General features: G+C 35.3%; 47 protein-coding genes and 1 riboswitch. Of the genes, 33 read left to right on the forward strand and 14 right to left on the reverse strand.

Annotation, left to right across the window (positions count from 1 at the left end):
- Positions 1–211: 211 nt before the first annotated feature.
- The 5 genes from NJT12_RS01875 to NJT12_RS01895 all read right to left on the reverse strand — a co-directional run bounded on the left by NJT12_RS01875 (position 212) and on the right by NJT12_RS01895 (position 4,769).
- Complete coding sequence (locus tag NJT12_RS01875) at positions 212–1,264, reverse strand: type III polyketide synthase (protein ID WP_271334236.1); 1,053 nt, start codon at positions 1,262–1,264, stop codon at positions 212–214.
- Positions 1,261–1,974 carry a methyltransferase domain-containing protein gene (locus NJT12_RS01880; RefSeq protein WP_271334237.1) on the reverse strand — a complete coding sequence of 238 codons (714 nt, stop codon included), beginning with the start codon at positions 1,972–1,974 and terminating at the stop codon, positions 1,261–1,263. Before NJT12_RS01880 ends, NJT12_RS01875 begins: the two co-directional genes overlap by 4 nt.
- Positions 1,975–3,102 (reverse strand): NAD(P)/FAD-dependent oxidoreductase, encoded by a 1,128-nt coding sequence (locus NJT12_RS01885; protein WP_271334238.1) that lies wholly within the window; start codon positions 3,100–3,102, stop codon positions 1,975–1,977. It abuts the gene before it with no gap.
- Between the two features lie 215 nt (positions 3,103–3,317).
- On the reverse strand, positions 3,318–4,322 hold the full coding sequence (locus NJT12_RS01890) for a TQO small subunit DoxD (protein WP_271334239.1): 1,005 nt from the start codon (positions 4,320–4,322) through the stop codon (positions 3,318–3,320).
- Positions 4,323–4,352: 30 nt separating this feature from the next.
- Complete coding sequence (locus NJT12_RS01895) at positions 4,353–4,769, reverse strand: hypothetical protein (protein WP_271334240.1); 417 nt, start codon at positions 4,767–4,769, stop codon at positions 4,353–4,355.
- Between the two features lie 384 nt (positions 4,770–5,153).
- Between NJT12_RS01895 and NJT12_RS01900 the strand changes: the two genes are divergently transcribed.
- From NJT12_RS01900 to NJT12_RS01940, 9 genes are all read left to right on the forward strand, one after another.
- Complete coding sequence (locus tag NJT12_RS01900; protein WP_271334241.1) at positions 5,154–6,257, forward strand: lipase family protein; 1,104 nt, start codon at positions 5,154–5,156, stop codon at positions 6,255–6,257.
- A 756-nt stretch (positions 6,258–7,013) separates the two neighbouring features.
- Positions 7,014–10,085 carry a SusC/RagA family TonB-linked outer membrane protein gene (locus NJT12_RS01905; protein WP_271334242.1) on the forward strand — a complete coding sequence of 1,024 codons (3,072 nt, stop codon included), beginning with the start codon at positions 7,014–7,016 and terminating at the stop codon, positions 10,083–10,085.
- 11 nt (positions 10,086–10,096) lie between these two features.
- Positions 10,097–12,019, forward strand: a complete 1,923-nt coding sequence (locus NJT12_RS01910; RefSeq protein WP_271334243.1) for a RagB/SusD family nutrient uptake outer membrane protein — start codon at positions 10,097–10,099, stop codon at positions 12,017–12,019.
- A 479-nt stretch (positions 12,020–12,498) separates the two neighbouring features.
- Entirely contained in the window at positions 12,499–13,020 is a 522-nt protein-coding gene (locus NJT12_RS01915) for an RNA polymerase sigma factor (protein WP_271334244.1), read from the forward strand.
- Between the two features lie 46 nt (positions 13,021–13,066).
- Positions 13,067–13,276 (forward strand): hypothetical protein, encoded by a 210-nt coding sequence (locus NJT12_RS01920; protein ID WP_271334245.1) that lies wholly within the window; start codon positions 13,067–13,069, stop codon positions 13,274–13,276.
- Positions 13,277–13,288: 12 nt separating this feature from the next.
- Positions 13,289–14,128: a FecR family protein gene (locus NJT12_RS01925; protein ID WP_271334246.1), complete on the forward strand. Its 840-nt coding sequence runs from the start codon at positions 13,289–13,291 to the stop codon at positions 14,126–14,128.
- Between the two features lie 101 nt (positions 14,129–14,229).
- Complete coding sequence (locus tag NJT12_RS01930; RefSeq protein ID WP_271334247.1) at positions 14,230–16,848, forward strand: TonB-dependent receptor; 2,619 nt, start codon at positions 14,230–14,232, stop codon at positions 16,846–16,848.
- Positions 16,849–16,852: 4 nt separating this feature from the next.
- Positions 16,853–17,692, forward strand: coding sequence for a DUF4249 domain-containing protein (locus NJT12_RS01935; RefSeq protein ID WP_271334248.1), 840 nt, complete (start codon positions 16,853–16,855; stop codon positions 17,690–17,692).
- A gap of 339 nt (positions 17,693–18,031) precedes the next feature.
- Positions 18,032–19,066 carry a sulfite exporter TauE/SafE family protein gene (locus NJT12_RS01940; protein WP_271334249.1) on the forward strand — a complete coding sequence of 345 codons (1,035 nt, stop codon included), beginning with the start codon at positions 18,032–18,034 and terminating at the stop codon, positions 19,064–19,066.
- 40 nt (positions 19,067–19,106) lie between these two features.
- On the opposite strand, the gene NJT12_RS01945 is transcribed toward NJT12_RS01940, so the two are convergent.
- Positions 19,107–20,066 (reverse strand): CorA family divalent cation transporter, encoded by a 960-nt coding sequence (locus tag NJT12_RS01945; protein ID WP_271334250.1) that lies wholly within the window; start codon positions 20,064–20,066, stop codon positions 19,107–19,109.
- Positions 20,067–20,341: 275 nt separating this feature from the next.
- Between NJT12_RS01945 and NJT12_RS01950 the strand changes: the two genes are divergently transcribed.
- The 6 genes from NJT12_RS01950 (at position 20,342) to NJT12_RS01975 (ending at position 26,032) form a co-directional block, all read left to right on the forward strand.
- Entirely contained in the window at positions 20,342–20,905 is a 564-nt protein-coding gene (locus NJT12_RS01950; RefSeq protein WP_271334288.1) for a helix-turn-helix domain-containing protein, read from the forward strand.
- A gap of 88 nt (positions 20,906–20,993) precedes the next feature.
- Positions 20,994–23,411 (forward strand): heavy metal translocating P-type ATPase, encoded by a 2,418-nt coding sequence (locus tag NJT12_RS01955; protein ID WP_271334251.1) that lies wholly within the window; start codon positions 20,994–20,996, stop codon positions 23,409–23,411.
- Positions 23,412–23,447: 36 nt separating this feature from the next.
- Positions 23,448–23,819, forward strand: a complete 372-nt coding sequence (locus NJT12_RS01960) for a hypothetical protein (RefSeq protein ID WP_271334252.1) — start codon at positions 23,448–23,450, stop codon at positions 23,817–23,819.
- A 182-nt stretch (positions 23,820–24,001) separates the two neighbouring features.
- On the forward strand, positions 24,002–24,580 hold the full coding sequence (locus NJT12_RS01965) for a helix-turn-helix domain-containing protein (RefSeq protein WP_271334253.1): 579 nt from the start codon (positions 24,002–24,004) through the stop codon (positions 24,578–24,580).
- A 103-nt stretch (positions 24,581–24,683) separates the two neighbouring features.
- Complete coding sequence (locus NJT12_RS01970) at positions 24,684–24,905, forward strand: heavy-metal-associated domain-containing protein (RefSeq protein ID WP_271334254.1); 222 nt, start codon at positions 24,684–24,686, stop codon at positions 24,903–24,905.
- Between the two features lie 155 nt (positions 24,906–25,060).
- Positions 25,061–26,032, forward strand: a complete 972-nt coding sequence (locus NJT12_RS01975; protein WP_271334255.1) for a hydrogen peroxide-inducible genes activator — start codon at positions 25,061–25,063, stop codon at positions 26,030–26,032.
- Between the two features lie 67 nt (positions 26,033–26,099).
- On the opposite strand, the gene NJT12_RS01980 is transcribed toward NJT12_RS01975, so the two are convergent.
- Positions 26,100–26,519: an OsmC family protein gene (locus NJT12_RS01980; RefSeq protein WP_271334256.1), complete on the reverse strand. Its 420-nt coding sequence runs from the start codon at positions 26,517–26,519 to the stop codon at positions 26,100–26,102.
- Positions 26,520–26,801: 282 nt separating this feature from the next.
- Between NJT12_RS01980 and NJT12_RS01985 the strand changes: the two genes are divergently transcribed.
- From NJT12_RS01985 to NJT12_RS02000, 4 genes are all read left to right on the forward strand, one after another.
- Positions 26,802–27,299 (forward strand): hypothetical protein, encoded by a 498-nt coding sequence (locus tag NJT12_RS01985; protein ID WP_271334257.1) that lies wholly within the window; start codon positions 26,802–26,804, stop codon positions 27,297–27,299.
- Positions 27,296–28,111 (forward strand): helix-turn-helix domain-containing protein, encoded by an 816-nt coding sequence (locus NJT12_RS01990; protein ID WP_271334258.1) that lies wholly within the window; start codon positions 27,296–27,298, stop codon positions 28,109–28,111. Before NJT12_RS01985 ends, NJT12_RS01990 begins: the two co-directional genes overlap by 4 nt.
- Positions 28,112–28,131: 20 nt before the next feature.
- Complete coding sequence (locus NJT12_RS01995; protein WP_271334259.1) at positions 28,132–28,578, forward strand: nuclear transport factor 2 family protein; 447 nt, start codon at positions 28,132–28,134, stop codon at positions 28,576–28,578.
- Positions 28,579–28,738: 160 nt separating this feature from the next.
- The gene (locus NJT12_RS02000; RefSeq protein ID WP_271334260.1) at positions 28,739–30,154 is read left to right on the forward strand and encodes an aldehyde dehydrogenase family protein; all 1,416 of its coding nucleotides are present in this window, start codon (positions 28,739–28,741) and stop codon (positions 30,152–30,154) included.
- 196 nt (positions 30,155–30,350) lie between these two features.
- Here NJT12_RS02000 and NJT12_RS02005 read toward each other — a convergent pair whose 3' ends face one another.
- A complete protein-coding gene (locus NJT12_RS02005) occupies positions 30,351–30,869 on the reverse strand; it encodes a 5' nucleotidase, NT5C type (protein WP_271334261.1) in 519 nt (172 codons plus the stop codon).
- 147 nt (positions 30,870–31,016) lie between these two features.
- On the opposite strand from NJT12_RS02005, the gene NJT12_RS02010 reads away from it, so the two are divergent.
- From NJT12_RS02010 to NJT12_RS02020, 3 genes are all read left to right on the forward strand, one after another.
- The gene (locus NJT12_RS02010) at positions 31,017–32,183 is read left to right on the forward strand and encodes an MFS transporter (RefSeq protein WP_271334262.1); all 1,167 of its coding nucleotides are present in this window, start codon (positions 31,017–31,019) and stop codon (positions 32,181–32,183) included.
- Between the two features lie 25 nt (positions 32,184–32,208).
- A complete protein-coding gene (locus tag NJT12_RS02015; protein WP_271334263.1) occupies positions 32,209–32,874 on the forward strand; it encodes an HAD hydrolase-like protein in 666 nt (221 codons plus the stop codon).
- A gap of 154 nt (positions 32,875–33,028) precedes the next feature.
- Positions 33,029–33,778, forward strand: coding sequence for a DeoR/GlpR family DNA-binding transcription regulator (locus NJT12_RS02020; protein WP_271334264.1), 750 nt, complete (start codon positions 33,029–33,031; stop codon positions 33,776–33,778).
- Between the two features lie 101 nt (positions 33,779–33,879).
- Here the strand turns inward: NJT12_RS02020 and NJT12_RS02025 are convergent, their stop codons facing one another.
- Complete coding sequence (locus tag NJT12_RS02025) at positions 33,880–34,752, reverse strand: cupin-like domain-containing protein (protein ID WP_271334265.1); 873 nt, start codon at positions 34,750–34,752, stop codon at positions 33,880–33,882.
- A 428-nt stretch (positions 34,753–35,180) separates the two neighbouring features.
- Positions 35,181–35,381: riboswitch (cobalamin riboswitch) on the forward strand.
- A gap of 509 nt (positions 35,382–35,890) precedes the next feature.
- Between NJT12_RS02025 and NJT12_RS02030 the strand changes: the two genes are divergently transcribed.
- The 4 genes from NJT12_RS02030 to NJT12_RS02045 are packed head-to-tail and all read left to right on the forward strand — an operon-like array spanning position 35,891 to position 40,695.
- On the forward strand, positions 35,891–37,180 hold the full coding sequence (locus NJT12_RS02030; RefSeq protein WP_271334266.1) for a cell surface protein: 1,290 nt from the start codon (positions 35,891–35,893) through the stop codon (positions 37,178–37,180).
- A gap of 44 nt (positions 37,181–37,224) precedes the next feature.
- Positions 37,225–38,454, forward strand: coding sequence for a hypothetical protein (locus NJT12_RS02035; protein WP_271334267.1), 1,230 nt, complete (start codon positions 37,225–37,227; stop codon positions 38,452–38,454).
- Between the two features lie 7 nt (positions 38,455–38,461).
- Positions 38,462–39,688, forward strand: coding sequence for a hypothetical protein (locus tag NJT12_RS02040; protein WP_271334268.1), 1,227 nt, complete (start codon positions 38,462–38,464; stop codon positions 39,686–39,688).
- 59 nt (positions 39,689–39,747) lie between these two features.
- Positions 39,748–40,695: a DUF4465 domain-containing protein gene (locus NJT12_RS02045; RefSeq protein WP_271334269.1), complete on the forward strand. Its 948-nt coding sequence runs from the start codon at positions 39,748–39,750 to the stop codon at positions 40,693–40,695.
- Between the two features lie 70 nt (positions 40,696–40,765).
- On the opposite strand, the gene NJT12_RS02050 is transcribed toward NJT12_RS02045, so the two are convergent.
- Both NJT12_RS02050 and NJT12_RS02055 read right to left on the reverse strand, forming a co-directional pair.
- Positions 40,766–42,214: an FAD-dependent oxidoreductase gene (locus NJT12_RS02050; protein ID WP_276597892.1), complete on the reverse strand. Its 1,449-nt coding sequence runs from the start codon at positions 42,212–42,214 to the stop codon at positions 40,766–40,768.
- Between the two features lie 87 nt (positions 42,215–42,301).
- Positions 42,302–43,324: a LacI family DNA-binding transcriptional regulator gene (locus tag NJT12_RS02055; protein WP_271334271.1), complete on the reverse strand. Its 1,023-nt coding sequence runs from the start codon at positions 43,322–43,324 to the stop codon at positions 42,302–42,304.
- Positions 43,325–43,648: 324 nt separating this feature from the next.
- On the opposite strand from NJT12_RS02055, the gene NJT12_RS02060 reads away from it, so the two are divergent.
- The 4 genes from NJT12_RS02060 (at position 43,649) to NJT12_RS02075 (ending at position 48,833) form a co-directional block, all read left to right on the forward strand.
- Positions 43,649–45,085 carry a mannitol dehydrogenase family protein gene (locus NJT12_RS02060; protein WP_271334272.1) on the forward strand — a complete coding sequence of 479 codons (1,437 nt, stop codon included), beginning with the start codon at positions 43,649–43,651 and terminating at the stop codon, positions 45,083–45,085.
- Between the two features lie 25 nt (positions 45,086–45,110).
- On the forward strand, positions 45,111–46,427 hold the full coding sequence (locus NJT12_RS02065) for an MFS transporter (RefSeq protein ID WP_271334273.1): 1,317 nt from the start codon (positions 45,111–45,113) through the stop codon (positions 46,425–46,427).
- Positions 46,428–46,526: 99 nt separating this feature from the next.
- The gene (locus NJT12_RS02070) at positions 46,527–47,480 is read left to right on the forward strand and encodes a carbohydrate kinase family protein (RefSeq protein WP_271334274.1); all 954 of its coding nucleotides are present in this window, start codon (positions 46,527–46,529) and stop codon (positions 47,478–47,480) included.
- Positions 47,481–47,639: 159 nt separating this feature from the next.
- A complete protein-coding gene (locus NJT12_RS02075) occupies positions 47,640–48,833 on the forward strand; it encodes an MFS transporter (protein ID WP_271334275.1) in 1,194 nt (397 codons plus the stop codon).
- A gap of 31 nt (positions 48,834–48,864) precedes the next feature.
- Here NJT12_RS02075 and NJT12_RS02080 read toward each other — a convergent pair whose 3' ends face one another.
- Positions 48,865–49,545 carry a cysteine hydrolase family protein gene (locus NJT12_RS02080; RefSeq protein WP_271334276.1) on the reverse strand — a complete coding sequence of 227 codons (681 nt, stop codon included), beginning with the start codon at positions 49,543–49,545 and terminating at the stop codon, positions 48,865–48,867.
- Between the two features lie 529 nt (positions 49,546–50,074).
- Here NJT12_RS02080 and NJT12_RS02085 point away from each other — a divergent pair.
- Positions 50,075–50,653 (forward strand): Crp/Fnr family transcriptional regulator, encoded by a 579-nt coding sequence (locus NJT12_RS02085; protein WP_271334277.1) that lies wholly within the window; start codon positions 50,075–50,077, stop codon positions 50,651–50,653.
- Positions 50,654–50,979: 326 nt separating this feature from the next.
- Here NJT12_RS02085 and NJT12_RS02090 read toward each other — a convergent pair whose 3' ends face one another.
- Positions 50,980–51,213 (reverse strand): hypothetical protein, encoded by a 234-nt coding sequence (locus NJT12_RS02090; RefSeq protein WP_271334278.1) that lies wholly within the window; start codon positions 51,211–51,213, stop codon positions 50,980–50,982.
- A gap of 128 nt (positions 51,214–51,341) precedes the next feature.
- Positions 51,342–51,977, reverse strand: coding sequence for a LysE family translocator (locus NJT12_RS02095; protein WP_271334279.1), 636 nt, complete (start codon positions 51,975–51,977; stop codon positions 51,342–51,344).
- A gap of 918 nt (positions 51,978–52,895) precedes the next feature.
- Between NJT12_RS02095 and NJT12_RS02100 the strand changes: the two genes are divergently transcribed.
- Both NJT12_RS02100 and NJT12_RS02105 read left to right on the forward strand, forming a co-directional pair.
- Entirely contained in the window at positions 52,896–56,081 is a 3,186-nt protein-coding gene (locus NJT12_RS02100) for a SusC/RagA family TonB-linked outer membrane protein (protein WP_271334280.1), read from the forward strand.
- Between the two features lie 12 nt (positions 56,082–56,093).
- Positions 56,094–57,518: a SusD/RagB family nutrient-binding outer membrane lipoprotein gene (locus NJT12_RS02105; protein ID WP_271334281.1), complete on the forward strand. Its 1,425-nt coding sequence runs from the start codon at positions 56,094–56,096 to the stop codon at positions 57,516–57,518.
- The last annotated feature ends 153 nt before the right edge of the window (positions 57,519–57,671 follow it).

Consider the following 57,671-nt stretch of genomic DNA (forward strand, 5'->3'; position numbering starts at 1 on the left):
TTAATAAGTTGATGTTTAATTGAACGCAAATAAAACGGATTTACTTCGTAAAGACGCGGATAAAAACAGATTTCTTTTCCTAATTTGAAGCAAACGAAATTTCAATTTTTTTTTAAATCCGTTTTGATGTGCATCTTCGTCTGGCGAATCAGAAAAATTCACGTCTAATTTTATATAACAATAATCAAATTCCAAAATCAATTAGTTAATATTACCATTGTAATAAAACGCGTTGTGCCGAAAATCCAGGTCCAAAACTAAGCATCAATCCTCTTTCTCCCGACTTTGGTTTTTCATTCATAATACGTTCCAAAACATACAACACCGTTGCACTAGACATATTGCCATACTGTTTAAGTACTTCTTTAGTTGCTTCTATGTTTTTACCTAATCCTGAGAAAAGTGACTCAACAGTTGTAACTATTTTTTTTCCGCCGGGATGAAAAATCATATGGTCAATATCGCTAATCCCTAAATTGTTTTTTTGCAGGAAAGGATGAATAATATCTTCAAAATGTGATGCAATAGTATCCGGAACTTCAATGTCTAATACCATTTGTAAACCTGTGTTGGTAAGTTTAAATCCCATCATATGTTCTGCATCATAAAAATGATACATTTCCTCGGCTATTATTTCAGGACCGTTATCTTCTTCATGAGATGACAAAAGACAGCAGGCAGCTCCGTCACCAAAAATGGCGGCACTTACAATATTAGGCATCGAAAAATCATTGAGCTGAAAAGTTGCCGTTGGCGATTCGACCGCGATAACTGCAGCACGTTTACCCGGATTTGCCTTAAGGAAATTTTTAGCATATATAATTCCTGATATTCCCGCCGCACAACCCATTTCGGTTACAGGAAGCCGGACAATATCCTGTCTTAATTTCATTTTGTTGATTAAATAAGCATCTAAAGACGGAATCATAATTCCGGTACAGCTTACCGTAATAATATAGTCGATTGTCTGCGGATCCCAGTTTGCCTTAGCAAGTGCTTTTTCCAATACCTGCTCGCCCAGAATAATAACTTCCCGGCTGTAAATATCGTTTTTGTCTTCAAAGGATGTTGCTGTAAAAACTTCCGCCGGATCCATGATAGAGTAGCGTTTTTCTACGGCAGCACCTTCAAAAATTTTCTTCACTTTTTTTATAAAACGTTCGTCCTGACCGTGCAGCCATCCATCCAGTAACGGAAGTATATCTGCCGTGGTACGCGAATATTTGGGTAGTTGCTTTGCAACAGTAATAATTTTTACACTCATTTTTTAGCAATTATCCATTGGTAACGAAAAGCCCATTTCCAGTTTATGGTATAGTTTTTTAAATTCAGTTTTTTAGAGAAGTCTTCCAGTTCTTTTTTCTTGAATCCTCTCAAAATAGACACAAGTCCATCTTCACGAGACATCCTGTTTAAATTAAAAACAGCACATACTTTTTCAAAAAGGCGGTATGCTAATTTACTGCGATGCAGGTCATTAATGATTACGCCAACTTGAGCATTGCTATTAAAGGTAGTAATTATATCTATTATTTGCTCATTAGTAAAATGGTGCAGGGTTAGAGTACATAAAACAATATCATATTTCAGAGTACGAAAATCATCATTAAAAATATCGAAACATTGATATTCGATATTAGGAAATTCAGTCGACAATGTTTTAGCATAATTCACCGTATAAGCATTTGCATCTATACCAATAAGCTTAAAATTTAGATTATTTTTCTGTCCGTATTTCGCCAGCATGCGCAACATATCGCCATTGCCGCAACCAATGTCAGCAATTACTATTGGCTGTCTTGTATTGGCAATTTTTAGTAATCGTTTTATTCCGTGAAGCGTAAGTTTATTACCGCCTAATAATCGATTAATGCTGGCGATTTTATCCAATGCATCACGTAATTCTTTTCCCTGAAGAAAAAAATCATCCATGATCTCCGTTTCCTGTGTTCTATATTTTGTATCTACAGCCATTTAATTGATTACTATTGATTTGCCGTGTGTTTGTTTAATGATCGTGGGTAATAGTGCAGGCAAAGCTACCGTAATGGCAACCAGGGCATTTGTGATCGTTTTGTTTCTTAATACTTTTGCCAGGATTCTCCCCATAAATAAACGTTTGCCAAAATGTTTTTTCCATTGTTCTCTATAACCATTTTCTAATGCTTCTCTCGATTGTATCTTACCGGAGTAATAATCAAGCACCTGTTCTGAAGCTATTTTTGCACTATGAATCGCCATTGCCATTCCGTTACCACATAAAGGGTGAATAAGTCCAGCGGTATCGCCAATCATCAATATGTGGTTTTCTACAGCTTGTTTTTTATCAAAAGAAATTTGACTTATCGTTAATGGTTTATCAAAAAGAAGCGTACTGTTTTCTAAAATAGCCTTAAGATGTTTGTTTTTATAAAGTACATTAAGCTGATATTCTTCAATATTTTTGTATTGTTTAAAAGTGGCATAATCGGCGAGATAACAAATGTTTATAATGTTATTTTCTACCTTAGAAACACCGCAATAACCACCTTTAAAATTATGCAGCGCCACCACATCATTAGGGAATTCGCTGTAGTAATGTGCTTTAACGGCTAACCACGGCGACTTTTTTATAAAAAAATCACGGGATAATACCTGATCTATATTAGAGCGTTTCCCAAAAGCACCTAATACTATTTTTGATGATAAAACTTGGTCAGGAGTTGTAATGGTAAACAAATCATTATCGAAAGAAACGTCATTTACCATTTCTTTAATAATGACACAGCCGTTTGAGATTGCTTTTTGATATAAAAAATTATCCAGTTGATATCTGCTAATGCCAAAACCGCCTAACGGAAGATTTGCCGAGGCGACTTTTCCCTTTGAGGTACTAAACTCAAATTTGCTGATGTTTGCAGGGTGTAATTTAGAGATCTCGATATCAAGCCATTTAAGATAAGGCAGAATTTCGTTAGAGACATATTCACCACATACTTTATGGCGAGGATAAGATGATTTTTCTATTAATGTCACTGACAATCCTTTCTGAGATAGATGTAGAGCACTTGCTAAACCGGCAAGACCACCGCCTATAATTACTACATCTGAATTTGTTCTCATACTAAGCAATTTAGCTATTATATCTCAAATAGTATATACATATTGTTAAAATTACCTTGATTTCTTAGTAAAAAAATATGTTTGTGAATAATTATTTACTACAAAGATCATAAACTGAGCAGTTTCCTGAATTACATAATTTTCTTTGATGCTTATAGAATTACTGTCTTAAAATAAAAAAACGGGAAGCAGAAGCGTTCCCGTTTTTTGTTTAATTATAAATGCGCGGTCCAGACAAGACCACTTATATCTGTTAGTGTTAGTGTATAATGCCCGTTTTGAAGGTTGGGCTGACCAAATATCGGAATCCGAATTGTTGCTTTTGCTCCAAGCGGAATAATTAAACTATGTGCTCCAGGTTTTATTTTTGCTACATAGTGATTGTTTATCGTTTTAGGAGATAGTTTGGCTAAATCACTTCCGTTCAATTGCAAAAGATAGTTATCGGCAGCATCCTGTAGAGAAATTCCAATCAGGAACGAGCCATACACATCAACGCCTTCTACACGAAAAACCTCAAAGCTTATTTCATTTCTATCTATTTTTAAGTTGCTGATTTCAAGTTTAGGTTTTACTGATTTATTATGAAGAGTGCCAAAAACACCACCATGAAAATATTGGTTGGTAAATAAAGTAAGCCCTATAATAAAAACAACTACCGCCAGAAGAATTCGTTTATAAGGCAATAAATTCAATTCTCCCGAACCCAATATTTTAAACCATTTTGTTTGTGTAAAACGAAGATTCTTTTGCATAAAATAAGCATCCAGAGAAAGGTAACTGCTGCCCGTTAAGAACAAAGTAAATCCTGAAGCCAGTCCTAAAATCCCAATTTGCCATTCGTCCAGACAGGTAGTTCCGATCCAGCCCGAAGCCAGTAAAATACCAAATGCCAATAAGAAAATTCCAATACTCATAAGTCGGGTAAAAAGCCCCAGAATCATTGCCAGACCAACAATCCCTTCAATAATAGTAAAAGCTACCATATTGATCCATAAAGCATCAGGATGTGTGACTAAATATTCTATGACTGGTTTTATTCCAAGAGCATTAGGTAAAAAATGATTGAATTTTTCTCCAATATAACCAGCTTCGTCCTGAATTAATTTATTTTCGAGAACAAGTCGCCTCCAAAAGGCAGAAAAATAAGTCCAGCCCACAACCAGACGCAAGGCTAAAGCAGCTATAGAAGCGGCATTAAAAGTTTTTTGATGTTGCATTTTATAAAATTTTAAAAAATAATAATTGTTTTAAGCAAGGCATGAAGCAACCGGCGGGGCAATTTTTAGATTTTTAAAGACTATAAAAAGAGCAGGATAATGAATAGAACTCTTTTCGAATTCGAATCCAGGATGAATTTGTAATGAATAGGAAAGTAAGTTTTCCTGTATTTGAAAACGAAATACTTGCAATCCCGGAATTACTGGTGACTGAGGTATCGAAAAGGATTTTTTGTAAACAGTGCTTTTCTGAATTATATGAACGCTACAAGATCCCTGAACAGGCAAGGAGGTAAGACTTTTTTGAGAAATTTCTACAGATTCGATTCCCGCAAGATGCAGGACAGATTTTTTGACATGGCAATGAGAAAAAGCGTAGATCAAACCCACAACCAGCAAAAGCTGCTTGAAATAACCAAGGAAAAGAGTTGGGGTTTTTAATTTCATTTTATAAAAATAGTATTTAAAAAACACTTACGCCACTTTTTTTATAATGTTAACACCATCAAAGTTCCGGTTATGCTTCCGAATTAGAAAGAGAGAAACGGAATCTGCGGATTTACGAAGCAATATAGAAAACTGTTTTTTTAGTAGAATAAAGTCAGTTATCCTTTATTTTGATTCAATATATTTTTTGTCGAATTATAGCGATTATGCCATTAGGAAAATGTACCATTTCAGAAATTACGCGGTTGTACTATAATAATGATTATATTTATTGTAGGATTAATTTACCTATAACCAGTACTAATCCAGGGGATATCTAGTATAAATATCGTTTAAAGTTATATTTTAAGTAGCCAGTAATAATCAATTAACAACTTAGTAGTTATGAAATTTTTTAAATTATTATTAGTAATCGTATGTTTTTTATTTTCTATGGCCTATAGTAATGCGCAGGATTTAAAACCCGGGTTTGATAAAGAAGAATATAGGGAGTTGATTTATATCGCTGCTCAATCGACGGAATCTCCGGAAAAAGCTAAGACAATCCCTCAACCTGAACACTCAAAACTAATATACAGAAGCAAACCAATTGGCTTAGACAATCTATGGGAATTATGGCTCAAAGATGGTAATACAGCTGTGTTATGCACCAGAGGAACTACTGAAAAAAGCGAAAGCTGGCTTGCGAATCTTTATGCGGCAATGACTCCGGCAAAAGGAGAATTGAAAATATCTAATACCGATACTTTTAAATATGAATTGTCAGACAATAAAAATGCGGCCGTTCATACTGGATATCTTTTAAGTACCGCTTTTATTTCTAAAGAAATGGTTCCAAAAATTGATTCCTGTTACAAAGCAGGAATTAAGAATTTCATAATTATGGGACATAGTCAGGGTGGAGGCATAAGTTATTTGCTGACGGCTCATTTTTATAATTTGCAAAGCAAAGGAGTTTTACCGGCTGATATTCGTTTTAAAACCTATTGTAGTGCAGCTCCTAAACCCGGAAATTTATATTTTGCCTATGATTACGAAAACAAGACCCAAAATGGCTGGGCATACAATGTTGTGAGTGCTGTAGATTGGGTTCCTCAAACTCCTTTTTCAGTCGAAATGCCGGACGATTTACCCGTTGTAAGTCCAGTGGCAATGCTGGAAGAAACAATAAAAAAACAATCTTTTTTTAAAAGAATGTTCTTAAATATGGTATACGGCAAACTCACTAATCCATCACTTAAAACGGTTAAGACATATCAAAAATTATTAGGGCAGGAAATGGCAAAAAGAGTACAAAAAATTCTACCGGAATTTGTTCCTCCTAAATTTTATAATAGCAATAATTATGTTCGAACAGGTACTACTATTGTACTTTATCCAAATGACAATGACGAGAATTATTATAAAAAATTCCCTAATGACAGTAAAGATTTAATGATACATCATTCTTTTCCTCCATACTTGTATCTTTTAGACCAACTTAAATAGCGATATTAAGCATTGCAAAATTAGAAAACAGAACGGTTAAGTATAATTGTTCTGTTTTTTTTGTGCCTTATTGTTTCAGAAATGTGCAATGCCTAATTCTTTTCAATTTATCAGAACAGATTAAATCCTATAGTAATAACTTCAATACTAACAGGTCCTTAAATCCCGTACAACAAGCCTGTTTGCAATAACTATTTCCAAAGTTAGAATTGTGTTTTAACTACATTAAGATACAAAGCTAAAAAGCGAATAAGCCCTGTAAAACGTCTTGTTTTGGACAACCGATTGTTTTTTTTAAGCGTTCTCCTGACTATTGTTTTATTCTTTATAAATGGGGAATAAATTTGTTATATATAATGTTTTTCAAACTCGTATTGTATTTTTAGCACGTTTTTCTTCTAATTTTTAATTTTTTAAGAGCTGTAAATTTAAAATAATTATGAAATGCTTTCTTTTATGTTTTTTTTACTGTTTTTCTAAATTGCCTGTTAAATCAAAAAAATAATTATCTTATTTGTTTAATTTTTAGAATAATACTTATTTTTTTAACTTTAAAAATAAGTATAGTGTATTATTATGGGTCGATTTTTTTGTAATATGTAAAAATAAATAACACAACCGATTGCGTATTATTTAAATTTATTTACTTTTGTTTCATTCGTTAGAATTTTAGTAGGAACTGACTATCGAAAAAAGATGTTCTTATTGTTTAATGAAACTTACTAACCAAAGTATTAACCAACTAAATTAATTTCTATGATTAACTTTTTTATTATTAAAAAAACAAAACTCTTAAATTGTTTTGGGTTTTTATGCCTGATGTTTTTGTTTTCGCAAAACACCTCGGCACAAACCACAGTAACTGGAATCGTTTCTGACAGCAACGGTCCTATACCGGGAGCTAATGTGAGTATTAAAGGCACTAAAACGGGTGTCATTACAGGTTTTGACGGGAATTATTCTATTGCAAATGTGCCTAATAATGCTGTTTTAATTTTTAGTTTTTTAGGTTTAACGAATAAAGAAATTGCTGTTCAGGGCAAAAATAATATCAATGTGGTGCTCGAAGAAAACTTAAGCAATCTTCAGGAAGTGGTTGTGATAGGGTACGGTGCACAGCGCAAAGAAGCTGTAACGGGTTCTGTTGCTTCTATAACCGGAGATGATTTGAGGGAAGTTCCGGGAGCCAATATTACGCAGGCTTTGCAAGGGAGAATTGCGGGGGTCGAAATGACACAAACCTCATCAAAACCGGGTGCTTCAATGCAAATCAGAATTCGTGGTACGCGCTCACTTAATGCGAGCAATGATCCGCTGGTAGTTCTTGACGGTATTCCTTTTGCGGGATCAATTGGTGATATTAATCCAACGGATATTAAAAGCGTTGACATCCTTAAAGATGCTTCGGCTACTGCGATTTACGGATCTCGTGGTGCAAATGGGGTTATATTAGTAACCACCAATAAAGGTAAAAAAGGACAAAAGGCAAGATTTACTTTTGATAATTATTACGGTTTGAAAAGTGTATTTGCCCGCTACCCAATGATGGACGGCGAGAAATTTGTAAAGCTTCGTACAGCCGCAGGAATTTATACCAATGGTTTAGACGAATCTAATACTACAAATACAGACTGGCAGGATTTATTTTACGGAACGGGTATGGTTACAAGTAATGATTTTGGAGTGTCCGGCGGAACAGAAAACGGTTCTTATAATTTTGGTATCGGACATTATAAAGACGAAGCAGTTATTCCGGGTCAGGATTACGAGCGTATTTCACTGCGTGCTTCTGTAGATCAGGAAATAGGCAGGTCTTTTCGCTTTGGTATTACTACAAATAATAATTATTCGATTACCAACGGAAGTAATTTGTCAATGTATGGTGTACTGAACAGTTCGCCAATAGCGAATCCTTACAATCCGGATGGCTCTTTAAAAAGAGTAATTGAGATGCCGTTGGACCAGCAATGGGTTTATACCAGAGAAAGTGTAGAGAATCTGGGAGATAAATGGATCAACCAGACCAGAGCGTTCGGTTCTTATAATAATATCTATGGCGAGGTGAAGATTCCCGGAATAGAAGGTTTAAAATACCGTGCCAATGTAGGTCTTAATTTCCGCATGACGGATTCGGGAAGTTACACGGGCGAAGGTGTTTTTAGTGCAACGCCTACTACGCCTTCAACTGCTAATATAGGACATTCACTAACTACCAACTGGGTGCTTGAAAATCTATTGACATATGATCGTACTTTCTCAGAAAAACACAAAATAAATGTGGTTGGATTGTATTCTGCAGAACAAACTTCTTTCAACAGTTCGTCTGTATCGGCAAGAGATATTCCTTCAGATGCTTTTCAATTTTATAATTTAGGACATGCAGCAGGTGAAATCACAATTAACCCCAACGATCAAAATTATTACAAAAGTGGCTTGATGTCCTGGATGGGGCGCGCGATGTATTCGTATGACAACCGCTATATGATAACGGCTACGGTACGTTCTGATGCTTCTTCTAGGTTGGCAGACGGGCATAAATGGAATACTTATCCGGCAGTATCGGTGGGATGGAATGTTAAAAATGAATCATTCTTAAAAGAGGTTGGATTTCTGGACGCCTTAAAACTTCGTGTGGGTTATGGAGAAACGTCAAACCAATCGATTAATCCTTATGCAACACTTGGACGTTTGAGCACTAGACCATACAATTTTGGTACTGATTACGCTGTTGGATATTATGTGTCTGAATTGCCTAACCCGAATTTAGGTTGGGAATATTCTTCGACATGGAACTACGGACTGGATTTTTCTATCTTAAAAAATCGTTTGTCAGCGACTGTAGAGTATTATGTAACAGATACAAAAGATATTTTGCTGGGTGTTAATCTTCCAAGTACATCCGGGGTAACAAGTTATACAGGAAATATAGGACAGTCTCAGAATAAAGGTATCGAATTTTCATTAAACGGTGTCATATTAGACAATGCCGGTGGCTGGACTTGGGAAGCAGGAGTTAATTTCTATTCTAATAAAAACAAATTAGTAGCATTGGCTTCAGGACAAGACAGGGACGAAAGCAACTGGTGGTTTGTGGGCAAGCCAATCAATGTAATTTATGATTATGAAAAAATTGGACTTTGGCAGCAAGGAGATGCTAACTTAACAAAATACGAACCGGGAGGAAATGCGGGAATGATTAAAGTAAAATATACGGGAGATTTTAATGCAGATGGAAGTCCAACAAGACAAATAGGACCAGAGGACAGACAGGTAATGAAAGTTGATCCTGATTTTCAGGGCGGTTTTAATACTCGTGTAGCGTACAAAGGATTCGATTTAACAGCAGTTGGAGCTTTCCAGAGCGGAGGTATTTTAATCAGTACACTTTATTCTTCGTCTGGTTATCTTAATATGTTGAGTGGGCGCAGAGGAAATGTTGATGTAGATTACTGGACACCGGAAAATACAGATGCCAAATATCCAAAACCGGGTGGTATTGCAAGCGGTGATAATCCGAAATACGGTTCTACTTTAGGATATTTTGATGCGTCGTATTTAAAAATTCGTACCATTTCGTTGGGTTATAATTTCAAACAGAAATTTATTGAAGATGCAGGATTGCAAAAATTCCGTATTTACTGTACCATACAAAATCCATTTGTTATGTTTTCGCCTTACCACAAAGAGTCAGGAATGGATCCTGAAACAAACTCATACGGTGATGAGAATGCTGCGGTAACCACTGAGTATAAAAAACGTTTACTGACTTTAGGAACGAATACTCCGGCAACACGTAACTTCTTGATTGGTTTTAATTTAACATTTTAAAAAAGAAAAAAATGAAACGTATACAAATAAGAACTTTTATAGCAACAACGATTATGATGTTGTTTTTAGGGTCGTGCAACGAAATTTTAGATGAACAGCCAAGAAGCATTTACGAGCCCGGATTTTTTAAGACAGAAAAAGGGGTTTACGGAGGATTAACTTCCATGTATGCTCACTTGCGTTATATTTACGGACCTGCTTATTATTACAATACATTGGTAACAGGTACAGACGAAGCTACCTACGGACAAAGTGCTGACAATAACTTTAAGGATATGGATTTGTCCGGAGTAGGTTCTGTCACATCAACAAGCAGTCGTACAGATGGATTATGGACTTCTACATTTCCTAATATTAATACGGCAAGTGGTATTATAGAAAATGCGGCGGCAGTAGGAACGATCTCTGAGGGTCTGATTGCGGAAGCAAGGTTTTTTCGCGCTTTTGATTATTTTCTTTTAGTGCAGACTTTTGGCGGTGTGCCTTTAGATTTGGGTGCAGGAGAGTTAAAATTCAATACAAACCCTGTGAGGACTTCAACTCGTAATACGGTTCCTGAGGTATATACCAAAGGGATATTTCCTGATTTATTAACGGCAATAAATGATTTGCCAGCACTGGGTAGAGTAAAGGGGGGAGTGACTAAAACAGTTGCAAGATTGTATTTGTCTAAAGCATATTTAACTTATGCATGGTGGCTTCAAAATCCTAATAATATCCCAACTTATCCTGCTGCTGACAGAACAGATCCTGATGGACATGATGCGCAGTGGTATTTTCAAAAAGCATATGATATAGCAACAGAAGGTATTGACAATCCCGGACCTTTTAATTTACAAAATACATATTATGATGTTAATGTAGGCGTAAATGATCGTAATAGCGAAATACTGTTATATGCAGATCATACAGAAACAAGTGAATTTTATAACGCGAGCAGTCTTACGTATTCTAATGGTGCCGCACCCGAGAATTTTTCAGGATGGATGATGACTTGGAATTACACAAATATCAGAAGTGCAGGTGTCAGTTCTATTCAGCGTGAAGCCTCACAACCATTAGGGCGTCCCTGGGTACGTATGTGTCCAACAATTGGTGTAATAACAAACACTTTTGCTGACAAAACAAATGACTCACGCTACGATGGTACTTTTACGACGGTATATCGTGGTAACTGGAATAAAGCAGGAAATACTGCTGCAACACTTATCAATGCAAATGGTTTACCGGTTAGTCCTGGTGGTGCAATTCTAACTTTCCTGAACACGGATAATCCGGGTGTTGTATATGCAACAGCTACAGCAAACATTGGCGCAGGATTATTGGCAGGAAGATCAGATTTTGTTATTAACCCAAGTGGAATTAGCAGAATTGTATATCCGGGTCTATGGAAATTAGGCGTTTATCGCACGGATAACGGAACGGGATTAGGACAGCCCAATGCAGCAAGTACACGCCCTTTTAATATCGCCAAGTTCTCTGAGTTGTATTTTGTTGCAGCTGAAGCAGCTGTAAAAGGAGCATCACCAAAAGGAGGAAAAAGTGCCAGAGAATTAATTAATGTGATTCGTGCACGTGCCGGAAAATGGAGATGGGATAATAACGGAAATACTGCAAAAGTAGCAGACAACAGTACTGCTCTAACAGCGGCTACTCCAGCAATTATTGATCTTAATTATATTTTGGCAGAGCGTTCACGAGAATATTATGCTGAAGGATACCGTTGGTTTGATTTAGTGCGTACCCAAAAATGGGAAGAATTAGCAGGCTCTTATCAAATTTGCGGAAGTAATTACGGCGATCACACTCCTGTAACTGTAACGAGAACAATAGACAAACATCATTATTTGCGCCCTATTCCGCAGGCTCAACTCGACGGAATGGTCATGACGCCTTCAGAGAAAGCAGCGTATCAGAATCCGGGTTATGAATAAAGATTGTTATTTCGATTCCGAAACTTAGGGAGAGAAATCGTACTGAAAATTCAGCAAAGATTGGTGTTTTTAGGAATGAAGTTACGATTGCGATTTCTCATTCTTCGAAATGACAAGATTGCGATGATTTATCGAGAAGGAAATTTTAAATAAAGCATTATTACGGCATTTCATATAAGTGGTTATCGTTAGTTTTTGTAAAAAGCCGGGAGTTTATTCTTCCGGCTTTTGTTTTTTATTTGAGGTTTATAATCTGATATATTTTGAACAATCAAAAACGACCAGGTTTTCTTAATGAAAAGTTAAGTTTACGTTTTTTGATACTATATTTTTTTTGTCAGAAAATTTTAGAATAAATTTTCTGTTCTTTGTAGATTAAATTTCACTAAAAAAGTAACAAAGTATAAGTCTTAGCGACCAATTTAAAGTACAATATTATTAGGTAATTTAAGTTAAGACTAATCATCGTATTTGCGTTTATGGACAACAAGAAGTTTATATTAAGTTTAAAAAAAGGTAATGAGGCTTCCTTCAAAGAAGCTTACCTTAATTACTATGATAAACTGATAAGTATTGCCAGACGTTTTGATTTTACCGTTCTTACCCCACAGGATTTTGTTCAGGAAACTTTCTTACGATTATACAATAAAAGAGAATTGCTTAATGAAGAGGTTTTATTCGACAAACAATTGTTTACGATCTGCAAGAATATCATTCTCAATCACGTTAATAGAGAAAATAAGATAATTCAGCTTGATCCGGAGTTCGAAAAAATGGAACCCGAAGATACAGAAACAATAATTTTTGAAGAAAGAAGAGAAAAACTGCATAATTTTATTAATCTTCTTCCGGAGCAGCAACAAAAAATATTTACTTTACACAAACTGGAAAACCTTAGCTATAAGGAGATTGCAGCAATGACAGATCTTTCTGAAAAGACAATTGCCAATCATATTTATCTTGCCAGTAAATTTATTCGAAAAAAAATCGAAGAGCATTAGGAACTTTTGTGTTCTCGTTTGTTATATCTATAAACGGAAACATAAAATGTATATTGAATCTTATAAAACGGATGTAAAAACAAAGGAAGACGCAAAATTTATTGTCGTGCTTCTGCAGTTTATTATTTCTGATTGCATAATGAATTTTGACAAAGAGAATCACGATCTTATTCTAAGAATCGAAACCAACAGGGATATAAAAGAAATGGTTTATGGTGTTTTTAATAAACAGGGATTTTACTGTCAAAAAATATAAAGCTTCAAAGACATGGATGAAAAAAAAATAGAAGAAGAATTGAAAAAAGTGTGGGACGAAACTCCTGTTTCACATTCTGATAATGAAAAAGAGATTTCCTGGGAACAGTTTCAGGCAAAGGCATTTGCTTCAGAAAAGAAGAAATCTAAGGCTTGGTTTTATTATGCAGCGGCAGCAGCAGTTTTAATTTTTGTTGGTACCAGAATTTACTTTAATAGTAATCCTGCAGAAAAGGCAATTCAATTTGCTTCGAATGTAATTGAAAACCGGACTTCAAAAGTAAAAACTATTTTCTTGCCGGATAGTTCGAAAGTAGAATTAAGCCCAAATTCTAAAATTGCTTATGCCAATAATTTTGAGATCAATAGAAAAATTGACATGGAGGGTGAGGCTTATTTTAAAGTAAAAAAAGATAAAAAGCATCCTTTTCAGGTTTTTTGCAATGAAACTACAACTACGGTTTTAGGAACTTCTTTTACTGTATTAGGGCAAGATGGAAAAGGTGTAGTAGTGCAACTTTTTGAAGGAAGTGTGCAGATGAGTGTAAAAGATCAGGATAAAAAATGGATACTGAAACCGGGTGATAAGTTTACTTATGCAAACTCAATTGTATCGGTCGTAGAATTTAACAGGTTTACGGATTTTGAGAATGAAAAACTGATGGTTGTGAGTGCTTATATTGAGGCGCATTACGGTTATAAAGTAATTATACCACAAGAATATTACAACCAGCGAATTACAGTAAGAATAAATAAAAAAGAAGATTTAAAAACAATTGTCGAATTAATATCAGAAATGTATAACCTAAACTTTGAAATAAATGAAGATTTAAAACAGATTACTTTTCAATAGAAAAGAAAAGGATGCACTAGCCGCGAAACTAAACATCCTTCCTTATAGTCAGGGTAGTATAAAACTATCCCATTTAATAATATTCAAAAATACAAAATTTCATGAAGCATATAATTTCAGCATGCTTTTTTTTATTCAGTTTGTCTGTGTTCTCCCAGAACATTACCGTTACGGTAGATCAAACGGTTACATTAAAAGAATTTTTTAAGGAAATTGAGAATCAAACCGACTTTAAATTTGCTTTTACAGATCAGATTAATACAGAACAAAAATACTTTACAAAAAAGCACAGCTATAAAAATATCAAAATAGAAAATCTTTTAAACGACTTGAATACAAGTGCATCTATTCAGTTTTCGATAGTAGGGAATAATATTTTTGTGAAGAAAAAAACGTCTAAATCAACTACAGCTAAAAAAAAAAACAAGCTGACAGGACAGGTTCTTGATGATGGTAACGAACCTATTATTGGTGCGAATGTCTATGTCAAAGAAGTAGAAACCGGTGTGATAACGGACAAAAACGGAATGTTTTCTATAGAGCTTGATAACGGAACTTATACTGTTGCGGTTAGTTATATAGGGCTTACCAATAAGGAAAGAAAGGTTGAAATAACTGATGATGCAAGAATGAAATTTATAATGGATTCTGACAGTCAGCAATTAGAGCAGGTGATTATCACGACAAGCAAGGCCGTTGACGTAAAGAATACTCAAATGAGTGTAAACAAGCTTTCGATGGCTGAGATTAAAAGACTGCCGACTGCTATGGGGGAACCGGATCCCTTAAAATCATTACTAACTTTGCCTGGGGTTACAAGTGCCGGAGAAGCTTCGTCAGGTTTTAATGTACGTGGGGGTGCTGCTGACCAGAATTTGATTCTTTTAGATGGTGCTCCGGTATACGGGGATTCTCATATGTTTGGTTTATTTTCTATTTTTAATGCAGATATTGTTAGCGGATTAGATTTATACAAAGGAGGGATTCCGTCTAAATTTGGAGGACGCGTTTCTTCAGTTCTTGACGTAAGTCAGCAAACTGGAGATCTTAATGAATATAAAGTAAACGGAGGTATCGGTCTTATATCAAGCCGACTTTTGGTACAGGGTCCTATAAAGAAAGATGTTGGGTCATTTATTATTGCAGGACGTGCTTCTTACGCGCATTTATTTTTAAAACTTACTGATATCAAGAGTTCGCTCATGTTTTATGATATTAATGCTAAGTTTAATTATCGTTTGGGAGCCAATAATACAATAGCTTTTTCCGGTTATACGGGAAATGATTTATTTAATATCAACAATTTTTTCAACACTACTTATGGTAATACTATGGGAACGTTTAGCTGGAAACATAGATTTTCAGACAATTTAAATACGAATCTTTCTGTTTTTTACAGTGATTATAAGTTTAATCTGGAAATACCATTTCAAAAATTTGAATGGGATAGTAAAATTACCAACTACGGGCTTAAATACAATTGGAATCACACCATATCAGACAATTTTAAACTGAACTATGGTATTGATGGTTTGTATTATGATTTTAATCCTGGAACTATACAGCCTCAAGGTATTGGTTCACAGTTTAATTACAATCAGTTAGATAAAAAATATGCTTTAGAAACGTCTGCTTATCTTGATGTTGAAAATCAGGTGACAGAAAAACTGAACCTTCGTTATGGTCTTCGTTATAGTACATTTTTACGTTTAGGTGATGAAAATATAAGTACCTATGAAAATGGACAAGCAGTAGTTTACAATCCGTTATATCATATTTATGAAGAAGGAACGCCAACTGGAAGTACTTATTACGGAAAAGGAAAAACCATCAGCAAGTTTGATAATCTTGAACCGCGATTGGCATTATCATATGCTTTTAATGATGAAACTTCGGTAAAGGCGAGTTATAACAGAATGGCGCAATACATTCATATGTTGTCGAATACCCGTGCACCGTTGCCTATGACGATCTGGACACCAAGCGGACCTTTTACAAAACCGCAAATGCTGGACCAATATGCAGTAGGATATTTTAAAAATTTGAAAGAACGTGAATATTCATTTGAAGGAGAATTGTTTTATAAAAAAATTAAAAACCGTATCGATTACATCGATGGTGCAAATCTATTAGGGAACAATAATATCGAACAAGATATCCTGAACGGGGAAGCAAGATCATATGGTATGGAGTTATTGTTCAGAAAAAACACAGGGCGTTTTACAGGATGGGTTGCTTATACTTTGTCCAGGGCAGAACAAAGAACACCCGGAAGAACACCAAGCGAACCGGGTATCGCCAACGGAGATTGGTATTTGTCCGGATACGATAAACTGCATAATTTGAATGTTACTGCAAATTACGAATTCAATCGTAAATGGTCGTTTAATGCTAATTTTAGTTTACAATCAGGTCAGCCGGTAACATATCCAAACGGTTATTATGAATTTGGCGGTATAAATGTAGCCAACTATACATTGAGAAATGCCAACAGACTTCCTGCCTATCATCACTTGGATATTGGTGCGACCTACACTCCTAAACCGGATAAAAAGAAAGGATGGCAAAGCTATTGGGTATTTAGTATCTACAATCTTTACAACAGGCAAAATGCTGCATCGATGACTTTTTCACAAAATGATAATACAGGAACGAATGAGTCCAGACAGTTATCTATTTACGGATTAATACCTGGTGTTACATATAATTTTAAATTTTAATAGCATGCTAAGATTAAAAAAATACAATTTAAAAAGTAAAGCATTTACTTTATTTAGCCTTCTTTTTGTTTTACTTTTTTTGTCCTGTGACAAAGTGGTTGAACTTGATCTGGAAACAGGAGATCCCAAAATAGTGATCGACGCCGAAATAATTTGGGAGAAAGGAACCAGCGGAAGTGAACAGACCATAAAAATAAGCAGAATGGCACCTTATTACAGTCCAACGACACCAAAAGTTTCAGGAGCACAGGTAAGAGTTGAAAATAGTGATGGAGTTATTTTTACGTTTAATGAATCTGAACCTGGCTTATATAAGTGTACTAATTTTGTGCCTGCAATTGATATGGAATATAAATTATTTGTACAAGTAGACGGACAGACTTTAACGGCTACAGAAAAATTAGTTGCTGTGCCGCCAATAGAAAGAGTAGATCAGGAGTTTATGGCAGATATAACTGGTCCTGATCTTATTGTAGTATCATTTTATTATAAAGACCCGGCTGATCAGGTCAATTATTATCTAACGGATTATAAAACTGATTTTCTTGCTTATCCGGATTATTCACCATCAAGTGATGAATTTGTTAATGGGAATGAAATAGTTGAAAAATATGCAGATACGGATCTAAAACCGGGAAAAGTTCTTGATATCACACATCGTGGTATTTCTAAAAACTTTTTTAATTACATGAATTTAATTTTACAGGCTTCAAGTTCGAATCCTTTTGGTTCGGTACCGGCTAATATCAGAGGAAATATAATCAATACAACTGATACTAATAATTTTGCACTAGGCTATTTCAGACTTTGTGAAGCAAACCATATTATTTATACAGTAAAATAAGAATTTAATTGGAGGTTGATTTGTAAATACATCTGGCATTAAAACAACAAGTGTCAGATGTATAACCTTATTACCTTGTTGGGTTTTAATCATCGCTTAGTTTCAATCAAAAATGCAGACCTATTTCATAACGGAATAGGTTTTTTTGTGTCTTTTTTATAATAGTTTACTAAAAAATAAGATTTTAGGAGTTCTATTTTTCAAGCGATCAGAGCGTATTTTAAGGATATCTTAATTTAATTGGTTACGCTCAAAAAATTAAATAGAATTATTTTTGCACTTACTTTCAATTGGTTCATAATAAGCACCATCAACTATAACAATAATTAGAAAACGGCAATGATTACAACACTTTTAATAATTTTTATTTGCAGTTTTCTTGCCTTTTCAATAAGTGCTATTTGTGGTGGCGGAGCAGGATTATTATTAATTCCGGTTTTAGGCAGGCTTTTGCCAATAAGCCAGGTTCCCGCAGCATTATCTATAGGAACTTTTACGAGTTCTGCCTCACGGTTAATCGTTTTCAGGAAACATATTTGCTGGCATATCGTAAAATATTTTGTGCCGGCAGCATTACCCGCAGTTTGGTTAGGAGCATGGTTACTGAAATTTGTAAATCCCGTTTACTTAGAAATCGCAATGGGATTATTCTTAGTAGGAAACATTCCGTTTTTGTTCAAAAAATCAAAACAGATCAATACAGTAGATAAACCAAGTAATCTGGCATTGGGAGCAATTGGTTTTACGGCAGGTTTTTTATCCGGACTTACAGGCGCCGTGGGATTACTTTTTAATAAGTTTTATTTGCGTTACGGGTTAACAAAAGAAGGCATTATAGCCACACGAGCTGCCAATGAAATAATCCTGCATTTAGTAAAAATTGTTCTCTACACGCTTTTTGGGCTAATTTCCCTAAAGGTTATTTATGTTGGTATTGTAGTCGCTGTTGCCGCCGTATTGTCGACCTGGTCTATGAAGTTTTTATTGCCAAGGATCAGCGAACTTGTGTTTAAGAAAATAGGTTACTTTGCTATGGTTATTTCAGGTCTTATGATGTTGACACAATCAGGTTCAGAGTTGCTGACAACTCAAAATATTGGTTTTACCATTAATGAAAAAACCAAAGGATTAGAGACTAAAATGAGATGGGAAAACGCCAGATACGCCCTTGAATTTAGTTATGATGAAGGATTTGAATTTGAACAAATGATCCCAATTACAGATCTAACAACAGAGCAGCAAAAGTTAGTAATGGATAAAAAAGAAAACGCTGACGAAATAATCATTGAAGCTGTTTACGGAATCCGTTCAAAATCTTATGAAGCCTATTATTTTAAAAACGATGAATTAATCAACAAAATTGACTTTAAGTAGCCGGGGTGATTGGGATTAAATTAAAAAAAAAGCAAATCAATTACAGCCATTTTTTTCGTTTGAACCACAATAACGGGACAACAAAACAAAGCAGTAATAGTATTGCAGCATACACATAGCCGTATTTCCATTCGAGTTCAGGCATGTATTTAAAATTCATACCATAAATTCCGGCAATAAGCATAGGCAAGGAAATACAAGTGGTGATAATCGTTAATGTTTTGAAGATTCGGTTTTGTTCCAGGTCTATTTTATTGCTTACATAATCTTTAAGATCTTCGAGTCGTTCAAAATTGTTCACTACATATTCGTTGATTACTGTTAGATCCTCAAGTTCAAAAATAATTGCTTCCTTTATTTCGGGACTTAATTTGTTGCTCTTTTTCAATAGCAGTAAAATTCTTCTAAATTCATTCAGCGATTCCCTAATAAGATAATTATCGAATTTCAGGGCCGTTAATTCATCCAGTTCTTTTTCTGAAAAAGCTTTTCGCTTCTGGGAATTGTAATACGTGTTTTTAATGTTTTTTGAAATTACTTCAGTTAAATCTGCAAAATAATCCGGAACGATCCCAATCAGCATTCGAAGAAATGAATCTAAAGTGAGCGGGAAATTTTTCATGTTTTCAAAATATTCATGTTTTTTAGTTTCGGAGATAAATTGCTCAAAATTTACTGCCATAAACGAAAACATTATATTTTCTTTTAATATAAAAGACACAATCATCTCTTCGATCTTATTCTGATCAGAATAGTAAGGAAATGAAAAATTAAAAGCCAGCTGGTTTTCATTTTCCGCATAGTGAGAACTTATTTCAATATCGTCACTGTTGCTCAATATCGAAGTATCGATATCAAAAAGCTTTTCAATTTCTATAACATCATCTTTCGAATAATCAATAAGCTGTAAACTGGATATAGAACTCAAGTCTTTCGGCATTTCACCAATGCTTTTTATCGTGATAATATGGTTATGTTTATCTAAATATTCAATAATCATTATTACTTTTTATTTATTAATATATAAGATTAAAAGACAGCTGTATTCTAACAAATGTAGGGAAATATTCAGGAGTAATTTAAATTTAATAAGTGTCTTATTTAAAGATCATAACAATTAAATCTTGTTTTAAAACGCCAATAAAAACAACGGTTATTTATAATGCGTTTAAGAATACAGATCAAAGAGAGTCATTTTAAAAAATAATCGTTAATAGAATTTTAATAGTAAGTTTGCCTATTATATAAAATATAAAAATGGGATTGAATAAAGATATGAGCATACTATTTATTAAAAATATGGTCTGCAACCGTTGTATAATGGTAGTTGAGAATGAGCTTGAAAAACTTGATTTAGACTTTACAAATATCACGTTAGGCGAAGTCACCCTGGCAAAAGAGCTCAATCCTGATAAGCGTAATGCACTCGAAGCAGCATTGATTCCCTTAGGTTTTGAAGTGATAGATGATAAAAAAAGCAGAATCATCGAGAAAATAAAAAATAGCATCATCGATCTTGTACACCATCAGGATAATGATACAAAAAGCAATTTATCTGACCTGCTGAGTGAAAAACTCAACCACGATTACAATTATCTTTCTAATCTTTTTTCTGATGTGGAAGGCACCACGATAGAAAAATATTTTATCGCCCAAAAGGTCGAAAAAGTAAAAGAACTTTTGGTTTATGATGAGTTATCGTTAAGCGAGATTGCGCTGCGCCTTAATTATTCAAGTGTTGCTTACCTCAGCAATCAGTTCAAAAAAGTAACGGGATTAACGCCAAGTCATTTCAAACAAATTCGAGAAGAAAAAAGAAAACCACTGGATAAGGTTTAAGTAAATGTTACAAATCAAATCCATAATTGCGCAATAGAATTCATGTGTATAGTTGCCAACTTTGCATGTAAAATACAACAAGCGAATTATGGCGACAAATACAATAAAGGAAACAATTTATATCCCTCTTGAAGACGTAGAGAGCGAGCACTGTGCATTAATCGTAGAAAAAGGATTAGCACAGGTTGCAGGTGTTGAAACCCACAAAGTAGAAATAAACAACCGCAGAGCGGCCATTACTGTCAAAGGAAATGAGACCGTTGCTAATGCCGTAAAGGCAATTAAGGATCTGGGTTATGGTGTGCCAACAGTCAGAAATACCTTTCCGGTTCTGGGCATGACTTGTGCTTCATGTGCGGGAAGTGCAGAAAGCATCGTAACCTATGAGTTAGGAGTAGTGGGAGCTTCGGTAAACTTTGCAACCGGAAATCTAACGGTAGAATATCTTCCTAATCTAACAGATGCTGTTAAACTACAAAAAGCAGTTCAGGCTGTTGGTTACGACTTGCTTATTGTTGACGAAACAAAACAGCAGGAATCTCTTGAAGCGATTCATGAAGAAAAATTTAAAAAATTAAAAGCCAAAACCATTTGGGCCGTTATTTTGTCGTTGCCGGTAGTAACTATTGGTATGTTCTTTATGGATATGCCTTATGGTAACGAAATCATGTGGTTCTTTTCGACACCGGTAGTGCTTTGGCTCGGTAAAGATTTCTTTATCAATGCATGGAAACAGACGAAACACCGTTCTGCCAATATGGATACTCTGGTAGCTTTAAGTACGGGAATTGCTTATTTGTTCAGTGTTTTCAATATGCTTTTCATGGATTTCTGGCACCAACGCGGATTACACGCCCATGTTTATTTTGAAGCAGCAGCTGTAGTTATCGCATTTATACTTCTTGGTAAATTATTAGAAGAAAAAGCAAAAGGCAATACCTCATCAGCTATTAAAAAGTTAATGGGATTACAGCCAAAATCCGTAATAGTCATTCAACCTGACGGAACAGAAAAACAAGTAGCTATTGAAGACGTAAGTGTTGATGCGATTATTCTTGTAAAACCCGGTGAGAAAATTGCAGTCGACGGCATGGTTACTTCCGGTCATTCCTATGTAGATGAAAGCATGCTGAGCGGTGAACCTGTGCCTGTATTAAAAACAGAAAACGAAAAGGTATTTGCCGGAACTATAAATCAAAAAGGAAGTTTCAGGTTCAAAGCTGTCAAGGTAGGAAAGGAAACCATGCTTGCCCAAATTATAAAAATGGTGCAGGATGCTCAGGGAAGCAAAGCCCCCGTGCAAAAATTGGTAGATAAAATTGCGGGTATTTTTGTCCCAATTGTTATTGGTATCGCTATTATTACATTCCTTCTTTGGTTCTTTCTGGGAGGAGAAAATGCAGTTGCACAAGCATTGCTGGCAGCAGTTACCGTATTGGTTATTGCTTGTCCGTGTGCTTTAGGACTTGCTACACCTACGGCAATTATGGTAGGAGTGGGTAAAGGTGCTGAAAATGGAATCTTAATCAAAGATGCCGAAAGCCTGGAACTGGCAAGAAAAGTTACGGCTATCGTCCTGGATAAAACTGGAACGATTACAGAAGGAAGACCAGAAGTTACCGGTATAAAATGGTTAGATAATCAAGACGCGACAAAAGACATCTTAATCAGTATCGAAAAGCAATCGGAACATCCTTTGGCGGAAGCCGTAGTAAAAAATTTGAAAGGCGCACAAAGTGTGGTTTTATCCAATTTTGATAGTATCACAGGTAAAGGCGCAAAAGCAGATTATCAGGCTGAAACTTATTTTGTAGGGAACAGGAAATTATTGACAGAGAATAACATTGTTATTGCCGATTCATTATTGAAACAAGCAGAAGAATGGGGCAGAGAATCAAAAACCGTAATTTGGTTTGCCAATAGTAAGCAGGCACTTTCTGTTATTGCTATTTCTGATAAGATAAAAGAAACATCTGTAGAAGCCATTAGACAAATGCAGGAAATGGGCATTGAATTGTATATGCTTACCGGAGATAATGAAGCTACTGCAAAAGCCATTGCCGGACAAACAGGAATCAAACATTACAAAGCAGAAGTAATGCCACAGCACAAAGCAGATTTTGTAAAAGAATTACAAAAACAAGGCAAAGTTGTTGCCATGGTAGGCGATGGTATTAATGACAGTACTGCTTTGGCAACCGCTGATGTAAGTATCGCCATGGGTAAAGGAAGCGACATTGCAATGGATGTAGCGAAGATGACTATTATTTCATCAGATCTTACCAAGATTCCTCAGGCCATCCGCTTGTCGAAGCAAACCGTCGCCACTATCAAACAAAACTTATTCTGGGCATTTATATACAATCTTATCGGTATTCCGCTTGCGGCGGGTATATTATATCCAATAAACGGATTCTTGCTCAACCCAATGATAGCTGGAGCCGCAATGGCTTTGAGCAGTGTTAGTGTGGTAAGCAACAGCCTGCGTTTGAAATGGAAAAAATAAACTCAGATTCTCAAAGAACAATAAATAGTGATCAAGATGAAACTAAATAAATTTGTGATAATAATATTGGCTTCAATAACAGTATTTGCTTCGTCGTGCGGAAGTGATACTAAGAAAATAAACGATACTGATAATACCGATAATCTCCACAATAATGCTGAAGATGCAGAAAAAAAAGACACGGTAGAAAAAACAAACAAGTACGAAAATGAATTGGGTCAGGCACTTGATAAAAACGGAAAATTTATAACAGGTTGCCCGTCACACAAAGAAATGATAGGCTCAAAAGGAGACAAATGCCCTAAGTGCAATTACATGACAATGATGCCTATAACCTGGTCTTTACAAGGAATAGACACCGTAAGAGTAACAAGTTTATCAGACTATAATCCTCCTGTCATCAAATAAAGCAATCTATTGGGTCTAACAGAAGTTTTATATGTTAAACCCAATAGATTAAAGAAATAATTTTAGTTGTAGAAAACTCCTTGATGCGTTTGCCAAACGGCGGTTTCATATTTTTTGGCCGCCGTTTTTTATTTTCTTACATTTTCAAAGAGTCTTACAGCTAAGATTTCAAAAGCAATTTTATGATATTATTAATTAAAGGGATGGTGTGTAACAGATGCATTTATGTACTTGAACAGGAATTTTTAAAATTAAGGTTCGAAATCATTGATATTGAATTAGGGCGCATCGTACTAAAAGATACAGAAGATCTTACCATGCATTTGAGCACAATTAAATCCATGTTGGAAAAGTATGGATTTGAATTGCTTTTTAGTAAAACCCAGGAAACTGTAGAAAAGATCAAAGAGCTCGTAGAAACCGGGATTACGATGCAATTAGATTCCGGAATACCAGTTAGGTTCTCTTTATTAATAAGCAATAAACTGAATAAGAGTTACGATGCGCTCAGTGCTTTGTTTTCTTCTATAGAAGGAGAAACACTTGAAAAATATATCATTTTAAGAAAAATTGAAAAAATAAAAGAACTTCTGGTTTATACTAATCAGTCAATGTCTCAAATCACACATACTTTAGGCTATAGCAGTCCCGCACATTTATCGAATCAATTAAAGAAATATACCGGATTTACTTCTTCCTACTATAAACAAATAAGACGCGATAAGTTGGCTATTATTGAGGAACAATCAGATAAAATATAAATCAGTAAATGTCACAAATCAAATAAGGAATAGTGCAAAGAAATTGAAGCATAAATGGCGGAAATTTGCTTTATAAAAATAACAATAATAAGCATTAAATAATATGGAAAAGAAAGATCTTCAATTCAAAACAACCCTTAATTGCGGTGGATGTGTAGCCAAAGTAAAATCTGATTTAGATAGTGCCGAAGGTATCGGCGATTGGAGTGTAGACACCAACAATAATGATAAAATCCTTACCGTTGCATCAGAAGGAGCTACAGAGGACGAAATAATTGCCATCATCAAAAGCAAAGGTTTTAAGGCTGAGCCTTTAACTGTTTAATATCAGAAACACTTCTTTAATTTTAAAACTCCAAAATTTTATGATTTTGGAGTTTTTTTATGATGAGACAATATAAAACAGTAGTAATTTTTATTCTGATTTTGTTATATCAAAAATTGTATTATTTTTTATCTTTATAAAATAAATTTATAATCATGACCATACAGCAATTAAAGTATATTGTAGCATTAGATGATGAACGTCATTTTGCAAGAGCAGCAGAGGCGTGTATGGTTTCACAACCCGGACTTACAATTCAGTTAAAAAATCTTGAGGAAGAAATAGGCATTAAAATCTTTGATCGCAATAAAGTTCCACTGACACCTACAACACTGGGAAAGGAAATTATAAACAGGGCAAGAAAGATCCTGAAAGAAGCAGATGAGATTCGCGATTTTGTAGTAAACGAAAAAAACGTGTTAGAAGGCGAAATCCGATTAGGAATAATTTCAACCTTGTCTCCATATCTCATTCCATTGTTTATTAAGGCAATGAAAGAAGCTACTCCCAAAGTACATTTTATTATAAAAGAAGCCAATACAGGACAGTTAATGAAGGATCTTGAATCAGGCGCGCTGGATGTGGTAATTATGGCTACACCAACAGGAAATTCAAATTTAATAGAACATCCAATCTTCAAAGAACCTTTTGTAGCCTATTTAAATGAGCTTCACCCAATGGCAAATGACGAATTTTATGAGATTCAGCCGGGAGATAAAACAGAATTATTACTGCTTCATAGTGAGTTTTGTTACAATGCACAATTGCTTGATATCTGCGGTATCAAAACACCCGGAAAAATAAAAGAGCAGTTTACTTATGATATCAGTTCTATCGAAACTTTAAAGAATTTAGTTCGTGCGCAATTAGGATTCGCAATTATACCGGAACTTTCTGTTCTTAACGAAAAGGATATGAAACTTTTTAAACCCTTTAAAGAACCTAAGCCGGTACGAGAAATCAGCTTAGTAGTTTCTGATTCTTTTTCGAAAAAACTACTGCTTGAAAAAATGAATGAAGCGATCTGGAATTGTCTTCCGGAATCACTTCAAAAAGACTTTGTTTATCGCAAAATACGATGGAACGATTCTCCTTATTTTGTAAAATCAGTAAGTAAATTCATGTAATAATAAGAAAGCCTGACGAAGAGACGTCAGGCTTTGTGATATATCAATTATAAAAAGCTGTTTTGCATTATGCAATTAGTGTCGCTGACAAAGTAATTTCAGTATTCAATAATTTTGAAATAGGGCAAATCTCTTTTGCTTTTTGCGCTGCCTTCTGGAAATCATCTTCAGAAATTCCGGGAACTTTCCCATTCAGGATTAATTGAATCAATGTAATGGTGCCATCTTCAAAAGTAACTTTGGCTTCAGTATTCAAATCTTCCGGAGTAAAACCGGCTTCAGTAAGTAAAAAGCTTAATTGCATGGTAAAACAACCGGAATGGGCTGCTGCAATTAATTCTTCAGGATTAGTACCTACACCTTCTTCAAAACGGGTTTTAAAAGATAATTGTGCCTCATTCAAGGTTGTACTTTGTGTAGTAATAGTTCCTTTTCCTTCCATTCCTGTACCTTTCCAGTTTGCGTTTGCTCTTCTTGTAAATTTCATGATCTTAAATTTTAATAGTTATTTTTTGTTACTACAAATCATTTGTTCTGATTTGACAGGACAAATTTAGGACAGGTCTTGTTATTAATCAAATTAATAATTTTTTGCAGTTATAAATATTATTTATAATCATGTTCAGGAGTGTATAATCTTCCATAAGATGAAAAACATCTCTGCCATAATAAAATAAAAATGAGCCATATACCAAATAATAATTGAACCATATAGAAAATACTTCATTCAATAAAACGCTGTAAATTTGTAATATAAAATTATAACAAGATGGATATTTTAAAAGTAAGTACAGATTGGGCTAAAGCGGAGGTTTTTTCTTCTAAAATAACTTTGCTATTTGGTTTATTGTTTTTTATAATAGCCTTTGGATTTTGGCAGCTTGGTAAAACGCCTATGGCAAAAGCATTTGTGTGGCCTATATTAGTATCAGGCGTTTTGATCCTCGTAATTTCGGCAGGTTTGTATTTTACCAATAAACCCAGAATTGCACAATTCGAAACTGCTTATAGAACAGATGCAAAAGCCTTTATTACTACAGAAACAGCACGTACTGCAAAATCGCAAAGTGAACTTGCAATGGTTTTCAAGGTACTTCCGCTGATTATTATTGCAGCAGCATTGTTGATTGTGTTTCTCAATACGCCTTTATGGCGGGCCATTGGTATTACCACTATAGCATTGATGACCTTGCTGATGTTTATCGACAGCAATACTGATGCAAGAAATACAGTATATAATCAATACCTCTTATCTCAGCAACAATGAACGAAGAAGTACAACCCAAAACCAAAGTTTTAGAAGACAGCTTTGTGTATTCGTGTTTGTTTAAGGACGAACGTGGTTATGATCAATTTGTACCGCATCATGTATTGGCATTTCAGTTTTCCGGAGAAACACGTGTTCAGTATCAAAGTGAAAAATTGGTTCTAAAAAAGAACCAAATGCTGTTGGTGCAGAAAAATCAATTGGCAAAATCGATGAAGTTTCCTGTTGGAGATGAGGTTTATAAAAGCATTTCTATAATTATTACAGATGATGTCCTGCGTGAATACGCAATAAACAATGGCATTTATGAAAGTAAACCATATAGGGGAGACAAAGTGATGTTACTGAAACCGGATGCGTTGATGAAAGGCTATTTTCAATCCTTATTGGCTTATATAGAACAGTCAGAAGATGTAAGCAAAAAATTAGCCATGATCAAAACAAATGAAGCCCTGGCATTATTGTTACATCTAAATCCCTCTTTGAAGTCCTTTTTATTTGATTTTTCAGAACCTTATAAAATTGATCTCGAAAAATTTATGCTTCAAAACTATCATTATAATGTATCAGTTGAGCAATTTGCTAAACTTACAGGAAGAAGTCTGGCCTCTTTTAAAAGAGATTTTAGTCAAATTTTCAAAACCTCGCCACGCAAATGGTTACAGGAAAAACGATTAACAGTAGCCTATCAGCTTATTCAGGAAAAAAAGCAAAAGCCTATTGAGATTTATTTAGAATTAGGTTTCGAAAACCTCTCTCATTTTTACACCGCTTTCAAGCAGAAGTTTGGCGTGACACCTGCCAGTATTTAATAACATAAAATTAAAAAACAATGAATACCGAAGAACAATTACAGCAAACTGCAGATCGATTGGCCATTAGCGAATTAATAGACAAATATGCATTTTGCGCTGATACCCGTGATGCAAAAGGGCAAATGGCGTTATTTACAGAAGATACTAATTTTGTGGTATTTATGGATGCAAAGGCTCCTGAACCAACAATGGTTATCAGCAAGCGAAATGACCTTTTTCCTGTGTTTGATAATCTAAATTCTTATAATGCCACAATGCACTTTAACGGGCAAAAAAGTATACAATTAGATGGAGATTCCGCAACTGGCCTTGCGTATTGCATCGCGCATCATCAGACGATCAAAGATGGAGTTCAGAAATTAATGATCGCTTATATTAAATACCATGACAAATTTGTGAAACAAAATAATCAATGGTTTTTTGCTGAACGTAAATTGATGGTAGACTGGATCGAAAACAGATAAGAAATTGAATTATCATAAAAAGTAACCACCTGAGCTTTCAGGTGGTTTTTTTATACAAAATCAGTACAAATGAGCCCTATAGCAAATTATCTTTGAGCTTTAGAGAAAGTCTTTTCGCAGTATGATTACTGACCTTTACAGTAACAAAAAAAGACTTATTATGACGACAATTGATAAAGTTTATATCAACGGAGAATTTGTAACACCACATGGTACACAAAGATTTGACCTTATTAGCCCTGTTACAAATCAAAAAACAGGTGAGGCAGTTTTAGGAGATGAGGTCGATACCCAAAATGCTATTGCTGCAGCAAAAGATGCTTATAAAACATTCTCGAAAACCACCAAAGAAGAGCGTATTAGCTATCTTGAAAAGTTGCGTGCTATCGTAAGCAGACGTGAAAAAGACCTGACGAATGTAATGGTAGAAGAATATGGTGGAACATTTCAGTTTTGCTCGATGGTTTCGCAAAATATGGTAAGTGATTTTAGCGCGATGATTGATGTATTGAAGAATTTCGATTTCGAACAAACTGTAGGGAATTCAAAAGTTTATTTACAGCCGGTAGGAGTTGTAGGGATTATTATCCCCTGGAATATGAGTAACGGATTCATTGTTACCAAACTTTCTACTGCTATTGCCGCAGGTTGTACAGTTGTTGTAAAACCAAGTGAAATGAGTACACAGCAAACACAAATTATTGCTGAATGTTTTCATGAGGCTGGTTTACCAAAAGGCGTTATAAATTTTGTAAATGGTCTGGGTGATGTAGTTGGTGCAGAACTTACCGGTAATACAAATGTTTCGAAAATTGCTTTTACAGGTTCAACAGCAGTAGGGAAAATAATTGCAAAAGGCGCCGTTGATTCAATGAAAAGAGTTACCCTCGAACTGGGAGGAAAATCTCCTAATGTTATCTTAGACGATGCTAATTTACAGGAAGCGATTCCAACTGCAATTTTTGCGGCATACTTAAATAGCGGTCAGGCTTGTGCAGCGGCGACCCGTTTACTCGTTCCTGAAAGCAAACTAGAAGAAGTAAATGCAATAGCAAAAGCTGTGATTCAAAATATAAAAGTGGGTAATCCTAAAGATGTCGATACTGTTGTGGGACCAATGGTAAATAAAAAACAATACGAACGTGTGCAGGACTATATCAGGATTGGTCAGCAGGAAGGAGCAACATTATTAGTTGGCGGCGAAGGAAAACCAGAAGGATTAGAAGACGGAAACTATGTAAAAGCAACCATTTTTACTAATGTAAAAAATGATATGCGTATTGCTCAGGAAGAAATTTTTGGTCCGGTATTATCAATTATCCCGTACAAAGACGAAGAAGATGCTATTGCAATAGCAAATGACACCAGTTACGGATTAGCTGCTTATGTAAGTTCTGCCAGTAAAGAGAGAGCTTATCACGTAGCTTCTCAAATTGATGCAGGCAGAATTTGTATCAATGGTATTTCGCACGATTCAAAAGCTCCTTTTGGCGGATTTAAACAATCAGGAATTGGCAGGGAATACGGCATTTTTGGTTTAGAAGAATACTTAGAGCCAAAAGCTATTTTAGAATAATCTAAGTATACGCAACAGCAATAATTGATATGCTGATCAAATTAATATTGTTTAAAGTATAGCTTTTAGTAAGTGAATCGTAATAGATAAATTTCAATACTTTATTAGATATAAAAAACTCCTCATTTTAATTATTGAGGAGTTTTCTATTTCAGCCTGATTTGCAATTTTTTTAGATCGGGCTGAATTCCAAAATCTATAAAAGCAATTGGCTAATTTCGTCCCAGTTTGCAACCCTGTTATGACCATTTTCGACACGGTTAAGATTGTGAGGCTGGCTAAACAATATTGTCTGACCATAGAATTTATCCAGATTTTTAAAATGATCATCAATCATTATATCACCTTTCACAATCTCTTTTGTTCCGCAAAATACAATCTGCTGCCATGTTATAAACGGAAAGTTTTCCAGAAGCCATTCCTGTTTTTCTGCCATACTATTAGGGAATTTTGTAGCAGCAGAAACAATAAACAAATCATGAGTCTTATTTAATTTTTTTAATGCCTCGACGCTGCCTGGAATAACAGAAGCATTTCTAAAAAATCCCTTGGTCGCCATATAGATTTCCCCATTCACAAAAGCCTCTTCTTCCAGTTTTCCGGTAATTTCAGAGTAATCCTGATTAGTACCAAAATCCTCCAATTCAAATTTTCTAAACTGTCCGTAAATGTCAGCAATGACACCATCGATATCTACAATTAGTCTTTTTTTCATTTTAATTATTTTTAATAGTTCATTTTTTGAGAGAATTTTCGATAAGAAGATCTCATTATTTTGACTTCTAAATTTTAATTCTATAATATTATTTGCAAATTAATGCAAATTTGCATTAATTTGCAAATAATATTTAAATGATGAAATATGATTAATAAAGTGGTTAAGGCTAAAACTGCAACAAAAACAATGTTTTTAGTATGCGGATTAGGAATAGCAAGTTGGGCGCCAATGGTTCCTTATGCAAAACAACGATTGAACCTTGATGACGCCAATTTGGGTTTGTTACTATTAATGTTGGGTTGTGGCGCAATCACCATGATGCCTGTTAGCGGTTATCTGGGACATAAATATGGTAACAGGATTGTTATTCTTTGCGCTACATTATTGATGGCGTTCACGTTGCCGTTGCTTTTAATTTTGAACACTGCAGTAGCAATGGGTATTGCATTATTTGTCTTTGGCGCAGCAGTAGGAACGGTAGATGTCGCCATGAATTCTCACGGTGTTCAGGTTCAGAATTTATTTGGTAAACCTATAATGTCATCCCTTCACGGTCTTTTTAGCGTAGGCGGACTTTTTGGTTCTCTGGGCTTGGGCTTTTTAATGAAATTTGGCTTAGAACCTATAACAGCAGCAGTAAGTATAGCAATATTGCTTATTTTAATTGTAACCTCCCAATACCGTTTTCTATTTGATGCAGGCACAGAAAAAGCTGCAATAGAGAGTTTTTCTCCAGATAAGGAAGTTGGACAAAAATCTTTCTCCTGGCTTAAGAGAAGCGTGATTTTCCTCGGAATTATGTGTTTTATAGTATTTCTTTCTGAAGGAGCAATGTTAGATTGGAGCGCATTATTCCTGCACGAAAACCGAGGTGTCAATGAAGCGTTTACCGGAATAGGATATGCCATGTTTTCAATTGCTATGGCTACAATGCGACTTGTTGGCGATAAAATAGTGTCACGTTTTAATAGTAAAAAAGTTGTTGTAGCAGGAAGTCTTATCGCTGCTTCAGGATTGTTTCTGGCAGTATTGACTCCGTGGACCATAACAGCATTGATTGGGTTTATTCTTTTAGGATTAGGCGCTGCTAATATTGTTCCTGTTTTTTTAAGCGAAGCCGGACGACTAAAGAACATATCAGCATCAATTGCTATTCCGGCAGTTACCACAATGGGATATGCGGGACAATTGGCAGGACCTGCTTTACTTGGATTGCTTGCACAAGCATTCTCTTTGCCAATAGCCTTAGGCAGCTGTGGGATTTTGTTGGTAGTAGTAGCAACAGTTTATAAGGTAAGAAAACAGGAATAAAATATTTTACAGATTAACAAAAGGAATGAAACAAGAAAAGGCCGCTCCCGTAATTGCATGTATTATATTTAATAGTGATACAATTTTACTCAATGCAGAAACAATAATAATTTCGATCCTGTTAGATAAAGCCGAGGAGTACGGATTAAACATAGAGCTTGATGATGCCTTGAGTCTTTTTAGCGAAAAAGGAATCGAAGAGAATATAAAACAACTTAAAGATCTTATAGTGATCAATGTTGCAAATGATTTTGAAGAAGAAGTAAGAAAAAAAATCTATGAAGAATTAAGGAGTGGACTTGATGTTAAAGAAGGAGTAAGAAGAATACTGGAAATACCTGAAATGCCATTTTTCGTATTGTCCAATGTTCCCCAGGAAGAAATTGAATTCAATCTAAAGTTGACTAATCTACTTAATCTTTTTACGCCAGAGAAAATATTGACTACTTCTGAAATAGAGAAGCAAAATCCAGACACTGCGTTATATTCGAATGTTGCAACAACTATAGGATATCAACCAGAGGAATGCTTTGTAATTGCCGACAGCATTGTTGGACTGAAAAATGCGGTAGAGGAAGGTTTTAATGTGTATGGACTTTCTAATGGATTCAATGAAAACGAAATGAGAGAGACAGGCGCAATTGTTTTCGAAGAAATTAAAGAATTATCAAACTTTTTAAAAATTCTTTAAGCTATAATATTTAATATTTTGTATTGGGTAATGCATAAAATACAGTTTTCTGCAGGATTGATTTCTGCATTATTTATTAAATGAAATGACTTTTCGAAAGGGAAACAGTATGTTTTATAACTAATTATACCCAAAGGATTAATAATAAAATTTGATGATAAAAGAAGAACGTTTTGACCATATACTTAGATTATTAAAACAAAAAGACAAAGTAACCTATGATATGCTGGCAGTTGATCTTGAAGTTTCTGAAGATACAATTAGACGGGATATCGAACTTCTTCACAATAACGGATTATTATCTAAAGTCAGGGGAGGCGCAATCCCGATATCAAAGAATCCTTTGAATTTTCAGGATCGCGCGTCTTATCTTTCAGATGGTAAAAAGACAATTGCGTTAAAAGCCCGGCAATTTATTAAAAACGGACAAACAGTTTTTATGGATGGCGGTACGACTGTATGTGCAATTGCAGCTCATCTTCCGCTTAATTCAAGTTTAAGGATTGTAACTAATAATGTGGCCTTAGTACCAATTCTTTCAAAATTTAAAAACATTGAAATTATTGTTTTAGGAGGTGTTTACAACAGACATACAGAAACGAATTTAGGAGCAAAAAGCCGTGAGGAGATCAGAAATTATATCGCTGATGTTTATTTTATGGGTGCATGTGCCATACAGAGTAAATTTGGGATAACGTCAACTTTTAATGATGAAGCAGAAATAAAACGCATTATGCTAGCCAATGCTAAACAAATAATTGTTTTAGGAAATATCGAAAAAATAAATAATACAGAATCCTTTAAGGTTTGTGATCTTAAAGATATAAACGCACTTATTACAGATTTATCAAGCGATGACAGTAAACTTGATGCTTACAGAAGTTTAGGAATTAAATTGATTTGACGTGATTTTTTAGCCAATTGATTTTAAGTCTCATAGAATTAAAAAAGCCCCAAAGTCAATTGATTTTGGAGCTTTTTTTATGTTTTAACTCATTTATTGTATTATTTGGCAGCTTCTAAAGTAGCATTAGTCCTGCGTATAGATTCTGCATCCTTATAATCCAGCCATTCCTGACCCTTTCTTTTGCGCATCCAGTTATCATAATAACGAATGATTGCAACGTTAGCAAAACCCTTCCATAAGTTAGATGGGCGTCCGGCAAGAGAACGCAGGCTAAGCGAGAATCCCGGTGAAAGGTATTTCATATAATGCCACCAGCCTTCCGGCATATAAAGCATTTCTCCGTGGTTCAGCTCCGTAATATAAGGCCTTACTTTTCTAAGTGCCGGAAATCGTTCATAATCAGGATTATCAAAATCAATATCCTCATTACACAACCACGAATAGGGTAGGCGGTACATATATTTTGTTTCTTTGGGATCAACCAGGACACATTGTTTTTTACCTTCAAAATGAACATGAAAAATATTGGGAAAATCAATATCATAATGCATGAAAACCTTCGCATCCTGACCGCCAAAGAAAACAAGAGGCAGGTTTTTAAGCAGGCGGATTCCCAGACGCGGCCAATGCATATCAGCCTTCATTACAGGAACCTCTTTCATAAGATTGTACAAGAATATCCGAAGATCTGTTGGACCCTTTTCAAGAATATCGATATACTCAGACATAGTGATTGTAAAATCCGGCTCATTCACTTTTTTGGTATAATCGGTTTTACGGCTGTCATATAAAGGAACCATTTTCTCACCGGCAACTTCCCTTATAAAATTAAAATCCCATTTGCTAAACGCAGGCCAGTCTTCTATTTGATTGGTAATTACAACAGGTTTCTGAGGTTTGTAATAATTTTCTATAAACTCTTTTTTTGTAAGCTTTTCAACCCTTTCTATCGGTATATAATCAAATGACATATGTAATAGTTTTTTTAAGTTATATAAATTCAGTGCACATTTGCTAGTTGCATAAAAGCCCAATAGCTCAACCAGTTTTATTAAAGTAATATTTGACAGTTGCCAAGAATGTGATTAAGAACAAAATTTGTAATTTTTACTGCCTGTATTACTACATCGCCCAGTATGCTAAAAAAAGTATTGTAAGCTTTTTTATAGTAAAGATACACATTCTTCATTAAAATAAAGTTGCTGATTTATTGATACAGACCACATTGGTTTATATTAAAATCTTTAAAAGTATTCATTAAAAAATCAAAAAAGCTTTTTCTTAAGGAAATGATATTTTATTCAAATATTTAGAAGTTTAACCATTACATTTTTTATATAAATTGTGATAAATTTAATTTAATGATAAAAAGTAGTGGATTTTTATAAAGATAATTATATATTTACCCTCAGATTTTGGTCTGTTTTTTCTTAAGAAAAAACAGTTAAAAGGGAATCAGGTGCAAATCCTGAACAGACCCGCTACTGTAAGTTCTATATAAGTCTTTAAACGTTACTAATGCCATTGTCCCGCTTTGCGGATGAGAAGGCTGTTTAAAGATGGAACAAGTCAGGAGACCTGCCACAATCACATAGTGTAAAACTTTCGTGGAATAAAGTTGAACAACAAGAATTGACCTGTTATTGTATAACGGGATTCTCTCTTATTGCTTTTCATTCATACATTCCGGAGTTTATTTAATTAAATGAGTGATGTACAATACCGGAAAAAAACTTTTATTTCATTTTATAATTTCTGCTTCCCTGGTTTATTTCAAGGAGCCTGAAACTCGTTTTTGTTTTTTAAATCCCGAGATATTAAAGTCTAAACTTCATCTGTATTTAGTTCCCAAAAAAAACCTTTCCAAAAAAATATTACAAATTCTCAAGAAGTATAATACCTATTATGTTTCAAACCCAAATTTAGAAAAATTCTTATTTACCTCTTTTGTTAAATTTCAAAATCAAAGGATTCTGCATGACCTCACACCAAATTTTCATTAGTCATTTTAGCTCTTGTATTTTATATATAAACAAATCAATAAGTATAGTTAATTAAATAAAAACTTTAATAAATATCACTTTTAATCAGAATCAAAAAATAATAGATATGTATAAAAAATCCTTGTCCTATTTCAGATCAGTACTTCTTTTGGCTGCAGCACTTTTGCTGACCAATTGTTCAGATAATGGCGGAACGAATGATGAAAATATTCCTCCCATAGCCGGTCAGGATATCCCTTATAATGTACCAAGATTTACCATACTTGCCATAAGTCCCAATATTGTTGTGAGCGCAGATGCAACCTACAGCTGGACGGTCACGAATGCTCCAACACAGAATTATTCGTTGGTCAATACAACGACAAAAGAAGCCCTGTTTGCAGCAACAGAAGTTGGCACTTATAACCTGACAGTGACTATAAACGATAAGGGCGCCATTCAGAACCAGAAAATTGTGATAACGGTTAGTAAAGAAACAAAAGAGTTTAAAACTTTTATAGCTAAAGTTTTTGAATTCAAACCTGCCCCGGGACAATTCATAAACGATTTGCCGGCAGCCAATGATGGCGATACAACAGAAAGAATTTTGACGAGAACCAATACTTACCTCGCCAAGAAAAACGGGGACTTGATTTCTCTTGGCGCTTTTGGAGGTTATGTTGTTTTTGGTTTTGACCACACTATTGTAAATATCAAAGGCAAACGTGATTTCAGGGTATTGGGTAATGCATTTTGGGCAGAAGCCAATCCTAACCCTAAAAGCACTATGCGTGGCGGTAGCAGTGAAGCAGGAGTAATAATGGTGTCTTATGATAAAAATAAAAACGGACTTCCGGATGATGAATGGTATGAAATTGAAGGTGCCGGACATAAAATGGAAAAAACGATTCATAATTATGAGATAACGTATTACAGACCTGATCCTAATAAAAAACCCGTTCCCGGTGGCGGCACAGGAACAGTAAATTTTACAGATACGGAATATATCTATTGGAAAGACAATCAGGGCAAAGACGGTTATCTGGTACAAAACAATGCCTATAATCATTCTCTTGAATACTGGCCAAAATGGCTAAAAGACCAGCCAAGTATCACTTTTAAAGGAACAAGATTACCGGATAATGCAGTCGATGAAAGCGGAACGGGAAGTTATTTTGTACAGTATGCCTTTTTATACGGATACGCAGATAATGCACCTAATAATGACGATGATTCTGCGATTGATATTGATTGGGCAATTGACAAAAGCGGAAATAAAATTAAGCTTCCCGGAATCGATTTTGTCAAAGTCTACAATGGTCTTAATCAGCAGGCAGGATGGCTGGGTGAAACTTCGACGGAGGTTATGGGAGCAACAGATTTGCATCTTTTAGGAGAAAATATCCCAACCCGATAATCAATTGAATAACGTATTAAATTAAAATTATTATATCAAAAACTATGAAAAAAAACTTTACCCATTTATTATTAATTGCCTTTGCAGCCGTCTTTACAGGATGCAGCAGTAATGATGATAACCCTGAACAAAAATTGATCGCAATTACACTTCAGGAAAAATATGAAGCTCCAACATTTAGCATTTTAAACATAACGTCTTCTGCCGAAATAACCAGTCCTGTTTATGAATGGATTTTGACAAAAAATCCTGTGAACCAAACGACTGATTCTATCGTAGGAAATACAAAAGACCTACGTTTTGCAGCCATTTACGCAGGTAGTTACGAACTTACTTTAAATGTTACTTCAGGAGACAAAAAGGGAAGTAAAAAAACAATAGTGAATGTAACGAATGAAGCCAAAAATTTCAGTCCGTACATCACAAGCATCTTTGATTTTGATCCGGCACCGGGAATGTTTGCCAACGATTTATATAAAGACGGATTTAAAAAAGAAGACATGGCACGAACTGCATTGGGCAGAATCAATGAAACCAGTGTAGGATATGAACTTGACTTAGGAGGTTTTGGAGGTTCTATTATTGTGGGTTTTGATCATACTGTTGTGAATGTTCCGGGACAAAGTGATTTTAAAATATATGGAGGAGATTTGAGCGATAAGGCTAATCCGCCGGCACCGGGATTGATCTATGTTGCTTATGATAAAAACGGAAACGGAAAACCGGACGAAGACGAATGGTATGAAATCATAGGAAGTCAGCATGCGAAAGCAAATACTATAAAGAATTTTAAAATTACTTATCATAAAAAAGCAGCAGGAGCGCCTGTAGTTGTAGGAGGACCTAATGATATGTTTACAGATCGTGAGCACATCTTTTGCGAAAACAACTCGGCAGAGTCTTATTATATGCCAAGATCTAAGACTAAAAAAGAATATTATCCTTTGTGGTCTTCTCAGACTGCAGTTACTTATCAAGGTACAAGACTGAATGTAGATTTTATTACGGCACGTCCCGGACAAACTACCTTATGGAATTTTACTCCTCCGCAATGGGGATATGCAAATGCTGTAAACCCTGATATTGATATCGACTGGGCAGTAGATAAAAACGGAAATAAAGCCAATCTACCGGGAATCAATTTTATAAAAGTAGTGAACTGTGTGAGCGAACCAATGGGACTTTGCCATCAACAGTCTTCAATGGCTACCCGATTTGCAGGTGCAGCCGATCTTCAACTATTAAAAAAATACAATTTAAAAAAAGTAAAATAATCAGAATATGAAAAAGTATTTAAAACATAGTTTGTTTCTTGTCGCTATTGGCACTTTTTATTGCTGTAGCAATGACGATTCAAAAGAACAAGATCCTCAAATACAACCTGTAAAAGAAGCTTCAATTTCATTAAAATTAGTTTCAGAATTTACAGTTAGCAGGTACAATACAGTTAGCGTTGATCCGGAAGTGCTTATTGAAAATGGCGATCCCGCTCTTGCAAAATACAAATGGACAGTAAAAGTAACCGGTACCAGTGGAGCTGTAAAAGATTCTGTTATTGCAGACACAAAGACATTACAGTTCATAGCGCCCAAAGCTGCCAGTTATGCAGTAGATTTAACCGTAACGTTAGGCAAAATGACAAAACAAGCGTCTACAAAAGTTGCTGTTTCAGAAACAGGTAAAACCTATACTTCAAAAGCATTATTGCTTATCGATTATTTACTTGCACCCAGCTATAATAGTGATAATACTCCATTTACTGCCAAAGCTGATGTTATGGAACAAATTCAGTCAGATCTTATAGAAGGAAATGATATTGCATTAGGAACTTTTGGAGGATCGATCGTTACAAAATTTGATCATACTGTAATAAATACGTATGGCAAACGCGACTTTACGGTTTTAATGACCCAGAACAGCGGTAGTTTAAAATTTTCGCCTGTAAGTATATATGTTGCCTACGATGCAAATAAAAATGGTATTGCAGACGAAAACGAATGGTATGAAATTGCGGGCAGCGAACATAATAAATCGACGACTGTTAAAAATTATGAAATTACATACAACAAACCTAATCCGGCTAAAGCAGCTGTAACAGGCACAAAAGACTGGCAATTTGATAAAGAATATCTTAAATGGACAGATAATAAAAATGCTTCCGGTTTTATTACAAAAACAAAAAAATGGAGACGATATAATTATTATCCACAATGGATGGGAGAATCTTATACAGTAAAAGGAACAAAAATATATCTGCCCATAAAAGATGTAAGTGATGGAGAGGGAACAGTCTATAATGTAGGAACTTTTGAGTGGGGTTACGGAGGTATCAAAGATCCGTCAATAGATATTAGTTGGGCTGTAGACAATAACGGAAAGAAAGTTCATTTGCCGGGAATTGATTTTGTCAAAGTATTCGTGTCAACATTTGCAGAGGCAGGTGGTACAGATTTGGTAACCAGCCACTTTGTACAAGCCGAAGATTTGAATTTTTCTAAAAGCAAGTAAGCAGGAATACTTTTTCTAAAGTAATTAAAGACGAATAATAACCCTAAATTTTATAAATTATGAAAAAAGTACTTTATTTTTTGACAGTCGGTCTTTTCTTAGGTCTTTCATCCTGTAATAATGACGACGCTCCTTTAAGTAACGAAAGCGCCAGTGCAACAGCAAAAAGCACAAGTAGCAAAACAAAAAAAACGGTAACAGATCCTGCAATTGGAACCCTGTCAACGCTTAATCTAACGAGTGCATTATTAGCAAGCGGAACGACTACAGCAGGAGGTAAATACTGGGAAAACACCTATGTTTCAGGTACCAATCTTAATGTTGACATTTTTACATTTTCGCATACAGCAACTTCTGCCGGTTATAATTACTGGGATGGTTTTACGGTATCAAATGTAAATGATGTTAAAGATTACGGTTCTGGTGCTGCACCTGGCGGATCTGATGGCTGGGTGGCTCATCAATGGGGAACTATGGCGGGAAGTGGTTTTGGAACTTCTTCTTCAGTAGCTCCGGGAACACCCGGGACACCTGGAGATCCTTATATTGTTGCGTATTGGTCAAGTTATTTAGATCCTAAAAATCCACAAGGAACTACTTTTAGCGAAAGCGGTTTTTCTAACTGGATTAAAATAGGAAACTCTGGATTATACAAAGTCGAAGGATTAAAAATCAACATGCATCCATGGCCTTATTACGGTTGTTTGTACGGAGATGGATTCGCAAGAGCGTTTACCTCGGGTGATTCTTTCAAATTGTTGATTTACGGAGTAACCGAAGACGGAACTATTACGAACCCTATTAGTCATACATTAGCAAATCATACAGGATCTTCGTTAGTTATGCCTACAGGCTGGGCGAATGTAAGCACAAGTGGTCTTCAGAGTTTAGGAGAAGTAAAATACCTTGTTTTTCAAATGTCTTCAACAGACTTCGATTTAGTGTACGGAATAAATACCGCAGCTTATTTCTGTTTGGATAAATTATCAGTAAGAAGAATAGAATAAAATTATTTGAAAATATCAGATACAATAAGAGCCATCGAAAGAATGGCTCTTATTTATTTAAACATGTTTGTTATCTGTCTTTTTTCTTTAAACGGCGTCCTCTTGGTTCGTCTCCTTCATGAAGTACAATTTCAGAATGCAGGAACTCCGCGGCGTCTGCAGAATCTTTTACCTTGACAGCACTGCGTTCCAGCATTTCTTTTTCAAACTCATTCAGGACACTTTCTCTTAGACCCACTTTTTTCCAGTGAGATAAAGATTTACATCCTTTAAATATCATTCGGGCGAGCGTGAGCGCATCTAACAGCGCCTGGTTCGCACCTTGTCCCTTAAACGGGCTCATTGGGTGAGCTGCATCTCCGATCAGCGTTATTTGTCCGCCTTTATTCAACAATTCAGATTCGAGTAATTCCCGATCATAGACCGGATAACCGGAAATCTGCGCTTCTGGTGTTGCTTCTAAAATTTCAGGAACAGGACTGTGCCACTGCGTTCTGCGACACGCTTCTTCTTTAAGAGCTTTAAGTCCCTGAGCACTTAATGCTTTTGCCTCTTCTTCCGGCATTGGGAAACTAAGCTGCCACATAACCGAATCTGATTTATAAGGCATGATGTAAATTCGTTCATTGCCATTGGCAGTTTGAAAAACAGTAGCCGAGTCTAATAAGGAACTATTAAGACCTTCAAGAGATTTTAGAGGGCAAATCCCCAATATCACAATACAACCCAGATAACGTAAAGGTGTAATATCTTCGCCAATCAGCATTTTCCGAACTGAACTGCGAATACCATCAGCACCAACCACAAGGTCTGCCTTGCAATTTTTTATTGCTCCGTTTACCTGAAAGCTCAGCGTAAAACTTTCATCTTCGCATTTTTTAAAATCCATTAATTGGTGATCCCAATTTACTTTTTCCTGTCCGCCAAGCTGCTCCAGCAGCTCCAGTCGCAAAGATTGTCGTGCAATATGTATATTGGAGCGTTTTTGAAATGTTTTTGCATCAGATGACACCCATTTTCTCACGCCCCATTCCCCAATTACTTTTCCTTCTGTAGTGTGAACCAAATGCCGTGTTGAAACAACGCCATCGTCTAAGGAGAAAATACCCAATCCCTCGATTGCTTTACTGGCTTGTTGCAAAGTCAGCCCGTAGCCCTGAGAACGCGAATCGAAATTGTTGTCGCGTTCATAAAGAGTAAAAGGAATCCTGCGGTGCAAACAAGCAACCGCCAGAGCGACTCCACCTATGCCCGCACCAATAATAGCGACATGCGGATAATTTTCTTTATCTGGCAAAACAGGGTTTATGGAAGTAATCAATCCGGATCCGGAACAGTTCAGGCAGGAGTTGAGGTGGGCTTTAGGACGTACCGGTGTTATTCCTTCATTATTTGCTTTTTCGAATTGATCTAACGCAGTCTGGTATTGGAGTCTCACTTTCTTACTGAGCCGCTGACTTTTTTTGCCTTGTCCCTGACACTCCGGACAAATAATCCAGTTTGTCTTTTCATTTTCCATTTTTCCCACTCCTTTATTTTTTTTCTTTAATCAGGCTGAACCCAATTGTCTTTATGTAATTTCCTGATAATGCCGTGCTAATTTTTTTTATAAAGCCTTCCCTAATGTAGAGGCTCGGTATACCAGTTTAGCGTCCAGAATTATCGTTCGGCTTGGTGATGAATCATCTTTTATCTTTTCGATTAAAAGTGTCGCCGCACTTTCTCCCATTTTTGTCAAAGGCTGTTCTACACTCGTTAATTGCGGATACACATTGACAGAGAATTCTGTTCCTGAAAAACTTGCAATGGCAATTTCTTCGGGAACCTTTATACCTTGTTCCTGTAAATAGTTCATCGCACCAATAGCCAGTGTATCAGTAAAAGCAAAGATACTGTCAAATTGTACTTTGTTGTCCAGTAATTTTTTAGCAGCAATTCTTCCATCGTCAAATCCCACTCCATTTGTTTTGACCATCAATTGAGCATCATAAAGATTGTGTTTGGTTAAAATACGCTGGTAACCTCCGGCGCGTTCTACAGAATTACGAACAGTCGAAGGTCCCATTAGATGCACTATTTTGGTTCGGCCACAACTGATTAGATGTTCGATCATCAAAGAAGCTTTAATGTGATCATCGACCAGAACTTTTGAGACATCGAGTGTATTTTGAGGTATCCTGTCGAAGAATACAAGCGGAGTTCCTCTTTGTATTATTTCCTGATAGATTTCCTGATTGTGTGTTTCATGGCAGAGATTGATTATAATTCCGTCAACATTGAAACTTTCGAGCAAAAGCAGATTCTCCCTTTCGCGCAAAGGATCTTCATCTGATTGTAGAATTATAACTTTATATCCCAAAGGATAAAGAATATTGTGAACACCTTGCAGCACTTTTGATGAAAAAGGTGTTGTCATTTCCGGAACAACAAATCCTATACTTTTTGTTTTACCGTATTTTAAGTTCAAAGCCGTTACATTGGGTTTATAACCCAATTTTTGTGCAGCTTCTATTACCCTGTTTTTTGTATCGGCATGTATGTTTTTATCATTAAGCAACGCTCTCGAAATGGTAGAAGTGGATAAGGACAGATACTGTGCAAGATCTTTTATGGTAGTTCGTTTCATCATGCTTAATTTATTCAAAAATAATAATAATCTAACACATAAAAACATAGATTATACATTGAGAAAGAAACCTATTTATTTTGCAGCAATATTTTTTTGTAATTTTAAGAAGTTAAACGCTTTATTATTAGGTGAAAAGCCTGCATGTCTATGGGTTAATTTTAATAACAGGAGAGGTCAAAGAATACAATTTGATACTCTGGGAACGTTCCCAAGATATTGGGAACGTTCCCATAATGGTTTTTTTACGAAAACGATGTAAATAGTAAGTGAATGTTATAAGTTTGATAAAAATATCGACAAATTATTACCAAATAAATTTAAAAAATGAAAACTATAGAGTATCAATATAATGCCAAAGATATTAGTCAGGGTATAGTACATATTGGGGTTGGCAACTTTCACAGAGCACATGAGGCATTTTATACAAATGAATTATTGGCCCATAAGGACCAAAGCGAATGGGGAATATGCGGTGTGAGCTTATTGATTGCTGATAAGAAAAATGTAGAAAACTTAAAGTCACAGGATTTTGACTATACTGTAACTGTATGTGGCCGAAATGGGCAAGACGAAGTTTATAAAATTGGTGCAATTCAGGAAATTATTGCAGGTTATGAAAATCCAAAAGCTGTAATTGATAAGATTGCCGAAAGTAACATAAAGATTATCTCACTGACAATTACTGAAGGCGGATATAATTTGGATAAGGAAACAGGGAATTTCAGGCTTGAGGATGAAAAAATCAAACATGATATTCAGAATCCAAAATCACCTGCTACAGTTTTCGGGTTTATAGCCGAAGGTTTACGTGCCCGCAAGCAAATGGGAAATGGCGGTATCACTATTCTTTCGTGCGACAACCTGCAACATAACGGAGATACGGCAAGAAAAGCATTTACAGCATTTATAGAAGCACAAGATGCCGAACTGGCTATTTGGGTAGCAGAACATGTTACGTTTCCTAATAGTATGGTAGATCGAATTACGCCCGCTACAACACCGGACGATATAATACGCCTGAACAAGAATAGCGGGATCGATGACAAAGCGCCTGTGTATTGCGAAGACTTTATTCAGTGGGTTATTGAGGATAATTTTATTGCAGGAAGACCAGCATGGGAAAGAGTAGGAGTTGAGTTTGTAAAAGATGTTGCTGTTTTCGAAAACATGAAGCTAAGTCTTCTAAATGCATCGCACACACTTTTGTCTTATCCTGCATTTTTAGCCGGTTACCGTAAAGTTGATGTTGCGATGCACGATCCGCTTTTTGTTAATCTGCTAAAAGATTTTATGAATATCGATATTACACCTTATGTTCCTGCACCAAAAGGGATAGATCTCGAACGATATAAAAAGACACTTCTGGAGCGTTTTGCCAATCATGCAGTAAGCGATCAGCTGAGCAGATTGTGTTATGATGGTATTTCGAAATTTCCCGTTTACATTATGCCTAATCTTGGCAAGATGATAAAAGACGATAAGGATCTCTCAAGAATGGCTTTTCTTATCGCTTCTTACAGGCATTATTTAAAATACAAAACAGATAGTAACGGATTACAATATGATATAGCGGAACCTTGGCTGGATACAGTCGACAGTGAACTTATAGAAAGCAATGATCCTCTGGGTTTTCTAAAGTTAGCCCCTTTTAAAAGTTGTGATCTTAGCAGTTCAGAGCAATTCACAACAGCTTATATTCATTTTGTTACCGCTATAAAACAAGACGGAATAGTGGCCGTGTTAACAACAATAGTAGCGTAACGGTCATTCTGTTAATACAACAAATATGAAACTAAAATCTCAAAATCGAATATTGCCGTATGTGGTAGTTACTTTTATTTACTTTATTGTGGGATTTCTTACCACTGTAAACGAGCAGCTTCAGGCACCTCTTAAATTTACATTTTTATCTGAGGCTGGAGCTTATAAAAATACGCTGACCACCTTGATTTCTTTTTTCTTTTTTCTGGGATATCTTATAAATGGTACATTAGGAAGTAAGTGGGTCAACAGGTTTGGATACAAGAAAACCATAATTCGCGGTATTTTCTTTATCATATCCGGATTGGTAATGTATTTGTTTGCCGTAGAGATAGGGTATAAGTTCCCTGATTTTCATTTTGCGGCAGGCGGAGCAATTATTCCGTACGGATATATTATTTTCTTATTGGGTTCTTACCTAATGGGAACCTCTGCTGCGATAATACAAGTTGTAGTAAATCCGTATGTGGCTTCTTATGATTTACCCGGTACACAGCCCGTTCAGCGTTTGAGTATTACAACAGGTATTAATTCTATAGGAACTACTTCAGCGCCCTTTTTTGTGACGCTGGTAATGTTCAGGGGAATTTCTATTGATAATATCGAAATCAAACAGCTAATCACACCGCTTTTACTGCTGATACTCTGTATTGCTGCAGTCGCACTTTTGGTACGAAAACTTGATATTCCTGATATCGCACATACCCGTGCCAAAGTAGGAGAAAAACTCGAAAAGAGTATTTGGTCTTTTAGGCATTTTGCATTGGGAGTATTGGCCATTTTCTTTTATGTAGGTACAGAAGTAGCTATTGGTGCCAATATTAATTTGTATGCATTCGAATTGGAAGAACTCGGAAATCCCGTTTCTTTTTTCGGAAAGACAGACATTATTATTGGCGGGATGGATCTTGGAATACACGCTTTGCTTTCTACGCTTTATTGGGGTGGTTTTCTGGTTGGGCGCGTGATATCCAGTTTTCTTAGCAAGGTTTCAGCACGTCAGCAATTAATTACTACCACCATTATAGCGGCGATTTTTGCTGTAATTGCCATGGTTTTTCAAAATATCTGGTTTTTGGTTGCGATAGGTTTACTGCATTCATCTATGTGGAGCTGTATTTATTCGCTTTCTATAAAAGGTTTAAAACAATATACCTCGAAGGCTTCGGGAGTTTTTATCTCAGCAGTATTTGGTGGGGCAGTTTTTACCCTGCTTCAAGGTGCAATGGCAGACCTTTTTGGTTCATGGCGCTGGACATGGTGTCTTACCCTGGTGTGCGAATTACTGATATTGTTATACGCTTTAGTTGGATCACAGCCCAGAGAAAAAGATATTATATAAACAATTAAAACCGTCGCATGTACTTAATTTTAAGTTCCGGCGGGACGCGATATAATAATGCATTGCAATGTGTTATTCTAAAGTATAAAGAATACAAAAATGACAAATTCAAATAAAATCAAAGTAGCCTGTTTTGGCGAAGTGTTATGGGACCTTTTTCCGGGGAAAGAGAAAAGTGCCGGAGGAGCACCTTTTAACGTTGCTTACAATCTTTTTAAAATGGGGATTGATTCCCGAATGATCAGTAGTGTAGGAGATGATGATCCGGGGAGGGAAATTATAAAAAAAATAGACAGTTGGAACATGCCGGTTAAGAGCATACAACTGAACAAGAATTATTCAACCAGTACTGTCGTTGCCACATTTGATGAGCACAAGGAAGCACATTATGATATTGTGACCAATGTAGCCTGGGATTTTATTGAAGCAACACCTCAGGATATAGAGCTGATTAGAAATGAAGATGCTCTTGTTTTTGGCTCACTTGCAACAAGAAGTCCGCAATCTAAAAACACACTTTTTACCTTGCTTGAAAACAGTACGTTTAATGTTTTTGACATAAACCTAAGGAAGCCACATTATGATTTAAGTGTCATTAAAGACCTTTTGCATAAATCTCACCTTGCCAAATTCAATAAAGCGGAATTATTGCTGCTAAGAGAATTTTTAGGAAAGAAATACGATTCAGAAGAAGATATTGTCAGCTATTTGCAAGATACTTTCAAATTGCCCGAAGTTATAGTATCAAAAGGAAGTAAAGGCGCACTTTATGCCAGCGATGGTAATTTTTACCTGTATCCGGCTGTAGATATCGTAGTGGCCGATACCGTAGGAAGCGGAGATGCCTTTTTAGCAGGTTTCTTATCTAAAAGACTTGAAAAAGCAGCCTCAATAGACGATATAATGAAACAGGCAGTAAGCTTAGGCGCCTATATAACATCAAAAGAAGGAGCATGTCCTGAATATGAAATATCAGATTTTAAACTTTTCACAAAGACACAAAATAGTCATTCACGAGAAGAGGAACTTAATGACGCTATTGTAAATCATTAAATTATTGAGATAAAGTAAAGGCAGCTGATGTATTAATTGGCTGCTTTTACTGCATTTAGCCAACACAATTATTTTGGCAAAAAAACGACTGGCTAATTTAGGCAGGTTATTAGTTTTAAACTGGAGTTTTCAGTATTTTTGCACTTCTAAAAAATCCTCATGAATTCCCCTGTAAAAGCCATCAATCCTATTTATAATCTGCAATTTGGATTAGTCTGTTTAAGTTCCTTACTTTTTTCTGCCAGTTTTAATATGCTGATTCCTGAACTTCCGGAATACCTGAGCAATATGGGCGGAGCAGAATACAAAGGATTAATCATTGCACTTTTTACATTAACAGCAGGAATCTCAAGACCTTTTAGCGGCAGGCTGACTGATACATTGGGTAGAGTACCTGTTATGGCAGTTGGTTCTATTGTTTGTTTTGTCTGCGGTATTTTATATCCCGTTTTAGGAACAGTTTCCGGGTTTTTATTTCTAAGGTTAATTCACGGATTTTCTACCGGATTCAAACCTACGGCAACTGCAGCTTATGTTGCAGATATTGTTCCAAGAGAGCGCTGGGGCGAAGCTTTAGGTTTACACGGATTGTGTTTTTCGATAGGTATGGCTCTTGGACCCGCTATTGGGAGTTCGATTAAATTGTATTCTTCTATGAACATGCTTTTTTATGCTTCTTCTGTTTTTGCACTTCTTTCTATTGTTATTTTAATGAACATGAAAGAAACCCTGAAACACAAGCAGCGTTTTAGCCTTCGTATTTTAAAAATTTCAAGAAAAGATATTATTGCCCTCGAAGTACTTCCGGCAGCTATCGTGACTTTTCTTTCTTATATGGCTTATGGTGTGATCCTAACGTTAATTCCTGACTGGAGCCAGCATTTAGGGATTGCCAACAAAGGCTTATTTTTTATGGTCTTCACGATCACTTCAGTTATGATTCGTTTTGGCGCCGGAAAAGCTTCTGATAAGTACGGTCGTCTTAATTTGATAGGTATTGGACTTTTCTTATTGATTATATCACTGGTAATTGTTGGATTTTCGACATCAATTACCGGATTTTTGGCAGGAGCCGCACTCTATGGCGTTTCTACCGGAATTGTCTCTCCGGCTTTAAATGCCTGGACTGTCGATATGAGTTTTGCTGAACACCGTGGCAAAGCCATGGCCACAATGTATATTGCCCTGGAAGCAGGGATAGGCCTTGGGGCACTTTTTGCCGGATGGGTGTATCAGGATGTGATTGCAAAAATTCCAATGCTGATGTATGGCAGTGCAGCAATGGTTTTCTTAGCCCTGGGATATGTTTGGTTTCAGTTTAAACAAAACAGCAAAACCTCTAAAGTCATTTGATTTTAGAGGTTTTGTTTTAGAGATTCTCTTTTTATTTTTTTGCCAAAAGAAACTCATTACTTGATTCAACTTTAGCATATAAGCCGTCAAGAGCATTTAATCCGGCTAAGTAAGCAGTGTTTATTTGTTTTGCAGAAACTGTTTCGCCATTTAATTCACGATCTCTCGTAGCAACGGCATCACTAATTAAGATGTTCTTAAAACCATTATCCATAGAGGCTCTCACTGTAGCATCGATACAAACATCTGTCATCATACCTGCAAAAACTAAATTGGTAATTTTATTTTCCTGCAGATACTCTAATAATTTAGTATCTCTAAAACTATTAGGATAGTTTTTTGTAATTACCTTTTCATCGGCAAGCGGGGAAACTATTTTATTAATTTCGGCACCCTTTGTGGCCGGTAGAAAAAAGGTAGCGCCTTCTTGTAGCGCGATGTGCTGTATGTGTATTACAGGCATTTTGTTTGCTCTGAAATATGATAATAACTCTTTTGCTTTAAGTGCCGCTTTTTCAGCATCTACAAGTTCCATAGTTCCACCAGGGAAATAATCATTTTGGATATCAATGATAATTAATGCCGTTTTTTCTGTTTTTGTGTTTTCCATTTCTTTTGTGTTTTGCGTATTATTTTGTTGAGGTAAATCGTTTTTTTTATTGCAGGCTATTGTAGTAGCGATTAGCAATAGTATTGCAGCTGTTTTTTTCATTTTGTTATTTGTTTTTAAGTTTTAAAATTTGATTAAGGGTGCGTATCTATGGTATTTATAAGATTAAATTCTTCCAACTTGTGAACAAGTATAAGACAAGTATGAATTTGCTTCGTCTTTCATTATTAGGTTATTAATTGTATTAATTTGTTAGTGTAATTAATTTCGCAAACTAAATAGACACATTGAAATTGGTGCAAATTGGTGTAATTCGTGTTCGAAATTGAGTTATTATATTGGCATCAAAACGTGGTTGTAATTTTTATCATTTTTTATTATTTGTCATCTCTCATTTTTTTTTCAAAGGTATTGTGAAGCAAAAAATATCGACGTTGAACTAGTTCACCAAATGCTTTGAAGAGGAGATTTTAGAATAATTTATTAAAAAGTATCATTTTTTATAATAGAGTCCGGCGTAATAACCCGTATTTTTTTCTAAATTAGATTACTGAGAAGAAAACGATTGTTTACTATATTATACGATATATAAAATGAGAAACTATAGAAGTAAATTTATTTCAGTTATCAAATGACAGAGCATAATCTATTTTACGAAAATATAAAGAAGCATGTAGCTTTTTCTGAAAGTGAGTTTGCAAAACTTAGCTCGTTTTATCATATTGAAGAAATACAAAAGAACCAAATGATACTTTCTGAAGGAGAAATTTGTAATTTTGAAGGATATATATTAGAGGGTTGTTTTAAGATTTTTTATCAGGAAGACAATATAAAAGAGCATATCTTATATTTTGCGGTCGAAGATTGGTGGGTTTTGGATATTGGCAGTTTTGTGTCAGGAACACCTTCAAAACTAAATATTCAGGCTTTAGAAGATTCAAAGGTTATCATGATTAGTAAAGAGCAAAAAGAAAGATTATATCAGGAAATACCAAAAACCGAAAGACTTTTTCGACTCATGAATCAAAAAGCCCTCGAGTCAATTCAATTGCGTATGATTAGTATGCTCAATAAAACTGCCGATAAACGTTATGTAGAATTTAAAAATAAATATCCAACACTTGAACAAAGAATTCCTCAGCATCAAATTGCAGCTTATCTGGGTATTTCGCATGAATTTTTAAGCAAGATCAGAAGAAAGTTACTGTAAAAAAATCTGTGGAGAGTAAAAAAATTACCGCAGAGAACGTAAAGTCTTTTTTTAGTTTGAGCTTTTTTAAAACAATTATGGTTGAAAAAATTCGGCAAAGTCGCAAAGAAAATGGATGTAAACTTGGCGGCTTTGCGCGAAATCCATTCGGCAAAAGAATTATATATTTTTCTTTAACTTAATGATATTAGCTGAAGCTTCGGGATTGCGAACTTTTTTATACTTTTATAACCCTTCTTAGACAAAAATCTTTGGGAGCTTTGCGGTAAAAAATAATTAGGCTATTTTTATTTAGCGTTAATCCCTATAAATCCCTCTGCAGCAAGTCATTTATAGAAACCCCAATCATTCATTTTGTCTTTATGGTATTGGAGAAGCCATTTTTCCATTTTTTGAAGCAGCTGAACTTCTTTTGGTTTACCCATAGGATCTTCCAGCCCATTTATTGTCCTGCTGATATTAAATTTTTTGTCTTCGAAAACGCAGGTAAATTTGGGAAATTCATTATGCGAAACAATCCAGCTGTCGCGTAGCGTTTTTTTAATTTGAAATTTTTTCATTTTAGAAAATAGGAATCATTATCGCTTTTTATCCATGCTATAAACTGCAATTATACAGCTTTATTATATTCAATTCTTATTTTAAAGTAAAGATAACGCGAAATAATCTTTGAATATACCTGCTGAAACTATTGCACAATACGTTTGCTAAGGGCTATTTTAATTCCAAGTGCGATATATACCAATCCGGAAACGCGACTCATCCAAAGACTTATTTTTGGATTTTGTAACACCTTTTTTGTAAAGAAAGAGGCGCTAAATGTAATAAGAACACACCACACAAGATCAATAAGTATGTAAATAATGCCCAATGAAAGAAAAGGGTTAATAATCCCCTTATAATTTGGATCTATGAATTGTGGAAAAAAAGCTAAGAAGAATAAGGCAACTTTAGGATTAAAAACATTGGTAACGACGCCAGAAACATAAATTTTGAGCATCGAGTCCTTTTTATCTGCTTCTAGTTTTGTAACGCCTCCTTTTTTAGATAATAAACTCATGATTCCAAGATAAATTAAATAGGCTGCACCCAAATATTTTACAATAGAGAATGCAAGTGCTGATTCTGCCAAAATGATAGACAGTCCTAAAACAGCGAGCGTAATATGAAATAATACACCAGACAATATTCCTAAAGAAGAATAAATGCCAGCTTTCCATCCCTGAGATATAGTTCTGTTCAGAATATAGATTGTGTCTACTCCCGGTGTAAGTGCAAATATGATAACGGCCAGTATAAATGTTTCCAAGTGAATAATTCCCATAATATTGTATTATTAGTGTGTCATTTTTATTAAAACTTTCCTTTTTAAAGCTTGATGCTTAGAAAATTTTGTGCGATACGAAGTTATAAAAGGAAAAGTAAAACCAAACATAATATTTCACTATTTAAATTGAAGAATATCTTTTTAAATGGGAATCTTAAAACCATTTAACCCAAACAAATGTATAAACAGATAATCGATATAAAATATTGATTATATATCTTTTAAGGTAATTTTTTAGACTTTTAAACTCGAATAATTTCTATAAAACGCCCACAAATTTTCCTGATTTTAACAATATTTTAGAAAATAGATCTTTAAATATATTTGATGTCTGTTACAGTATTATAAGAGATTTTGTGAAGTAATTAATATGGTTTTAGAAAAATTCTTACACAACAAATCAAAAAAGACAAAAAGTTAACTTTCTTATTATTAATTAATTAAAATTAATGAATCGATTTCGTTAACATTTTTTTTATAAAAAAAACAATTAAAATTTTGGCACTAAGATTTTTAATTTACCTTTGTTCTACCAAATTAGTAGAATTTAAAAATAAGTTAAATACCAAAGATTAAAGATTATCAAATAAAAAATGTTGTTTTTGAGCAAGGAACCATTTAGTCATTCGCGATAGGTTGCCTACAGTCAAAATTCTTAAATCCCTAATTTATACAAATTTTTAATAAAAAGGAACTCTGGTTTTTAGGGTTAAATTTTCTATTGGTCAATGTAACGAATAGTAATCTAAAATAAATTAAAAATGAAAAAACGAATGCATAGCTGATAAAAAAAATACCATTTCTGTTGCAGCAGAAATGGTGAAGCTTAAAGAAATTGTTCATCTCTATAAGGAAAACGAAAGTGGAGTAAATCTTTTTTCGGGTCGCCTTATTTATTAAACCAAAACGAAAGTAATGAAAAGAAAATTAAACAGACATATATGGTTATGTATTTTATTGATTTCCATAGGAATTAAAGCTCAGGAGACCAAGCCATTAATTCAGTCCAGACTTGAAGGAACAGTAATCGACGCTGTTACAAAAGAACCAATTATTGGTGCTTCGATAAACATTAAAGGGACTACACACGGGGCTGTAACAGATTTTGACGGGAAGTTTTACTTTCAAACCGGGCAAAAACTTCCTTATACATTAATAGTAAGTTACCTGGGATATAAAAAAGCTGAAATTGTAGCCAATTCAAATCCCGTTACCGTTTCTCTTACTGAGGAACAAAATGCTTTGTCTGAAGTTGTAGTTACTGCACTTGGTATTACAAAAGAAAAGAAATCTTTAGGATATACTACTCAGGCGCTTAAAGGAAAAGAGTTGTCAGAAACAAAAGAAACGAATTTTTTAAATGGTCTTAGCGGTAAATTAGCCGGAGTACGTATTACTAATTCGCAAGGAGATATGGGATCTTCACGTATCATTATTCGTGGAGAAACTTCTATATCCGGAAACAACCAGCCGTTATTTGTGGTAGATGGAGTTCCGGTAGACAACTCACAATTGAGCTCTGTTGGTGGAGCTGCTGCTTCTCGTGATTTTAGAAATGCAATTGCCGATTTGAATCCTCAGGATATCGAAACATTAACAGTATTAAAAGGACCTAATGCGGCTGCTCTTTACGGTTCGCGTGCAGCGCATGGTGTTGTTCTTATTACTACAAAATCAGGAAGAGGTCAACAAGGATTAGGCATAAGCTTTAGTTCAGGTATTACCGTTTCTCAAGTTGCTACTTTACCAAGATTTCAAAATTCTTTTGGACAGGGATCAAACGGAAAGTTTAGTTACGTAGATGGTAAAGGTGGAGGAATTAATGATGGTGTTGATGAAAGCTGGGGACCTAAAATGGACGGACGCCTTATTCCTCAGTTCAATTCTAACGGGGTAGCAGTTCCTTTTGTGGCGCATCCTGATAATGTGAAAAACTTTTTTAATACTGGTCTTACTTATGACAACAGTATTTCGATAGCAAAATCAGATGAAAAATCAGATTTCCGTTTAGGAGTAAACAATCAAAAACAATTAGGAACAGTACCTAATAGTGAAATAAACAAAACAAACTTTACGGTTAACACGAATTACCAAATATCCAAAAGTATAAAGGTAGGGGTAACAGCGAACTATATTGTTACAACTGCTCCAACTTTACCGGGTGGACCAACAGGTAACCGTGCTGCAGGTGTAATGTTACAGTTTCTTTGGTTCGGACGTCAGGTAGATACAGATGCACTTAGAGACAATAGAGATGTTAACTGGAACAATAGCTATTATAGCAATCCGTATTGGAATGCTTATTACAATACTACAAGCCAACAACGTAATCGTTTTATAGGAGATATCCATTTAGAAGCAAAACTTGCAGACGGACTTCTTTTTAAATTCCGTACCGGAGTTGACTATTATAACGATCGTAGAAAATACGAGATTAAATATGGTACAAACGGAACTCCTTTTGGATCTTATGCTGAAGATGCTTACACAGTAGACGAAAGAAATACAGAGGGTATTTTTACGTATACGAAAAAAGTAAATGACGATTTTACTATAGATGCCCTTGCCGGATTCAACGAACGTAACCACAGTGATGCCAACAATTATCAAAAGGCGCCACGTCTTGCTGTACCTGATTTGTACACATTAACCAATTCACGTGATCCGTTGACTTCATCAAATTATTTCTCAGAATTAAAAGTATATAGTGTATATGCTTCTGCCCAGGTAGGTTATAAAAACTATGCGTTTTTGAATGTAACCGGACGTAATGACTGGTCATCGACATTGCCAAGTAACAACCGTTCTTATTTTTATCCTTCTGTTAGTGGTAGTTTAGTATTGTCTGATGCATTGAATTTAAAAAGCAATACACTTGACTTCTTAAAACTGCGTGGTGGCTGGTCTGAAGTAGGTAACGATGCAGATCCGTATCAATTGGCTACAGTTTACGATTTTCAAACTGCATTTGACGGAAATCCAATTCAAACTTCTTCTAAAAAGAAACTTAATGAGAACCTGAAACCAGAGACAACACGTTCTACTGAGGTAGGTCTTGAATCTTCTTTCTGGAAAAACAGATTGCATCTTGATGTTGCTTATTATAACACAAATAGTTTCGACCAGATTCTGGAGATAAAAACAACTAATGCGAGTGGTTATAATTCACAATTAATCAATGCCGGTAAAATAAACAACCATGGTATAGAAATTCAATTGGACGGAAGCCCTATTCAAACGCGTGATTTTAAATGGAATGTGGGTGTAAATTATTCAAGAAATATTAGTAAAGTAGATGTTCTTGACTATGAAAAACAGATTCAAAATTACACAATTGCTTCCTCAGGTGGTGTTGATGTATTGGCATCTGTAGGACAAGCTTACGGTGCACTTTATGGTACAGCTTATTTGCGCGACACAAATGGAAATATAGTAGTAGGGGCAAACGGTTTACCGCAAGCTGATCCAACAAAGAAAGTATTAGGACATTATACTCCGGACTTTTTAGGTGGTATTACAAATACATTGACATACAAGAATCTTGAACTTTCATTTCTTGTGGATGCCCGTGTAGGTGGAGAACTTTTTTCAGGAACGAACAGAACAGGTACTTATACTGGTGTATTAGATCAAACGATGCCAGGTCGTGATGCTGCAAATGGAGGATTAAATTATTATGTAACAGGTACTACGAAAACTTTATTGAATGGTGGTACTGCTCCAAACGGAGCTGTAGTATATGATGATGGTATGATCTTTAATGGTGTACACGCTGACGGAACGCCAAACAATCAGGTAATTAGCGCACAGGAATATTACAAAGCGTCATACAATATTAGTGAAGCTTATATCTACAGTTCAACTTTTGTAAAACTAAGAGAAGTAAAACTAGCGTATAATTTCAATAAAACATTTGCTAAGAGACTAGGTTTTCAGGCAGCTAGTATCACTGCTGTAGGTCGTAACTTGTTTTTTATCTACAAAGACGTACCAAATATAGATCCTGAATCAGCTTTTAATACAGGAAACGGGCAAGGATTGGAAAGTTTGGCATTGCCAAGTACCAGAAGTTTTAGCCTTAATGTTAATCTTAAATTTTAAAAACACGAAATCATGCTAAAAAAACTAGCTTATATAACGCTGTTTGCAGTATCACTGGTCTCTTGCAGCGACAGTCTGGATGAAATTAATAAAAATCCAAATGCAACCGAAACGCCTTTAGCACCTTATTTGTTAACAGGATCATTAAAACAAGGAGCTGATATCTATTGGGGATCAGATAATAACTTTAATTCATCTTTGTTATTTGTTCAGCACTGGGCTAAAATTCAATATACTGAACCGGACAGATATGATGTATCTAATACTTCATTCACTACTTTATGGAATACAGGATATGCAACTTTAATCACGGATTTGAACACGATTTTGAAATTTTCAGATCAGCAGGCAAATTCAAATTATAAAGGGATTGCATTAACTCTTCGTTCATGGACTTTCTTATTATTAACAGATGCTTACGGAAGCATTCCTTATAAAGAAGCAGGTCTAAAAGTAACGCCGGCATATAATACTCAAAAAGAAGTATATATCGGATTATTGGAAGATTTAAAACAAGCTCAGTCTTTGTTGAGTGCAACAAATGGTACCGTTACAGGTGATTTAGCTTATAAAGGCGACATCTCAAAATGGAAAAAACTTGTAAACTCGCTTCGTTTGCGTATTGCTTTGAGAATTTCTGATAAAGAACCTGCTTTAGCAAAACAAGCTGCAATTGATGCAACAACTGATGCTGCAGGAGTATTGAGCAGCAACAGCGATACCTTTAAGTTTACTTACATCAGTTCGCCTCAGCAAAATCCAGCTTCGGCCTGGTTTGAAACTCGTGATGATTTCCGTATTTCAAAAACTTTGGTTGATAAGCTAAACGAGTTAGCTGATCCGCGTTTGCCAGTTTATGCTCAATTACCAACGGATGCAACGGTAGGTAAATATCTAGGTGGTGCTAATGGATTATCAAACAGTGATGCCAACAGTCAGGGTTTTGCTAAAACATCAAAACCGGGAACATACTTTTTGACTTCCACATCGCCAGCTGTAATTGTTTCTTATTCAGAAACGTTATTCAATCTTTCTGAAGCAGTAGCTCGTGGTTTTATTGCCGGAGATGCTGAGCAGCTTTACAAAAGTGCAATTACGGCATCATTCAATCAATTTGGGATTACAGATGCGACAGCTATTACGAAATATCTTAATCAGACATCTGTGAAGTATGATGCAACCAATTATGCCAAATCTATAGGTACACAAAAATGGATCGCATTTTTTGGACAAGGTCTGGATGCTTTTGTAGAGTGGAGAAGACTTGATTATCCTGTATTGACTGCCGGTCCGTCTACTGTCTTGAATGGACAGATTCCTTCTCGTTTCTTTTACCCGGGTACAGAACAATCGTTGAACGGAACTAGTTACCGTGCCGCAGTATCTGAACAAGGAAAAGACTTGCTTACGACAAAACTATGGTTTGATGTAAAATAAATCAGACTCCTAAAAGGATACTTATCTTTATAAAACAAAAAAGCTAAATCGAAAGATTTAGCTTTTTTTATTTCTATAAGTGTAGGTTTGTTTTGATCAATTCAAGCTGCCGGGTTAATCATATGTGGTTCCTCGGAGAATGTTATGAAGTGT

The sequence above is a fragment of the Flavobacterium azizsancarii genome (assembly GCF_027980145.1).
Lineage (GTDB): Bacteria > Bacteroidota > Bacteroidia > Flavobacteriales > Flavobacteriaceae > Flavobacterium > Flavobacterium azizsancarii.

Excerpts from the sequence above, each read along its gene's own strand:
- NJT12_RS01895 (WP_271334240.1), bottom strand. The coding sequence starts at position 4,769 with ATGAAATTAAAAACCCCAACTCTTTTCCTTGGTTATTTCAAGCAGCTT.
- NJT12_RS01910 (WP_271334243.1), top strand. The coding sequence starts at position 10,097 with ATGAAACGTATACAAATAAGAACTTTTATAGCAACAACGATTATGATG.
- NJT12_RS02010 (WP_271334262.1), top strand. The coding sequence starts at position 31,017 with ATGATTAATAAAGTGGTTAAGGCTAAAACTGCAACAAAAACAATGTTT.
- NJT12_RS01980 (WP_271334256.1), bottom strand. The coding sequence starts at position 26,519 with ATGAAATTTACAAGAAGAGCAAACGCAAACTGGAAAGGTACAGGAATG.
- NJT12_RS02045 (WP_271334269.1), top strand. The coding sequence starts at position 39,748 with ATGAAAAAAGTACTTTATTTTTTGACAGTCGGTCTTTTCTTAGGTCTT.
- NJT12_RS02085 (WP_271334277.1), top strand. The coding sequence starts at position 50,075 with ATGACAGAGCATAATCTATTTTACGAAAATATAAAGAAGCATGTAGCT.
- NJT12_RS01900 (WP_271334241.1), top strand. The coding sequence starts at position 5,154 with ATGAAATTTTTTAAATTATTATTAGTAATCGTATGTTTTTTATTTTCT.
- NJT12_RS02055 (WP_271334271.1), bottom strand. The coding sequence starts at position 43,324 with ATGATGAAACGAACTACCATAAAAGATCTTGCACAGTATCTGTCCTTA.
- NJT12_RS02080 (WP_271334276.1), bottom strand. The coding sequence starts at position 49,545 with ATGAAAAAAACAGCTGCAATACTATTGCTAATCGCTACTACAATAGCC.
- NJT12_RS02035 (WP_271334267.1), top strand. The coding sequence starts at position 37,225 with ATGAAAAAAAACTTTACCCATTTATTATTAATTGCCTTTGCAGCCGTC.
- NJT12_RS01970 (WP_271334254.1), top strand. The coding sequence starts at position 24,684 with ATGGAAAAGAAAGATCTTCAATTCAAAACAACCCTTAATTGCGGTGGA.
- NJT12_RS02075 (WP_271334275.1), top strand. The coding sequence starts at position 47,640 with ATGAATTCCCCTGTAAAAGCCATCAATCCTATTTATAATCTGCAATTT.
- NJT12_RS01945 (WP_271334250.1), bottom strand. The coding sequence starts at position 20,066 with ATGATTATTGAATATTTAGATAAACATAACCATATTATCACGATAAAA.
- NJT12_RS02020 (WP_271334264.1), top strand. The coding sequence starts at position 33,029 with ATGATAAAAGAAGAACGTTTTGACCATATACTTAGATTATTAAAACAA.
- NJT12_RS02065 (WP_271334273.1), top strand. The coding sequence starts at position 45,111 with ATGAAACTAAAATCTCAAAATCGAATATTGCCGTATGTGGTAGTTACT.
- NJT12_RS01965 (WP_271334253.1), top strand. The coding sequence starts at position 24,002 with ATGATATTATTAATTAAAGGGATGGTGTGTAACAGATGCATTTATGTA.
- NJT12_RS01880 (WP_271334237.1), bottom strand. The coding sequence starts at position 1,974 with ATGGCTGTAGATACAAAATATAGAACACAGGAAACGGAGATCATGGAT.
- NJT12_RS02050 (WP_276597892.1), bottom strand. The coding sequence starts at position 42,214 with ATGGAAAATGAAAAGACAAACTGGATTATTTGTCCGGAGTGTCAGGGA.
- NJT12_RS01975 (WP_271334255.1), top strand. The coding sequence starts at position 25,061 with ATGACCATACAGCAATTAAAGTATATTGTAGCATTAGATGATGAACGT.
- NJT12_RS02100 (WP_271334280.1), top strand. The coding sequence starts at position 52,896 with ATGAAAAGAAAATTAAACAGACATATATGGTTATGTATTTTATTGATT.
- NJT12_RS01985 (WP_271334257.1), top strand. The coding sequence starts at position 26,802 with ATGGATATTTTAAAAGTAAGTACAGATTGGGCTAAAGCGGAGGTTTTT.
- NJT12_RS02025 (WP_271334265.1), bottom strand. The coding sequence starts at position 34,752 with ATGTCATTTGATTATATACCGATAGAAAGGGTTGAAAAGCTTACAAAA.
- NJT12_RS01875 (WP_271334236.1), bottom strand. The coding sequence starts at position 1,264 with ATGAGTGTAAAAATTATTACTGTTGCAAAGCAACTACCCAAATATTCG.
- NJT12_RS01990 (WP_271334258.1), top strand. The coding sequence starts at position 27,296 with ATGAACGAAGAAGTACAACCCAAAACCAAAGTTTTAGAAGACAGCTTT.
- NJT12_RS01940 (WP_271334249.1), top strand. The coding sequence starts at position 18,032 with ATGATTACAACACTTTTAATAATTTTTATTTGCAGTTTTCTTGCCTTT.
- NJT12_RS01885 (WP_271334238.1), bottom strand. The coding sequence starts at position 3,102 with ATGAGAACAAATTCAGATGTAGTAATTATAGGCGGTGGTCTTGCCGGT.
- NJT12_RS02015 (WP_271334263.1), top strand. The coding sequence starts at position 32,209 with ATGAAACAAGAAAAGGCCGCTCCCGTAATTGCATGTATTATATTTAAT.
- NJT12_RS01960 (WP_271334252.1), top strand. The coding sequence starts at position 23,448 with ATGAAACTAAATAAATTTGTGATAATAATATTGGCTTCAATAACAGTA.
- NJT12_RS02040 (WP_271334268.1), top strand. The coding sequence starts at position 38,462 with ATGAAAAAGTATTTAAAACATAGTTTGTTTCTTGTCGCTATTGGCACT.
- NJT12_RS02095 (WP_271334279.1), bottom strand. The coding sequence starts at position 51,977 with ATGGGAATTATTCACTTGGAAACATTTATACTGGCCGTTATCATATTT.
- NJT12_RS01890 (WP_271334239.1), bottom strand. The coding sequence starts at position 4,322 with ATGCAACATCAAAAAACTTTTAATGCCGCTTCTATAGCTGCTTTAGCC.
- NJT12_RS02105 (WP_271334281.1), top strand. The coding sequence starts at position 56,094 with ATGCTAAAAAAACTAGCTTATATAACGCTGTTTGCAGTATCACTGGTC.
- NJT12_RS02070 (WP_271334274.1), top strand. The coding sequence starts at position 46,527 with ATGACAAATTCAAATAAAATCAAAGTAGCCTGTTTTGGCGAAGTGTTA.
- NJT12_RS02030 (WP_271334266.1), top strand. The coding sequence starts at position 35,891 with ATGTATAAAAAATCCTTGTCCTATTTCAGATCAGTACTTCTTTTGGCT.
- NJT12_RS01995 (WP_271334259.1), top strand. The coding sequence starts at position 28,132 with ATGAATACCGAAGAACAATTACAGCAAACTGCAGATCGATTGGCCATT.
- NJT12_RS01920 (WP_271334245.1), top strand. The coding sequence starts at position 13,067 with ATGTATATTGAATCTTATAAAACGGATGTAAAAACAAAGGAAGACGCA.
- NJT12_RS01905 (WP_271334242.1), top strand. The coding sequence starts at position 7,014 with ATGATTAACTTTTTTATTATTAAAAAAACAAAACTCTTAAATTGTTTT.
- NJT12_RS01955 (WP_271334251.1), top strand. The coding sequence starts at position 20,994 with ATGGCGACAAATACAATAAAGGAAACAATTTATATCCCTCTTGAAGAC.
- NJT12_RS02060 (WP_271334272.1), top strand. The coding sequence starts at position 43,649 with ATGAAAACTATAGAGTATCAATATAATGCCAAAGATATTAGTCAGGGT.
- NJT12_RS01915 (WP_271334244.1), top strand. The coding sequence starts at position 12,499 with ATGGACAACAAGAAGTTTATATTAAGTTTAAAAAAAGGTAATGAGGCT.
- NJT12_RS01925 (WP_271334246.1), top strand. The coding sequence starts at position 13,289 with ATGGATGAAAAAAAAATAGAAGAAGAATTGAAAAAAGTGTGGGACGAA.
- NJT12_RS02005 (WP_271334261.1), bottom strand. The coding sequence starts at position 30,869 with ATGAAAAAAAGACTAATTGTAGATATCGATGGTGTCATTGCTGACATT.
- NJT12_RS01935 (WP_271334248.1), top strand. The coding sequence starts at position 16,853 with ATGCTAAGATTAAAAAAATACAATTTAAAAAGTAAAGCATTTACTTTA.
- NJT12_RS02000 (WP_271334260.1), top strand. The coding sequence starts at position 28,739 with ATGACGACAATTGATAAAGTTTATATCAACGGAGAATTTGTAACACCA.
- NJT12_RS01950 (WP_271334288.1), top strand. The coding sequence starts at position 20,342 with ATGAGCATACTATTTATTAAAAATATGGTCTGCAACCGTTGTATAATG.
- NJT12_RS02090 (WP_271334278.1), bottom strand. The coding sequence starts at position 51,213 with ATGAAAAAATTTCAAATTAAAAAAACGCTACGCGACAGCTGGATTGTT.
- NJT12_RS01930 (WP_271334247.1), top strand. The coding sequence starts at position 14,230 with ATGAAGCATATAATTTCAGCATGCTTTTTTTTATTCAGTTTGTCTGTG.